44 protein-coding genes and 1 pseudogene (2 of these 45 only partly in view) are annotated in these 57,671 nt (G+C 58.6%); 14 read left to right on the top strand and 31 right to left on the bottom strand.

Features of this window, described 5'->3' with window-relative positions:
• The 4 genes in view from ASE98_RS05000 to ASE98_RS05015 are tightly spaced (at most 14 nt apart) and all read left to right on the top strand, a layout consistent with a single transcriptional unit that may run on beyond the window.
• On the top strand, window positions 1–1,073 hold the 3' portion of the coding sequence (locus ASE98_RS05000; protein WP_060540264.1) for an AI-2E family transporter. The gene continues 70 nt to the left of window position 1, outside the view; 1,073 of the gene's 1,143 nt are visible here — the last part of the coding sequence; the start codon falls outside the window, past its left edge; it ends in the stop codon at window positions 1,071–1,073.
• Window positions 1,074–1,087: 14 nt separating this feature from the next.
• The gene (locus ASE98_RS05005; RefSeq protein WP_060540265.1) at window positions 1,088–2,596 is read left to right on the top strand and encodes an efflux transporter outer membrane subunit; all 1,509 of its coding nucleotides are present in this window, start codon (window positions 1,088–1,090) and stop codon (window positions 2,594–2,596) included.
• Window positions 2,593–3,711, top strand: coding sequence for an HlyD family secretion protein (locus ASE98_RS05010; RefSeq protein WP_060540266.1), 1,119 nt, complete (start codon window positions 2,593–2,595; stop codon window positions 3,709–3,711). The genes ASE98_RS05005 and ASE98_RS05010 overlap by 4 nt, the downstream gene beginning before the upstream one ends.
• Window positions 3,701–4,753, top strand: coding sequence for a DUF2955 domain-containing protein (locus tag ASE98_RS05015; protein WP_060540267.1), 1,053 nt, complete (start codon window positions 3,701–3,703; stop codon window positions 4,751–4,753). The genes ASE98_RS05010 and ASE98_RS05015 overlap by 11 nt, the downstream gene beginning before the upstream one ends.
• Before the next feature lie 188 nt (window positions 4,754–4,941).
• On the opposite strand, the pseudogene ASE98_RS27665 reads toward ASE98_RS05015, so the two are convergent.
• Both ASE98_RS27665 and ASE98_RS05020 read right to left on the bottom strand, forming a co-directional pair.
• Window positions 4,942–5,631, bottom strand: a pseudogene (locus ASE98_RS27665) (calcium-binding protein); the annotation flags it as partial.
• 43 nt (window positions 5,632–5,674) lie between these two features.
• Complete coding sequence (locus tag ASE98_RS05020) at window positions 5,675–15,472, bottom strand: peroxidase family protein (RefSeq protein WP_442962693.1); 9,798 nt, start codon at window positions 15,470–15,472, stop codon at window positions 5,675–5,677.
• Window positions 15,473–16,143: 671 nt separating this feature from the next.
• Between ASE98_RS05020 and ASE98_RS05025 the strand changes: the two genes are divergently transcribed.
• The 3 genes from ASE98_RS05025 to ASE98_RS05035 are packed head-to-tail and all read left to right on the top strand — an operon-like array spanning window position 16,144 to window position 20,557.
• Window positions 16,144–17,880, top strand: coding sequence for a type I secretion system permease/ATPase (locus tag ASE98_RS05025; protein ID WP_060540268.1), 1,737 nt, complete (start codon window positions 16,144–16,146; stop codon window positions 17,878–17,880).
• 6 nt (window positions 17,881–17,886) lie between these two features.
• Entirely contained in the window at window positions 17,887–19,227 is a 1,341-nt protein-coding gene (locus tag ASE98_RS05030; RefSeq protein WP_060540269.1) for an HlyD family type I secretion periplasmic adaptor subunit, read from the top strand.
• A gap of 1 nt (window position 19,228) precedes the next feature.
• Window positions 19,229–20,557, top strand: coding sequence for a TolC family outer membrane protein (locus ASE98_RS05035; protein ID WP_060540270.1), 1,329 nt, complete (start codon window positions 19,229–19,231; stop codon window positions 20,555–20,557).
• A 179-nt stretch (window positions 20,558–20,736) separates the two neighbouring features.
• Here the strand turns inward: ASE98_RS05035 and glmS are convergent, their stop codons facing one another.
• From glmS to rpmH, 21 genes are all read right to left on the bottom strand, one after another.
• A complete protein-coding gene (glmS, locus tag ASE98_RS05040) occupies window positions 20,737–22,569 on the bottom strand; it encodes a glutamine--fructose-6-phosphate transaminase (isomerizing) (RefSeq protein ID WP_060540271.1) in 1,833 nt (610 codons plus the stop codon).
• Window position 22,570: 1 nt separating this feature from the next.
• Window positions 22,571–23,347, bottom strand: a complete 777-nt coding sequence (locus ASE98_RS05045; RefSeq protein WP_060540272.1) for a DeoR/GlpR family DNA-binding transcription regulator — start codon at window positions 23,345–23,347, stop codon at window positions 22,571–22,573.
• A 192-nt stretch (window positions 23,348–23,539) separates the two neighbouring features.
• A complete protein-coding gene (gene glmU / locus ASE98_RS05050; RefSeq protein ID WP_060540273.1) occupies window positions 23,540–24,907 on the bottom strand; it encodes a bifunctional UDP-N-acetylglucosamine diphosphorylase/glucosamine-1-phosphate N-acetyltransferase GlmU in 1,368 nt (455 codons plus the stop codon).
• Window positions 24,908–25,018: 111 nt separating this feature from the next.
• On the bottom strand, window positions 25,019–25,444 hold the full coding sequence (locus tag ASE98_RS05055; protein WP_028620319.1) for a F0F1 ATP synthase subunit epsilon: 426 nt from the start codon (window positions 25,442–25,444) through the stop codon (window positions 25,019–25,021).
• Window positions 25,445–25,489: 45 nt separating this feature from the next.
• Window positions 25,490–26,869 (bottom strand): F0F1 ATP synthase subunit beta, encoded by a 1,380-nt coding sequence (gene atpD / locus ASE98_RS05060; RefSeq protein ID WP_060540274.1) that lies wholly within the window; start codon window positions 26,867–26,869, stop codon window positions 25,490–25,492.
• Between the two features lie 27 nt (window positions 26,870–26,896).
• Window positions 26,897–27,757 (bottom strand): F0F1 ATP synthase subunit gamma, encoded by an 861-nt coding sequence (atpG, locus tag ASE98_RS05065; protein WP_008045673.1) that lies wholly within the window; start codon window positions 27,755–27,757, stop codon window positions 26,897–26,899.
• 50 nt (window positions 27,758–27,807) lie between these two features.
• Complete coding sequence (gene atpA, locus ASE98_RS05070; RefSeq protein WP_030132553.1) at window positions 27,808–29,352, bottom strand: F0F1 ATP synthase subunit alpha; 1,545 nt, start codon at window positions 29,350–29,352, stop codon at window positions 27,808–27,810.
• Between the two features lie 21 nt (window positions 29,353–29,373).
• The gene (locus ASE98_RS05075; RefSeq protein ID WP_060540275.1) at window positions 29,374–29,910 is read right to left on the bottom strand and encodes a F0F1 ATP synthase subunit delta; all 537 of its coding nucleotides are present in this window, start codon (window positions 29,908–29,910) and stop codon (window positions 29,374–29,376) included.
• A gap of 12 nt (window positions 29,911–29,922) precedes the next feature.
• Window positions 29,923–30,393 carry a F0F1 ATP synthase subunit B gene (locus ASE98_RS05080; RefSeq protein WP_060540276.1) on the bottom strand — a complete coding sequence of 157 codons (471 nt, stop codon included), beginning with the start codon at window positions 30,391–30,393 and terminating at the stop codon, window positions 29,923–29,925.
• A gap of 58 nt (window positions 30,394–30,451) precedes the next feature.
• The gene (gene atpE, locus ASE98_RS05085) at window positions 30,452–30,709 is read right to left on the bottom strand and encodes a F0F1 ATP synthase subunit C (protein WP_003097235.1); all 258 of its coding nucleotides are present in this window, start codon (window positions 30,707–30,709) and stop codon (window positions 30,452–30,454) included.
• A gap of 133 nt (window positions 30,710–30,842) precedes the next feature.
• Complete coding sequence (gene atpB / locus ASE98_RS05090) at window positions 30,843–31,712, bottom strand: F0F1 ATP synthase subunit A (protein ID WP_060540277.1); 870 nt, start codon at window positions 31,710–31,712, stop codon at window positions 30,843–30,845.
• Window positions 31,713–31,728: 16 nt separating this feature from the next.
• Window positions 31,729–32,136 (bottom strand): F0F1 ATP synthase subunit I, encoded by a 408-nt coding sequence (locus ASE98_RS05095; protein WP_007985054.1) that lies wholly within the window; start codon window positions 32,134–32,136, stop codon window positions 31,729–31,731.
• Window positions 32,137–32,284: 148 nt separating this feature from the next.
• Window positions 32,285–33,157 carry a ParB/RepB/Spo0J family partition protein gene (locus ASE98_RS05100; RefSeq protein WP_060540278.1) on the bottom strand — a complete coding sequence of 291 codons (873 nt, stop codon included), beginning with the start codon at window positions 33,155–33,157 and terminating at the stop codon, window positions 32,285–32,287.
• Window positions 33,158–33,166: 9 nt separating this feature from the next.
• Window positions 33,167–33,964, bottom strand: a complete 798-nt coding sequence (locus ASE98_RS05105) for a ParA family protein (RefSeq protein ID WP_060540279.1) — start codon at window positions 33,962–33,964, stop codon at window positions 33,167–33,169.
• Between the two features lie 18 nt (window positions 33,965–33,982).
• On the bottom strand, window positions 33,983–34,627 hold the full coding sequence (gene rsmG / locus ASE98_RS05110; RefSeq protein ID WP_060540280.1) for a 16S rRNA (guanine(527)-N(7))-methyltransferase RsmG: 645 nt from the start codon (window positions 34,625–34,627) through the stop codon (window positions 33,983–33,985).
• On the bottom strand, window positions 34,624–36,522 hold the full coding sequence (gene mnmG, locus ASE98_RS05115; protein WP_060540407.1) for a tRNA uridine-5-carboxymethylaminomethyl(34) synthesis enzyme MnmG: 1,899 nt from the start codon (window positions 36,520–36,522) through the stop codon (window positions 34,624–34,626). Before mnmG ends, rsmG begins: the two co-directional genes overlap by 4 nt.
• A 550-nt stretch (window positions 36,523–37,072) precedes the next feature.
• Window positions 37,073–38,443, bottom strand: coding sequence for a tRNA uridine-5-carboxymethylaminomethyl(34) synthesis GTPase MnmE (mnmE, locus tag ASE98_RS05120; RefSeq protein ID WP_060540281.1), 1,371 nt, complete (start codon window positions 38,441–38,443; stop codon window positions 37,073–37,075).
• A 79-nt stretch (window positions 38,444–38,522) separates the two neighbouring features.
• Complete coding sequence (gene yidC / locus ASE98_RS05125; protein WP_060540282.1) at window positions 38,523–40,202, bottom strand: membrane protein insertase YidC; 1,680 nt, start codon at window positions 40,200–40,202, stop codon at window positions 38,523–38,525.
• Between the two features lie 2 nt (window positions 40,203–40,204).
• Complete coding sequence (gene yidD / locus ASE98_RS25565; RefSeq protein ID WP_010207715.1) at window positions 40,205–40,450, bottom strand: membrane protein insertion efficiency factor YidD; 246 nt, start codon at window positions 40,448–40,450, stop codon at window positions 40,205–40,207.
• Window positions 40,443–40,844: a ribonuclease P protein component gene (rnpA, locus tag ASE98_RS05130; RefSeq protein WP_027926203.1), complete on the bottom strand. Its 402-nt coding sequence runs from the start codon at window positions 40,842–40,844 to the stop codon at window positions 40,443–40,445. The genes yidD and rnpA overlap by 8 nt, the downstream gene beginning before the upstream one ends.
• Before the next feature lie 16 nt (window positions 40,845–40,860).
• Entirely contained in the window at window positions 40,861–40,995 is a 135-nt protein-coding gene (gene rpmH / locus ASE98_RS25570; RefSeq protein WP_003213577.1) for a 50S ribosomal protein L34, read from the bottom strand.
• Between the two features lie 566 nt (window positions 40,996–41,561).
• Here rpmH and dnaA point away from each other — a divergent pair.
• From dnaA to gyrB, 4 genes are read left to right on the top strand one after another with little or no spacing between them, the layout of a single operon-like run.
• Entirely contained in the window at window positions 41,562–43,082 is a 1,521-nt protein-coding gene (gene dnaA, locus ASE98_RS05135) for a chromosomal replication initiator protein DnaA (protein ID WP_060540283.1), read from the top strand.
• Between the two features lie 39 nt (window positions 43,083–43,121).
• On the top strand, window positions 43,122–44,225 hold the full coding sequence (gene dnaN / locus ASE98_RS05140; RefSeq protein WP_060540284.1) for a DNA polymerase III subunit beta: 1,104 nt from the start codon (window positions 43,122–43,124) through the stop codon (window positions 44,223–44,225).
• 20 nt (window positions 44,226–44,245) lie between these two features.
• On the top strand, window positions 44,246–45,349 hold the full coding sequence (recF, locus tag ASE98_RS05145; RefSeq protein ID WP_060540285.1) for a DNA replication/repair protein RecF: 1,104 nt from the start codon (window positions 44,246–44,248) through the stop codon (window positions 45,347–45,349).
• Window positions 45,350–45,354: 5 nt separating this feature from the next.
• Window positions 45,355–47,772, top strand: a complete 2,418-nt coding sequence (gene gyrB, locus ASE98_RS05150; protein WP_060540286.1) for a DNA topoisomerase (ATP-hydrolyzing) subunit B — start codon at window positions 45,355–45,357, stop codon at window positions 47,770–47,772.
• 331 nt (window positions 47,773–48,103) lie between these two features.
• Here gyrB and ASE98_RS05155 read toward each other — a convergent pair whose 3' ends face one another.
• The 4 genes from ASE98_RS05155 to glyQ form a co-directional block, all read right to left on the bottom strand.
• Entirely contained in the window at window positions 48,104–48,883 is a 780-nt protein-coding gene (locus ASE98_RS05155) for a lysophospholipid acyltransferase family protein (RefSeq protein ID WP_060540287.1), read from the bottom strand.
• Between the two features lie 81 nt (window positions 48,884–48,964).
• Window positions 48,965–49,504, bottom strand: coding sequence for a D-glycero-beta-D-manno-heptose 1,7-bisphosphate 7-phosphatase (gmhB, locus tag ASE98_RS05160; RefSeq protein WP_177336949.1), 540 nt, complete (start codon window positions 49,502–49,504; stop codon window positions 48,965–48,967).
• 4 nt (window positions 49,505–49,508) lie between these two features.
• Entirely contained in the window at window positions 49,509–51,563 is a 2,055-nt protein-coding gene (gene glyS, locus ASE98_RS05165; protein ID WP_060540289.1) for a glycine--tRNA ligase subunit beta, read from the bottom strand.
• Entirely contained in the window at window positions 51,560–52,513 is a 954-nt protein-coding gene (gene glyQ, locus ASE98_RS05170) for a glycine--tRNA ligase subunit alpha (RefSeq protein ID WP_008155694.1), read from the bottom strand. The genes glyS and glyQ overlap by 4 nt, the downstream gene beginning before the upstream one ends.
• An 81-nt stretch (window positions 52,514–52,594) precedes the next feature.
• Between glyQ and tag the strand changes: the two genes are divergently transcribed.
• The 3 genes from tag to ASE98_RS05185 all read left to right on the top strand — a co-directional run bounded on the left by tag (window position 52,595) and on the right by ASE98_RS05185 (window position 54,479).
• Window positions 52,595–53,152: a DNA-3-methyladenine glycosylase I gene (tag, locus tag ASE98_RS05175; protein WP_060540290.1), complete on the top strand. Its 558-nt coding sequence runs from the start codon at window positions 52,595–52,597 to the stop codon at window positions 53,150–53,152.
• Between the two features lie 40 nt (window positions 53,153–53,192).
• A complete protein-coding gene (locus tag ASE98_RS05180; protein ID WP_060540291.1) occupies window positions 53,193–54,080 on the top strand; it encodes a lysophospholipid acyltransferase in 888 nt (295 codons plus the stop codon).
• Between the two features lie 159 nt (window positions 54,081–54,239).
• A complete protein-coding gene (locus tag ASE98_RS05185) occupies window positions 54,240–54,479 on the top strand; it encodes a PilZ domain-containing protein (RefSeq protein ID WP_060540292.1) in 240 nt (79 codons plus the stop codon).
• On the opposite strand, the gene ASE98_RS05190 is transcribed toward ASE98_RS05185, so the two are convergent.
• The 4 genes from ASE98_RS05190 to fmt all read right to left on the bottom strand — a co-directional run.
• A complete protein-coding gene (locus tag ASE98_RS05190; protein WP_060540293.1) occupies window positions 54,480–54,794 on the bottom strand; it encodes a tetratricopeptide repeat protein in 315 nt (104 codons plus the stop codon).
• 160 nt (window positions 54,795–54,954) lie between these two features.
• A complete protein-coding gene (trkA, locus tag ASE98_RS05195) occupies window positions 54,955–56,331 on the bottom strand; it encodes a Trk system potassium transporter TrkA (protein ID WP_060540294.1) in 1,377 nt (458 codons plus the stop codon).
• 22 nt (window positions 56,332–56,353) lie between these two features.
• Window positions 56,354–57,664 (bottom strand): 16S rRNA (cytosine(967)-C(5))-methyltransferase RsmB, encoded by a 1,311-nt coding sequence (gene rsmB / locus ASE98_RS05200; protein ID WP_060540295.1) that lies wholly within the window; start codon window positions 57,662–57,664, stop codon window positions 56,354–56,356.
• Window positions 57,661–57,671 carry the 3' portion of a methionyl-tRNA formyltransferase gene (gene fmt, locus ASE98_RS05205; protein WP_060540296.1) on the bottom strand. 949 nt of this gene lie beyond the right edge of the window, so only the last 11 of its 960 coding nucleotides appear in the window; its start codon lies beyond the right edge, outside the window — the gene reads right to left on this strand; the stop codon is at window positions 57,661–57,663. The genes rsmB and fmt overlap by 4 nt, the downstream gene beginning before the upstream one ends.

A 57,671-nucleotide genomic window follows, 5' to 3' on the forward strand; every position in this document is an offset into this window, starting at 1 on the left:
TGATCACAGTGTTGGTGCTGTTCTGCTTTCAGATCTTCAACCCCTTCCTCAACCTGATGATATGGGCGGTGATTCTGGCAATCACCCTGTATCCGCTGCATACCAAGGTCAAGGGCAAACTTGGCGGCAAAGACGGTCGGGCCGCCACCCTTATAGTGGTGGTCGCTCTCGCTTTGCTGATGGTGCCGATCTACCTGCTGGGAACCTCGATCAGTGAGTCGATCGAAGGCGCTCTGACTGTTCTCAAGTCCGACACGCTGGAAGTCCCTCTGCCCAATGAAAAAATCGCTTCCCTGCCGCTCATTGGCAAGCCGCTCTACACCTACTGGATGCAGGCCGCAACCGATATGAGCAGTGTGCTGGTGAAGTTGATGCCCTACATCAAGTCCGTCGGCCTGACCCTGTTGGGTAAAATGGCCGACGTTGGTGTGGGATTCCTGTTGTTTATCGGCGCCCTGATCATTGCCGGCGTGTTGATGGCCTACGGTCAAAATGGCGAAAGAAGCGCCATGGCCATCACCAGCCGCCTTTCCGGGCCGGAGCGTGGCCCGCGCATTACCGAACTGTGCACCGCCACCATTCGTGCGGTTGCCCAAGGCGTGGTCGGTATCGCTTTTATCCAGATGATGTTGGTCGGGGTGGGCTTCGTGCTCATGGGCGTTCCCGGTGCCGGCCTGCTGGCCATGGTTGCGCTGTTGATGGGGATCATGCAATTGCCGGTAGTGGTTCTGACCATTCCGGTAATCGCCTATGTATTCGCCACCGAAGGTACCACCCTGGCCTCTGTGGTGTTTTGCATCTACAGCCTTATCACCGGGATGGCCGATAACGTTCTCAAGCCCTTGATGCTGGGCCGCGGCGTCGACGTACCCATGCCAGTGATTCTGATTGGCGCCTTGGGCGGCATGGTCAGCGGTGGTTTCATCGGATTGTTCATCGGTCCGGTAGCGCTGGCTGTGGGCTATCAATTGTTCTGGCAATGGGTCGATGACCAGCCGCCTGCCGAAGTCGAGGTCGATGTAGTGACCGAGCCCGCGCAACTCGAGGTACTGAACGATCAACATCCTGTCTGAGGAGTGAGCGTTTGATGCCTTGCCCTGTTCGCATCAGCCGGCTGTTGCTGTGTGGCACCCTATTGCTAAGTGGTTGCGTGCGACTGGGTCCGGATTTCCAGTCGCCGGCCCAGCCTTGGGTCGAGCACTGGGACACCCCGTCCCTGGCGCTCGCCGGCCAAAAGCGTCCGCAGCCGGATAGCCGCCAGTGGTGGCATGTGTTTGGCGACCCGGTGCTGGATAAATTGATCGCCGAAGCCGACGTCCACAACGCTGACCTGCAGGTCGCTGGCCTGCGGGTGATGGAATCGCGCGCACAATTGGGTATCGCCCTGAGTGGGCGCTACCCGCAATTTCAACAGGCCAGTACCGACAGCCTGTACGTGGACCGTAACCAATCCGGCGGCGCCAACCCGCAAGACTCGCATTTCTGGCAACACAGCGCCGGTTTCGATATTGGTTGGGAACTGGATTTCTGGGGCCGCTTCAGCCGTGCCATCGAGTCGGCTGATGCCTCCTGGTTTGCCGCACAGGCCAACTATGAAAACGTCCTGGTGCTGTTGCATGCGCAATTGGCGCAAACCTATTACGCCTTGCGCACCGCCGAAGCACGCCTGGAAATCGCGCGCAGTAACGCCAAGCTGCAAAAGCGCAGCTTCGAGATCACCGAGCGCTTGTTCAACAGCGGGGCCGAAGCCGAACTGGACCTGCAGCAGGCCAAGACCCAGTACCTGAGCACCTTGAGCACCATCCCCGACTTCGAAAACCAGGTGGCAAGCTTTCGCAATGCCCTGTCCACCCTGATCGGCCGACCACCCGGCGCACTTGCCGAACTGGATCGCAACTCGGGGCTGGTACCACTGCTCAATACTGCGGTCTTGCAGGACGTGCCGGCCAATCTGCTGGTACGGCGCCCGGATGTTCGCGCCGCCGAGCTGCAAGTGGCAGCGCAGTCGGCGCTGATCGGGGTGGCCGAGGCCGACCTTTACCCCTCTATCAGCCTGTTGGGCAGCATTGTCTGGTCTACCACCTCCCTCAGCGGGGCGTCCAATACCCTCGATCTGGTGGGCGGCCCAAGCCTGCGCTGGGATATCTTCGATCACGGCCGGATCACCAACAATGTGCGCGTACAGGACGCACGCCTGCAGCAATTGATCGTCATCTACCAGGACAGCGTGCGCCAGGCCGCACGCGAGGCCGACGATGCCGCGACCGGCCTGATCAAGTCGTTGGAACGCGACCGTATCCTCAGCGATGCCTCAGTGGCCGCCGACCGCTCGGTAACCTTGGCCAATGCCCAATACCTCGAAGGCTATTCGGATTTCCAGCGCGTACTTGATGCCCAGCGTGCCCTGTTTGCCCAGCAGGACTCCTACCTGATCAACCGCGGCAACGCCGTGAATAACCTGATCGCCCTGTACAAGGCTCTGGGCGGTGGCTGGTACAGCGACCAACCAATGATCGATAAGGCAACCCGCCAACAAATGCAGCAACGTACCGATTGGGGCGATCTGCTCGACGAACCGAAGGAAGGTACCCAATGACTGACAGCCCGCAAGCAGTCGACGAAAATGCCTCGACACCCGCGGCCGACCCGGCCAAAAAAGCGACCCGCTGGGTATTGTTGCTGATCATCCTGAGCCTGGTCTGGTACTTGTTCGCTGACCGCTACACGCCCTACACGCAGCAAGCCAGAGTGCAGGCCTTCATAGTGCCGGTGGCGGCTGAAGTGGCTGGCCGGGTGATCAAGGTACACGTACACAATAACCAGGACGTCAAAGCTGGCGAATTGCTGTTTGAAGTCAACCCGCAGCAGTACCAGATTGCCGTGGATCGCGCCCGCTCCGATCTTGAAACAACCCGTCGCCAGGTGGGCGCTAACACCGCCGGTATCGATTCCAAGCAAGCGTCCCTGCGAGCGGCCCAGGCCAATGAAGTCAAGGCTCGCCAGGACATCTCTCGGCTCGAACGCCTCTACCGCGAAGACCCGGGCACCATCTCTCTGCGGCGTCTGGAAATATCCCGCGCCACGTTGGCCGAATCCACCAGCCAGGTCGCCGCCGCCAAGGCTGAAGTGCAACGCGCGAAGGAGACACAGGGCGGTGGCGAAGAGGAAAACGCCCAGTTGCTGAGCGCCGCCAGTAACCTGCAAAAAGCCGAACTGGACCTGAGCAATACGCAGATCCGTGCCCGTTCGGCCGGCCTGATTACCGACCTGCGCACCGATGTCGGTCAGTTCGTCGCTGCCGGCGCGCCGGTGATGACCTTGATCGCCATCCACGATGTCTGGGTCAGCGCCGACATGACCGAAAATAACCTTGGCCAGGTCGGCCCCGGTACACCGGTGTCTATCGTTCTAGACTCCCTGCCCGGACGCATTTTCAAGGGCCATGTGCGCAGCGTCGGCTATGGCGTCGATATCGGCCAGAAAACCCAGCCTGGCGGCTTGCCGACGGTTGAGAACAGCCGCGACTGGCTACGTCCGGCCCAGCGCTTTCCGGTGATCATCGAATTCGAGCCCGGTGAGTTGACCGGCCCCGAGGGCATCCGTTCCGGCGGCCAGGCCGAGGTCATGGCGTTCCCCAACGAAACCAACCCGCTGAATTTGCTCGGGCGCATTTTCCTGCGTCTGATGAGCTGGCTGTCCTATGTCTATTGAGCGCTCGGCCCGCGTACAGCGGGCCCTGCGCCTGAGCTTCGGCACAGCGCTGTGCCTGGCGGCGAGTTTTGGCCTGGCCTTGCCCATCCCGTTTCTCTCGCCGATGCTGGCGCTGATGATGCTGGCAGCGATGAACCGACCTCTGCCGTTCAAGGCCAGCCTGGGTCTGGCCTTGATCGTGATGTTGACCACCGGCACCGGGTTGCTGTTGATTCCGCTGCTGCGCCACTACGCGTTCACTGGCGTGATGATGGTCGGATTGTGTCTGTTCCTGGCCTTCAGTTATGGGCTGCGCGGCGGCAACTCGCTGGTGGCCACTTTCCTGGTGGTAGGCCTGACCTTGATCAGTTCGTCCGGGACCGCTGAATTCAGCCTGGCGCTGGAGGTCATAGTGGCCCTGGTCAAGGGTCTGTTCCTGGCAGTCACCTCATTGACCATCAGCCACTGGTTGTTTCCCGAGCCTGCCAGTGCCCCCGCGGCCAAACCCCCGCCGTCCTTATCGAATATCGAAACCGGCTGGCTGGCCCTGAGGGCCACACTGGTGGTGCTGCCGGCCTTTCTGCTGGCAATGATCGACCCGGCCAGCTACCTGCCGATCGTCATGAAAGCCGTGGGCCTGGGCCAGCAAACTTGCGCAACCAGCGCCCGTAGCGCCGGCCAGGAGTTGCTCGGGTCGACCTTGCTCGGCGGCCTGATGGCGATTCTTTTCTGGTGCGCGCTGAGCCTGTTTGTCAACCTGTGGATGTTTTTCCTGTGGATGCTGCTGTTCGGCCTGCTGGTAGCCAGAAGACTCTACGGCCTTAGCCCGACCCTGCAAAAGCCGGGGTTCTGGATCAACAGCCTGGCGACGCTGATCATTCTGCTCGGCCAATCTGTACAGGACAGCGCAGCAGGCAAGGATGTCTACACCGCCTTCGCCATTCGCATGGGCCTGTTCATCCTGGTGACCTTGTATGCCTGCGCCATGGTCTATCTGCTCGACACGCGGCGCGAACGTCGCCAAGCCCCCAAGCCAGTATCTGAAGAGAGTGCTTCCCTTTAATGCCGGACATGCTTCTATATCGGGGGCACGAACCCGGCAAACTCAACCCATTGAACCATAGTAGGAATCCAGTCTGCCGATTGCTCTGGATTCAGCGCACGGTCAGACTAATTACCATAAAAAAGGGAGGGCAATCATTGCCCTCCCTTCCGCTGTCTACGCTCCCTGCGACAGTACTGACCAGGACCTCAAGTGGCCAGAATGAAGTCCGTCTGATCAACGGCCGCGCTGTTGACACCAACAAGGTGAATCGTATCCGCCCCGATCCCTACCACCGTGTCTGCCCCGTTTGCCGTGATGGTCACGTTGGCAGCGAACGTCGCGCTGTTGATCCCCAGCGCTGTGATATTGAGTAGGTCCTGCCCTGCGGCCAAATTGGCTCCGAAGCTCAGGATCGTATCGTTGCCGAAACCCGCAGCAGCGAACACGAACGTATCGTTGCCGGCGACGCCGCCACTCATCACGTCGTTGCCTGCACCGCCGTTGAGGGTGTCGTTACCCGCACCGCCCATGATCGTGTTGGCGAGTGCGTTGCCAATACCCGCGAAATTGCCGCTGCCGCCGAAATACAGATTATCGACGTTGGCATCCAGGGTGTAGCTCGCGAGCGAGGTCCAGACCGTGTCGTTGCCCGCACCGGCGAGCTCGCTCACCACRTCCCCAAGCTCGGTGACTTCGTAAATATCGCTGCCAGTACCGCCGACCATCGTGTCGGCACTGCCGCCGCCGATGAGGACATCGTTCCCAGCACCACCCACGATCGTGTTGGCCAGCGCGTTGCCACGGGCCACAAAGTTGCCGACKCCGCCGAAAAACAGATTCTCGACATTRKCTCCCAGCGTATAGCTCGCGAGCGAGGTCCAGACCGTGTCGYTGCCSGCACCGGCRAGCTCGCTCACCACGTCCCCAAGGTCGGTGACCTCATAGATATCGCCCTCCCAGCGTATAGCTCGCGAGCGAGGTCCAGACCGTGTCGCTGCCGGCACCGGCAAGCTCGCTCACCACGTCCCCAAGGTCGGTGACCTCATAGATATCGCTGCCAGTACCGCCGACCATCGTGTCGGCACCGCCGCCGCCGATGAGGACATCGTTCCCAGCACCACCCACGATCGTGTTGGCCAGCGCGTTGCCACCGGCCACAAAGTTGCCGATGCCACCGAAATACAGATTCTCGACATTGGCTCCCAGCGTATAGCTCGCGAGCGAGGTCCAGACCGTGTCGCTGCCGGCACCGGCAAGCTCGCTCACCACGTCCCCAAGGTCGGTGACCTCATAGATACCTCCCAGCGTATAGCTCGCGAGCGAGGTCCAGACCGTGTCGCTGCCGGCACCGGCAAGCTCGCTCACCACGTCCCCAAGGTCGGTGACCTCATAGATATCGCCGCCGGCACCGCCGGCCATCGTATCGGCACCACCACCGCCGATGAGAATGTCATCGCCCGCGTCACCATTGAGGATATCGTCACCGCCCAAGCCACGCAGTAAGTCGTTGCCCGCACCTCCGCTGGCTACGTCGTTGCCTGCCGTGCCGATCCATATGTCTGCACCGGCGGTACCCACAAACACTTCACCGACGGCCACCAGGTCAGAAGGGTCCGACGCAATGCTTTCGGCCACACCGAAGTCATCCACGTAACTGACTACCACCCGCACCTGATTACCCACCTGAGCCAGGCCAAGCGTGAACGTGCTGGCTGTGGCTCCGGGGATGTTGACGAAAATCACCCCGTTGGTCGCCTGCCACTGGAAGGTGAACTGCGGATTGCTGAGGCCATCAATGTCGATGATGCTCGACGTATCAGCGGTCAACACCTGGTTCAACACCAGAGCCCCATTGACGGTCGGCCCTGCGGTCGGCGCGTTGTTCGCCGACGAGTCGACAATCTCCAGCGTACCCGCGCCATCCTGATACACCGCCCGCACGCGGATGTTCTGACCCGCGACATCATCAGTCACCAGGAAGGTGGCGCCTGTCGCCCGCGATGCCTCGCCTGCGGCGACAACGGTGATGTCTTCATAGACGCCCGAGCCGGCAACGGTTTCGGCTTGCCAGTAGTAAGCCATCGCACCGGTAACTGCTCCGGTCGGATTGGCCCCGCTTGCGTTGTCCGCATCGCGTATTGACCGACCGCTGACCCGCAATAGCTGACCGGCGACAGGCGAGTCTTCACGTAAGCCGGTGACCGCATCAAGGATTCCCAGACGACCCGAAAGGTCATTGTTTACGCCGCTCCCTGCTCCAGTCACCGTTGCCTGGTCAGCGAACTGCAGACGCTCGATCCCCGTCAGGCGATCGACGCCATCACGCCCAGCCACCAGGTCGGTCACGATGACGGCGTTGCCTTCGACAGAGACGCTGTACTCCGACATATTCCCGGAGTACAGCGCAGTGTCGAAGTTGTCAGTGCCGGTCAGAATCTCCCGCACGATGACCAGTTGGCCAGGGTTGTAGGTACCATTCACCATCAGTGGCACCAACGGCTCCATGCTGTTGAACGTGGCGATTTCCGCGCCAGTGCCATCAATGTTGGCCCGTACGCTGATGCGAACGTTCAGCCACTTGTCACCATCGATGATGTCGTCACCACCGCGACCTTCGATAAGGTCACTGCCGCTGCCACCGAGTATGATGTTGCCGCCATCGAAGAACGTCGCTCCGGCTGGTAGCAGATCCGCAAGACCGTCGATCAGGCTGATGTTGGTCAGCACGCTGCCGGTTGCACCCGCGGTAGCCATAGCGGCGGCATCTACGCTATCACCGCGCAGGAAGTCCCCATGCGCCGAGCCCGACAGACCTTCCATGATGTCGAAACGCACCAGCGTCGAGGCGCCCGATCCAGGAACCGGCGGTACATCGAAAAAGCGATCGCTGAAATCGATGGACACGCCTTGGGCGAGCCCCTTGAAGGTCGCCCAGTCAAAGCCGGAGCCACCGATATAGCGGTCACCGAAGCCGAGACTGCCGACCATGATGTCGTCGCCGCCTTCGCCGTTGAACTTGTCGTTTTCGCTACCACCGATGTAGACATCGTGGCCGATGATCGGGTCGTTGCCGAGCGGGTCGAAGTTGTCGCCAGGTGCACCGTCCGAAGTACCCTTCTCGATCCAGTCGTGACCTTCGTTACCCATGTCCTGTTCGTTGGCTTTGCTGCCCAGGATGAAGTCATTGCCCTGGCCACCAATGGCCTCGGAGGCGTCCTCACCGGTCACGATGAAGTCATTGCCGAAGCCGCCAATGATCAGGTTGACGCCGTTACCGCCATGCAGCACGTCGTTGCCGTCGCCACCCTGGATATTATCGTCACCGCCAGTGTCGGTGATGATGTCGTCGCCGGCACCACCGCGCAGTTGGTCGTTGCCGTCACCACCTTCGATGCGATCGTTGCCACCATCACCCCAGATTGTGTCATCGCCCTCACTGGCGATGAGGATGTCTGCGTTGTCGGTGCCACCCAGCACGATATGTTGATCACCGGTGTACCGGATGTAGTTGGTATCCGCCCCCGCTGTCAGCGGGTTGTCGCGGAACACCACTTGCGCATTGTTCGGACCACGCGGATCGACGGCGCCAAGGTCATCGTTGAATTGCTTGGTCTGGTCCACTTCCAGATAGTACCCGGGGTCCGAGAACACCAGGCCCGGCAAGTGCGTGGCCGAGGAGTTGGCCATGATCAGCTTGGCGAACGAGTTGCTTTCAAGTTCCGCATTCAACGACAGGCCAGAGGTGCGCTCCAAGTAGTAGAAGCGGTCGGCGTCCTGCAGTTTTTCCATCTGGTTTTCGAACACGAAGTTGAAGGTCGAGCCGAGCATGCCGCCGAACGGGGTTTTTTGTTCGGCCAGGCCGCCGATCCACATGTCGATGGCATCGACACCCGTAATCGTGACATTCCTCAGGTCGTCGGCCGTGCCCGCTACGTTATCCCTGCCGGGCAGCGTCACGTTGGCATAGGCACCGGTGCTGTTGAGGAAGTCAAGGCGGTCAGCCGGCGAACCAGTACCTCCTAATACCAGGGCCAAGGCTGCAGCGCGCTTGCCATCCAGCGTGGTCGCCAAAGTGATCGTGCTATGCGTGCCATAGGCCGCGATGAAGTTGATCAACGACTCCGGATGTTTGAGGTGCTGCACCAGGTCGACCCAGCTGTTGTAGGGCTTGAGTTGGGTATCGCCGGTTTGGCTGTAGATGTCGCGGCGGAACGCATTGAGCGACGGAATCCCGACGTCGCGGCCACGGGCGATGTTGATCGCCGCCAGGTCGAGCGGCAGGCCAAGCAGGTTGTTACGCACCGCCTCGGTGACGAACTCGTCGAGTTCGTTACCGGCTTGGCGAGTCACCCCACGGATGATCGCACTGGTCGCTTCATCTGGCGTCAGGCCACTGGCGGCGTACTCCAGCGGATTGAGGAACGCCGCGATCAAGCCCAGTTGCTGATCAGGATCATTCGCGGCGCCAACCACATTGTAATTGGCGTCGAAACGATCAACGGTCTCGGTCAGCATCGAGTGGCCAAAGCGATAAACCACGTGGGCAAACTCGGCGACGATCGATGGGTCGAGGTCGACGTCATAGACCTGGGTCGGTGCGAAGAACAGATCGACGTTAGGCTGGATGGTCCGCGCAAACTCCTCGAACACCAGGTGCTGATACTGCATCTCGGTACCGAACTTGGCAGCCTGGAACAAGCGCTCGCCATTCCACAACAGCGCATTGATCTCAGCCTGGCTGGTTGGCAACGCGGTCACCGGAGTGAGCAGCCACTCGTTGAGGAAGGCCAGGTCATTGGAATCGAGCACGGTGTCCTTGGTCTGTGCGACCAGCCGATTGTGCTCGGAGTGGAAGATCGCATGCACTGCGGTCAGGCCGATGTTTTCGTTGACCCGGCCGTCACCGGCGATGTAGTGCGCATCAAGCAGTTCGTTGTCGTAGGTCAGGTTGTTGCCGCCAGGGCCAACGGGCTGCGGATTGCCTGCAATGGCGTCTCCATCGGCCTGCAGAACCCCACCGACGACTACCGGTACGGCGTTGTGGGCGATGTCGTCGAGGAACGCATGGCCGGTGCGCACCGCATTCGTGAGGTTTACCGGGTTGGCCGGGTTGCCTTCGACAAGGGTAGTGCCGTCGTCGGCGGTGCCAGGAAGGCCGTCCGCCCCGTTGTTGACACGTATGACAACCTGCGGGAAGCCGTTCGGCCCCTTGATGAAGTTGCCATAGGCATCAGTCGCCAGCAGCGGACCGCTGGCGATGTCGGCGTCGGTCAGATTGATGCCGAGAATGTCACGGGCCTGAGCCTTGACCACAGCCCAGGTTGCCATGCCACCGATTTCGCTGTCGTCTGCCGTACCAAACGTGCCATCCGGCCCCAGGTTACGGTTAGTGATCAGATTGCCGGTCGCTACGGGGCCATTGGCGGTAAGCACATATCCACGCAGGAACACCTGGTGCGCCGGATGCGAGCTATAGGTCTGGTTTTGGTCCACGAACGGCGTGGTGGTGTTGGTATGCTCATGGATATCATCGGCATTGCCGAGAATGCCATCCGGCCCTGGCTGGTTGGTCGCGCGGGTCAGCACCATGAAGTTGGCGTTGCCGCCAGGCACGAACAGCGGATCATCCGGTTGCAGCGGGATGAATATGGTCCCTGAACCGCCTTTACTGACCAGGTCCAGACCATGATCGAAGAACTGCCCGAAGAAGGTCATCCAGCCGTTGAAGGGCGCAGATAACCCGGCATCCGCCGTGGTGTTCTCGAACAGGTACACATCGCGGTCGTCGGCAGTGCCGAACTGACCATCCAGGCCGGGGCTGGCGACGATCTGTACGCCATCCTTGAGCACGTCGTCGTTACCCACCGCGCCGAAGTTAAGCCGACCGTCCGCACCCGCGTTGTAAGCGGCGGCATAGGCCGCCGGGTTGTTCGACGTCTGGTCGACGAGCAGGTTACTGATGGCGCGCGGCTGCGAGTCAAACACTGAGCCGCTGGTCTGCTGATACGACGACCCCGGAATGGCTGGCGAGCCGGGGCCGAAGAAACCGGCAGGAGCCCCTTGCGCTGGATTGAAGACCGGATCGGTCAGGCGCGGAAAGGTGTTATCGGCGGCACCGAAACCGGTGTTGTTGGTGCCGTTGATATTCAGCAGGTTGTTGTTCGACCCGTCCACCGAACGCAGGCCCAACGGCGCGCGGATATTCGGGATCAGCGAGAGGATGTCCTGACCGGCCGCATTAGCCTCGGCAATCCTGATCTGGTCAAGGATGAAGTTGAGGTCGGAGCGGACCATGTTCAGGCCCGGGCCACCCTCGGTGGCATCGACTACCGGAGTCTGCGCTGTCGGCACAACTGGTGCGCCGTCAGCCACTATGCCAGTCGGTTGCGAGAACACGATTTCAGTCGTGCCATGACCATCCTGGTAGATCGCCTTGACCCGCAACGACAGCCCGGCGAGGTCAGGAGAGACCTTGAACGAAGTGCCGTCGGCGCTCTGGAACGCCAGGTCGCCGGCTGGTAACAGGATGATGTCCTCGAATACGCCGGTGCCTGGAGTTGCCTCGAACTGCCAATAGTAGGACACCGATGAGTTATTTAGCGTGCCCAGCGGATTACCCGCCGCGATGTTGTCGGCATCGCGCAATGCGGCCACGTTGACGGTCAGCGTGTCGCCCACCCTGATCGGCCCGCCGTTTCCATCGGTGATGGCCGGCCTGCCAACCGGTTCGGCATTGAGCCCCGGCACCAGCACTTGCTGGTTATCGGCAAACTGCAGGCGTTCGATATGCAGCAGCGTATCGGTGCCGTCGCGACCCGCTACGGAATCGGTCACCGTCCAGACATCGTCTGTCACATCGAGCGTGCCGCGGGTGTCACGATTAACCGTGTACTCGTCCTCGACCCCGGAGAAAATGGCGGTGTCGAAGGCCTCCCCGCCCGTCGAGGTGCCGGGCAGGATCTCCCGCACGGCCTTGAGCTGACCAGGGTTATAGGTGCCGTTCAGCATGAACGGGATCATATCGACCATGCTGTCGAAGCTGGCAACCTCTGGACCGGTATGGTTGACGTCGCCAGGGGCATAAACGGCAATCCTGACGTTGATCCATTTGTCGCCATCGATCAGGTCATCGCCACCACGACCCTCGATCAGGTCGCTGCCATTGCCGCCGAGGATAATGTTGCCCGTAGCAAAGCCAGTGGTCGGCAATCCTGCATCGGCGAGAAACTGAGCCAGTCCGCGGATCAACGCCACGTTGGTCAACGCACTGCCCGTGGCACCGCCGTGGTTGATGATAGTGTCCGCATCAACGTCATCGCCCCTGAGCACATCGCCAAAGCTCGAACCGGACAAACCTTCGACCTCGGCAAAACGGTCGAGAATCGAGGCCGGCGAAGCGCCGACCGGGTTGAACACTCCGGTGTTCTGGTTTGGCGCATTACCGTGTGGCTGCGCCAGCGCGGCCAGGCTCAGGTCAGCCGTGATGCCGAATTTGTCATTTTTGTAGGTCACCCAGTCGAAACCGGACATGCCGTCCATCTTGTCCTGGGCATCACTGCCGGTAAAGATGTCATCGCCGCCCTCGCCGATCATTTCGTCGAAGCCGGGACCACCGACAAAGATGTCGTTGCCGATCACGTCGTCATTGTTCAACGGCGAAGCGTTATCGCCAGGCGCACCGTCCTGGGTGCCCATCTCGATCCAGTCATCGCCTTCGCCACCGGTAGCTGGCAGGTTGGTCTTGGCACCCAGGATAAAGTCGTCACCCTGGCCGCCGAAGGTAAGGGAAATGTCTTCGGTGGTGATGATGAAGTCCTGGCCGTCGCCACCCAGAATCAGGTTGCCAGCTGCCAGCATGCTGCCAGCCACGATCACATCGTTGCCGTCATTACCCTCCAGACGGTTGTCGCCGAACGAGTCGGAAATGATGTCATCGCCCGCGCCGCCCAGTACCGCATCGTTCCCGGCACCACCTTCGAGGCGGTCATTGCCGGCGTCGCCGTAAAGAGTGTCATCGCCTTCACCGGAAATGAGGATGTCATTGCCGGCGGTGCCGCCCAGGACGACGTGGTCTTCACCGGTATACTGCAGGTAATTGGTGTCCGGACCTGCAGTGCCTGGGTTATTGCGGATCACCAGGGGCACGACTTCCACGCCGTTGATCATGATGCCACCGGTCGGATCGGCACTGCCGTTGGCGCCAAGCCCGGTGAACTGATCGGCCTGATTCACTTCAAGGGTAAAGGTCGGAGTCAGGAACACGGTGTTCGACAGGTGGGTGATGTCGCTATTGAGCATCATCAGCTTGGCAAAGGAGTTGTTTTCCAGCTCGGTGCCGAAATTCAGGCCTGCGACACGCGACAGGTAGTAGAAGCGGTCGCCGTTCTGCAATGCCTCCATCTGGGTTTCAAACACGAAGTTGAAAGTCGAGCCGAGCATGCCGCCGAACGGCATTTTCTGCTCGGCGAGGCCACCGACCCAGAAGTCGATGTCGTCCAGACCGGTGATCGTCACGCCCGATTGCGCTATGTTGGCCCAGGCACCGGTGCTGTTAAGGAAGTCCAGACGGTCAGCAGGCGAACCAGCGCCATTGAATACCAGCGCAAAGGCTGCAGCGCGTTTTTCTGACAGCGTTGTCGCCCCGGTAATAGAACCGTGGGTACCATAGGCAGCGATAAAGTTGACCAACGACTCGGGGTGCTTGAGGTTATCCACCAAGTCAGCCCAACTGTTGTAGGGCTTGAGTTGGCTGTCGCCAGTTGATGCGAAGAACTCACGACGCGCCTCGTTCAACGTGGGGATGCCGGTGTCGCGACCACGCGCCAGATTCAGCGCTGGCAAATCGAGCGGCAGGCCGAGCAGATTATTGCGCAACGCTTCGGTGACAAACTCGTCGATCTCGTTGCCCAACTGACGGGTCACCCCGCGAATGATCGCCCCTGCGGCTTCGTCCGAAGTCGCCCCGCTGCCGGCAAACGCCAGTGGGTTGAGGAAGGCTGCGATCAGACCCATTTGCGAGTCCGGGTTGTTGGGGTCAGTGAGCAGCGGATTGAACTCAGGGTCGAAGCGATCGACGGTTTCAGTCAGCATCGAGTGGCCGAAGCGATACACCACGTGGGCGAACTCGGCGAGGATGGCCGGGTTGATCGAAGTGTCATACCCGTTAGGTGCCAGAAATTCGTCGATCTGTGGCTGAACGGTCCGCCCGAACTCCTCGAACACCAGGTGCTGATACTGCATCTCGGTGCCGAACTTGGCGGCCTGGAACAGGCGTTCGCCGTCCCACACCAACGCCGCGATACCGGCGGGTGTAGTCGGTATTGCGGCTACGTCGTTCACCAGCCACTCATTGAGGAAGGCCAGATCGCCGGAAGCAAGGATGGTGTCCTTGGATTGCTGGACCAGGCGGTTGTGCTCGGAGTGGAACACATGGTGCACGGCAGTCAGGCCGATGTTCTCGTTGACCCGGCCGTCACCGGCAATGTAGTGAGCGTCGAGCAGTTCGTTGTCATAGGTCAGGTTATTGCCGCCAGGGCCAACTGGCTGCGCATTCCCTGTCAGGGCGTCACCATCGGCCTGCAGAACCCCGCCCACGACTACCGGCGCAGCATTATGGGCAATGTCGTCGAGGAAGGCATGTCCGGTGCTCACGGCGTTGGCCAGACTGATGGGAGCAGTCCGGTTGCCTTCCACCAGTACAGTGAGGTCATCAGCAGTACCGGCGATACCGTCAGCACCGTTACCGACGCGTACTACTACCTGCGGCATGCCACTCGGCCCGCGGATGAAGTTGCCATACGCATCGGTCGCCAGCAGAGGCACGTTGTGCACATCGGCGTCGGTCAGATTGATACCGAGAATGTCACGGGCTTGGGCCTTGACCACTGCCCAAGTCGCCATACCATCGCCGGCACCATCATCGGCGGTGCCGAACCGGCCATCGGCGCCGAGAGTGCGGTTGGTAATCAGGCGCCCGGTTGCAACAGGGTCACCTGCCGCATCGAGGACGTACTCCCGTAGGAACACCTGGTGCGACGGGTGCGAGCTGTAGGTTTGGCTCTGGTCTACGAACGGCGAAGTGGTGTTGGGCTGGCCATCATCGGCAGTGCCTACCAGGCCGTCGGCGCCGGCAGTTCGCACTGCACGTGACAGCACCATGAAATTGGTCGGACTACCCAATACGTACAACGGATCGTCCGGCTGCAGCGGAATAAATACGATGGAGGTACTGCTCTTGGTAACCAGGTCGAGGCCGTGGTCGAAAAACTGACCGAAGAAGGTCATCCACGAGTTGAAGCCGGCGGTCAGGCCGACGTCCGGCGACTCGTTGGGCATGAAGAACACATCCTTGTCGTCAGCTGTGCCAAAAATGCCATCCAGACCGGGGCTGATCACCGGGGCGGCACCACCATTAGCCGCCACCGCTGCCGGGTTGTTGGCGGTCTGGTCAGAGATCAGGTTACTGATAATCCGTGGCTGCGCGTCGAATACATCTCCTGTCCCGGCGTAATCCCCTTGAAACGAGGGGTCAAGCAGGCGCACGAAGGAATTGTCCGCAGCGCCGTACTCGCTTTGCCCGGCCACCAGGTTGTTGAAGCTGCCATCAACGGTGCGCAGACCGAATGGCACCTGAGTATTGGGAAGCAAATCACTGAGACTGGCGCCGTCGGCATGCGCTTCTGCGATAAAGATTTGCTTGAGGATGAACTCCAGGTCCGACTGATTGAAATTGGCCATTTTGGATTGCCCTCGATCTGTCTGGGTAAAGCACGGGACGAGAAAGTCCTCCCGCGCCAAGTCAAGTGCTGGCTTGTGCAGTTTGTTGGTTTTGTTTTTTAGCGAGAGCTGGCGCTACCCGAGACCCGGGATACCCGCCTGAAATTCGCGAAATGAATGGCTCGCCGGGCGATCAGGCGGAGCGAATTCGGGCCCGGGGCGGGCCATGGAATCTGGAAGTGAAGGCGAATGTCCTGGACAGCCCATTCCCTCTGATAAAGCACGCAATGATCGACATAGCTCTGCTCCTCTCAGGAAAATCACCGCGTCTTGCGCTGCCAAATTGCTGGCAGGCTTCAGACAGGCAGCCCTCCCGATAACTAAGACTAAAGTTCCATAGCAATCCTTTGTCAATATTACGTCATGAAAACAGACGACTGGTGATTTGCTCTCACAACTACCTGTTTTTAAAGGACATATAGGCAGTTGAGCGCAACTATAGAGCGAAATGTTATTTCAGACTGTTACGCCGCGACCTACGCTGCTCCATAAGGGAGCAACGCAGAGATTTCGGAAAGACTCGCCATCCATAGAGCGACCAGCCTGCGTGTCCAAAAGCTGTTTCAGGGACTACATTTGCTATTAGCTGTTGCGCCAGTTGGGCAACCGCTTTTCGAAGTGGGAGGATCAAAATGCCCAAGCAGTCGAGCATCCGTTCCGAACTGGCCGACGCTCTCTTTCGCATGCGCCGCAGTTTTTACTTACTGGCAGGGTTCAGCGGCGTCATAAACGTCATGATGTTGACGCCAGCCATTTATATGCTGCAGGTCTATGATCGAGCCTTGGTCAGTCGCAACGTCACGACGCTGACGATGCTGACCGTCCTGGTGGTAGGTCTGTTCTTGCTGATGTCCACCCTGGAAATGATCCGCACCCGCGTTGTGATCCGGGTCGGTAACTGCCTTGACATGGACCTCAACCGACGCATTTTCAACGCTGCGTTCGAGCGCAATTTGAGCCGCGCCGGGGGTAATCCGGCCCAGGCCCTGCAAGATCTCTCTCAGGTTCGTCAGTTCGTCACCGGCAATTCCCTGTTCGCTTTCTTTGATGCCCCGTGGACACCGATCTATCTGCTGGTCGCCTACTGGATCCACCCCATCCTCGGATTGATCACGCTGATCGGTTCGCTGATTCTGATGGGCCTGGCTTACCTCACTGAAAAAGCGACACAGAAACCCCTGGCCGAAGCGAATCAGGCGGCCATGTCCTCAGCCCAATACGCCAACAACAACCTGCGCAACGCCGAGGTCATTGAGGCGATGGGCATGCTGCCGTCGATCAGCAAGCGCTGGTTCCAAAGCCATTTGCGCATTCTGGAAATGCAGACCCTGGCCTCCGACCGCGCCGCCGTTATCAGTAGCACCGGTCGCTTCGTACGTATCACGTTGCAGTCGCTGATACTCGGCGCCGGCGCGCTGTTGGCGATCGAAGGCAAGATCACCCCCGGGATGATGATTGCTTGCTCGATCCTCACCGGCCGCGCACTGGGCCCGGTGGAACAGGTCATCGCCTCGTGGAAGCAACTGCTCGGCTGCCGTTCGGCCTGGGGTCGGCTCAACGAGATGCTGCACGACTATCCGCGTCGGCCACCGAGCATGTCACTGCAGCGGCCGCAGGGCATGTTGGCGGTGGAGAATGTGTATGCCGGTGCACCCGGTACCAACAACACCATTTTGCGCGGTGTGGGCTTCAGCCTTGTCCCCGGTGAAAGCCTTGGCATCATCGGTCCGTCTGCCTCAGGCAAATCCACCCTCGCCCGCCTGCTGGTTGGCGTCTGGCCGGCGCAGGCCGGCAAGGTGCGCCTGGATGGCGCGGACATATTCACCTGGAACAAGAGTGAACTTGGCCCCTCGCTCGGCTACCTGCCACAGGACGTGGAGCTGTTCGAAGGCAGCATTGCCGACAATATTGCGCGCTTTGGTGAAGTGGACAGCGAAGCCGTCATCCGCGCCGCCAAGATCACTGGAGTGCACGAGATGATCCTGCGTTTTGCGCAGGGTTACGACACCTGCCTGAGCAGCGATGGCAGCCCGCTTTCCGGTGGCCAGAAGCAACGCATCGCCTTGGCTCGCGCCTTGTATGGCGAACCCAGTCTGATCGTGCTGGATGAGCCGAACGCCAACCTCGACGACGTCGGCGAAAAGGCTTTGGTCGATGCGCTGGCCGAACTCAAGGGCCGTGGCGCCACCGTCGTTCTGATCTCCCACCGTCCCAACGTACTCTGCGCCGTCGATAAGGTGCTGATGCTGCGCGACGGTGGCGTGCAGATGCTTGGCACGCGCGATGAAGTATTCGCAGCGCTGCGCAAGGCCAGTGTCATGCCGGCAGGCGCGTCGACCCCGCTGGCCTCCGTCAAAGCACGGGAGTGACCGATCATGAACATGAGCCAACACACCGACATGATTCAAGCCGATCCCAGGAGCGTGGTAGATCTGGACGTCGGCAAACCCGCACGGTGGGGCATATGGCTGGTGATCGCCGGCTTCGGCGGCTTCCTCCTGTGGTCCTGGCTGGCGCCGCTGGATGCCGGCGTGGTAGCGACAGGCACAGTCAAAATCACCAGCAATCGCAAAACTGTGCAGCATCTGAGCGGCGGCACCGTGGAGGCCATTCTCGTTCGCGAAGGCGATTTAGTGAAAAAAGGCCAGGAGGTGGTTCGCCTCGACTCGTTGCGTGCCGTCGCCGAACAGGGGGCGATCAGCGCCCAGTACATTGTCAGCAAAACAGTGGAAAACCGCCTGGAAGCGGAACGCGACGGCCGCGCCGTGGTGAACTTCGATCCCGAATTAATCAAGCGTTTCAAGGATGACTACCGCCTGGTGGCCGCCATGGACCTGCAACAGCGCTTGCTCGACACCCGCCGCGCCGGTCTCGCCGGAGAAATCAGCATCCTGCAGGAAACCCTGGCAGCGTCGGCCGTGCAGCTCAAGGGCTTGCAGCAGGTCTATGGCGCCCGCGCTTCGCAGATAAACTTCCTCAACCAGGAACTGCAGGGCACCCGCGTGCTGTCGGCCGAAGGCTATGTACCGCGCAACCGCCTGCTCGAGCTGGAACGCAGCAACGCCGACCTCTCCGCCGGCCAGGCCGAGAACCTCAACAACATCGCTCGCGTGCGTAGCCAGACCACCGAAATCAAGCTGCGCATCCTGCAACGCCAGCACGATTACTTGAAGGAGGTCGAATCGCAACTGACCGAGACCGCCAAGGAAAACACCACTCTGGCTGACCGCTTGCGCGCACTCGATTATGAAGTGACCCACACGGTGATTCGGTCGCCTATCGATGGCATTGTCCAGGCACTGAGCATTGCCACCGTCGGCGGGGTCATTCAGCCCGGCTTCAAGATCATGGAAGTCGTTCCGGTCGACGAACCGCTGCAGGTCGACGCAATGATTCCCGTGCAGGCCATCGACAAGATGTTCCCGGGCCTTGCCGTGGACATTGCCTTCCCGGCCTTCAACCATGCCCAGACGCCAAACATCCCCGGCCGTGTGAAAACCATCTCCGCCGACCGCCTGATGGACGAGGAAAGCAAAGAACCGTTCTATCTGGCCCAAGTGGAAGTCACGCCCGAAGGCATGGACCTGCTTGGCAGCAACCACATTCGCCCCGGCATGCCCGCCACCGTCACCATCAAGACCGGCGAGCGCAACATGATGAGCTATCTTCTTAAACCAATGCTCGAACGTGTAGACAGCTCATTCAAGGAACAATGAAATGGACCGTCATTGCCTGCTCTACTGCCTGCTAGGGCTGGCCCTGCCGGCCAGTGCCATGGACCTCAAACAAGCTTGGGATCTGTTGCAGTACCAAGGCCCTATCTACCAGGCCGCCGTGCATGAAAAAGAAGCCGGCCAGGAAAACCGCGCCATTGGCAAGGCCGGCCTGCTACCGCAGATCAATGCCTCGGCCTACGACAACAAGGTCGATGGCACGCAACGCCAGAGCGGCATCGAGAGAGATCTGGACTACGACTCCAAGGGCGCCAACCTGCGCCTGCGCCAGCCACTATTCAACAAGCAGAAGATGGCCGAGTACCGTCAGGGTCAGCAGCGTGCCGACTATAGCAATGCGGTATTCGATGCCAAGAGCCAGGACGCTGCGGTGCGTCTGGCCGAAAGCTATTTCGATGTGCTCCTGGCCAGCGAAACCATCGTCCTGGCCAAGTCCAAATTGAGTGCCTTCGATGAGCAACTCGCCTCGGCGAAACGGCGCATGGAGCTGGGTGCCGGCACCGTCACCGACATCGACGAGTCGGCCGCTCGCCGCGACTTGGCCGAAGCCGAACTGATCGAAGCGCAAGACAACCTGGTCAACGCGCGTCGCAAGCTCGAGGAATATATTGGTGAAACCCCGGAATCGCTGACCACCTTGCGTCCGGACTTCGACACACCGCCGCTGATGCCGAGCAACCTGCAGGACTGGTTGGTCAAAGCCCAGGCAGATAGCCCGCTGATCCATGCGCGCCGTCATAGCCGCAACCTCGCCGAAGAAGAGGTGAATCGTGCCAGGGCCGGTCACTGGCCAACACTGGATTTTATCGCTGGCTACACGGCGGGTGACAGCCAATCACTCTCCGAATTGAATCAACGCAACCGCTACAGCTCGATCGGGTTGGAAGTCAATGTCCCGCTTTTCGCCGGTGGCGGCGTCAGCGCGTTGACACGTCAGGCCAGCGCCAATAGCGATAAGGCCCTGAACGAACTCGACGCCGCACGACAGGAAGTCATCACCGGAACCACTCGTGAGTATCAAGGCATACAGAGCGGAGCCAAACGTATTCGCGCATTGGAGAAGGCCGTAGCGTCCAACGAACGCTCACTGCTTTCGACACGCAAGGGCTTCAAGGAAGGCGGTACCAGCACCAACTCGGACGTGCTCAATGCCGAAGAGCTGCTCTTCGTTGCGCGCCACGACCTGTTCGATGCCAAGTTGCGTTATTTGATGTCGCGCCTGCGCCTGGCGTCTTCGGTGGGCAGCCTGGGTGACGACGATATCGACCAGATCAACAACTACCTCGGCCCGGAACTTCTGGTCACCAACTGATGTTCAGTTGCAAGCCGCTCGAGCCAGATGATGGTTGAACGGGTCGCAGAGGGGATGGCTGTACAGGAATGATATGGGAAAAGCATGACGAGGCGATGTTGTCGCCCCGTCATGTTGCGTTGAGCTAACGGTCTTGAATAACTTTCAAGGACCATGCAGCTCAACCACCTGTGGATAACTTATTCCACAGTCACCGACTTCGCCAGGTTGCGCGGCTGGTCTACGTCGGTGCCCTTGAGCACAGCGACGTAGTACGAAAGCAGCTGCAACGGGATGGTGTAGAGGATCGGCGACAGGATGTCGTGGATGTGCGGCATGTGGATAACATGCGTGCCTTCGCCGTTGGTCATGCCAGCCTGTTCGTCAGCAAAGACGATCAGCTCACCACCACGGGCGCGGACTTCCTGAAGGTTGGACTTCAGCTTCTCCAGCAGCTCGTTGTTCGGCGCTACGGTAACCACCGGCATGTCGTTATCCACAAGCGCCAGCGGGCCGTGTTTCAGCTCACCCGCCGGGTACGCTTCGGCGTGGATGTAGGAGATTTCCTTGAGCTTGAGTGCCCCTTCCATCGCCACCGGGAACTGCGCGCCACGACCGAGGAACAGGGTGTGGTTTTTCTCGGCGAACAGCTCGGCGATTTTTTCCACAGTGCTGTCCATGGCCAGCGCTTCGCCCAGGCGAGTCGGCAAGCGACGCAGCTCTTCGACCAGAGTAGCCTCGACGTCTTTGCCCAAGGTGCCACGAACCTGGCCCAGGGACAGCGTCAGCAGCAGCAAGCCGACCAACTGGGTAGTAAAGGCCTTGGTCGAGGCCACGCCGATTTCACGACCAGCCTGAGTCAACAGGGTCAGGTCGGACTCGCGCACCAGCGAGCTGATGCCGACGTTGCAGATCGCCAGGCTGGCGAGGAAACCCAGTTCCTTGGCATTGCGCAGGGCGGCCAGGGTGTCGGCGGTTTCGCCCGACTGAGAGATGGTCACGAACAGCGTATCAGGCTGGACCACGACTTTGCGGTAGCGGAACTCACTGGCGACTTCGACCTGGCAAGGAATGCCGGCCAGCTCTTCGAGCCAGTAACGGGCGACCATGCCGGCGTGATAGCTGGTACCACACGCCACGATCTGTACGTTGCGCACTTTCGCGAACAGCTCGGCAGCCTGCGGACCGAACGCCTGCACCAAAACCTGGTTCTGGCTCAAACGACCTTCCAGGGTGCGTTGCACCACGGCCGGTTGCTCGTGGATTTCCTTGAGCATGTAGTGGCGGAATTCGCCTTTGTCGGCGGCTTCGGCACCGTCGCTGTATTGCACCGTCTGGCGCTCGACCGCTTGGCCGTTCACATCCCAGATCTGCACGCTGTCACGACGGATTTCGGCGATGTCGCCTTCTTCCAGGTACATGAAGCGGTCGGTAACCTGACGCAGGGCCAACTGGTCGGATGCCAGGAAGTTTTCACCCAGGCCCAGGCCGATTACCAGTGGGCTGCCGCTACGGGCAGCGACGAGGCGGTCTGGTTGCTTGGCGCTGATAACGGACAGACCGTAAGCACCGTGCAGCTCCTTCACTGTTGCCTTGAGGGCAACGCTCAGGTCGTGCAGGTCCTTGAGTTTGTGGTTCAGCAGGTGAGCGATGACTTCGGTGTCGGTGTCAGAGGTGAACACATAGCCCAAAGCCTTGAGCTGCTCACGCAGGGCTTCGTGGTTTTCGATGATGCCGTTGTGCACCACCGCCAGATCACCGGAGAAATGCGGGTGCGCGTTGCGCTCGCACGGCGCGCCGTGGGTGGCCCAGCGTGTGTGGGCGATACCCAGGCGGCCAACCAGCGGCTCTTCGGCCAGTGCCTGTTCCAGTTCGCTGACCTTGCCCGGACGACGCAGGCGTTCGAGTTTTTCGTCATTGGTGTAGACCGCCACGCCCGCGCTGTCATACCCACGGTATTCCAGACGCTTCAAGCCTTCGACCAGGATGGCAGTGATATTACGTTCCGCAACTGCACCGACAATTCCGCACATGCTATTTCTCCTGACTGACTGCCGCGCAAATCAAAGTGATACCGCGGGCCTGAATCTGATCCCGTGCCTCCAGCGGCAGGCGATCATCGGTAATAAGGGTATGGACACTGCTCCAGGGCAGCTCCAGGTTAGGAATCTTGCGGCCGATTTTGTCGGCCTCCACCATTACAACGACTTCGCGGGCGACTTCGGCCATGACCCGGCTCAAGCCCAACAATTCATTGAAGGTGGTCGTACCGCGAACCAGATCGATGCCATCGGCTCCGATGAACAACTGATCGAAGTCGTAGGAACGCAGGACCTGCTCAGCTACCTGTCCCTGAAAGGACTCGGAATGCGGGTCCCATGTGCCGCCGGTCATCAATAGCACCGGTTCATGCTCGAGTTCGCTCAAGGCATTGGCGACATGCAGGGAGTTGGTCATCACCACCAGACCCGGCTGCTGGCCGAGTTGCGGAATCATCGCCGCCGTCGTGCTGCCACTGTCGATAATGATCCGGGCATGCTCGCGAATCCGTGTAACGGCGGCGCGGGCAATGGCTTGTTTGTACCTGGAAACCGGCTGACCGACGTCGGCCACCAGCTCTTGAGGCATGGTGACAGCGCCGCCGTAACGACGTAGCAGCAAACCGTGGCTTTCGAGTGCCGCCAGATCCTTGCGAATCGTAACTTCCGAGGTTTCGAAACGCTTGGCCAGCGCATCCACACTGACTTCGCCCTGCTCATTGAGCAAGGCGAGAATGTTGTGACGGCGTTGTGGCGTGTTGCGCTTCGACATGTTCGATTAAGTTTCGATTCGAAAGATAACGGAAGCAATCAAAACCTATCGGCGAAACTTCGTCAAGCGTGAGCCGATAAAAAGGAGCTGTGGATAACTGTAGGAGCCGGCTTGCTGGCGATTCTGGCGACACGGTGTATCTGATGCACCGAAATCGCCGGCAAGCCAGCTCCTACAGATTCTGTGGATAACTCAGACTTTCTTGATCTTAACCGGACGCTTCCAGCCATCGATGTTCTTCTGACGGCCACGCCCGATGGCCAACTGGGATTTATCCACAGTCGAAGTGATGGTCGAACCCGCCGCCGTGGTTGCACCGTCGAGGATATCCACAGGTGCCACCAACGAGTTGTTGGAGCCGATGAACACGTCTTCGCCCAGCACGGTTTTCCACTTGTTGGCACCGTCGTAATTGCAGGTGATGGTACCGGCGCCGATGTTGGTCCGCGCGCCGACCTCGGCGTCGCCCAAGTAAGTCAGGTGACCAGCCTTGGCGCCTTCACCCAGATGAGCATTCTTCAATTCAACGAAGTTACCCACATGGGCACGCGCTTCCAGCACGGAGCCTGGACGCAAGCGTGCAAAAGGACCGGCATCGCTACCTTCGCCCATAATCGCGCCTTCGATATGGCTGTTGGCCTTGATCTGTACGCCTTTGCGCAGGGTACTGTCCTTGATCACGCAGTTCGGACCAATCACCACATCGTCTTCGATGACGACTTTGCCTTCGAGGATCACGTTGATGTCGATCAGCACATCGCGGCCTACGGTCACTTCGCCGCGAACGTCGAAACGTGCCGGGTCGCGCAGCGTCACACCCTGGGCCATCAAGCGGCGACCGGCACGCAGTTGGTAGTGCCGCTCCAGTTCGGAAAGCTGCTTGCGGTCGTTGGCGCCCTGCACTTCCATGGCGTCGTGAGGTTGCTCAGTGGCAACGACCAGACCATCACTGACCGCCATGGCGATCACGTCGGTGAGGTAGTACTCGCCTTGAGCATTGTTATTGGACAGTCGGCTCATCCAGTCGCCGAGACGAGCGAAAGGCAATGCCAGGATGCCGGTATTGCCTTCAGTGATCTGGCGTTGGGCTTCATCGGCGTCTTTCTGCTCGACGATGGCGGTTACCTTGCCGGCGCCATCACGAACGATGCGACCGTACCCGGTCGGGTCATCCAGTTCGACAGTCAGTAGACCCAATTGCTGCGGACCGACCTGCTTGAGCAGACGTTGCAGGGTTTCGACTTCAATCAACGGCACGTCGCCGTATAAAACCAGCACCGTATCGGACTTGATGAACGGCACTGCCTGGGCAACCGCGTGGCCAGTACCCAGTTGTTTGTCCTGCAGGACGAAATTCAGGTCATCTGCCGCCAGGCGTTCACGCACGGCATCGGCGCCATGGCCAATCACAACGTGAATGCGTTGTGGATCAAGTTGACGGGCGCTGTGGATAACATGGCCAAGCATCGAGTTGCCGGCAATCGGATGCAGGACTTTCGGCAACGCCGAGCGCATACGCGTGCCTTGGCCAGCAGCGAGGATAACGATTTCAAGAGACATGACTGGCTACCAATCCTGGGTGGTCAGCGGCTGCGACCGGGTTTAAAAAACGGAAAAGAAAAAGGGTAGCCGAGGCTACCCTTTTTAATCAATCACACAACAAGCGCTGCCTTAATGGCCGAACTTCTTGCGGATCTGCTGGACGGTGCGCAGCTGAGCTGTCGCCTCGGCCAGACGTGCGGCAGCAGAACCGTAATCGAATTCCGCGCCACGTTCATGCAAGGCCTTCTCGGCAGCCTTAACGGCTTCCTGAGCGGAGGCTTCATCCAGGTCGGCAGCACGTTGCACGGTGTCGGCAAGAACCTTGACCATGTTCGGCTGAACCTCGAGGAAACCACCGGAGATGTAATACACCTCCTCTTCCCCGCCCTGCTTGACCAGGCGGATCGGCCCTGGCTTCAGATTAGTGATCAGCGGCGCGTGACCCAGAGCGATACCAAGATCACCCAGTGCACCGTGCGCAATCACCATCTCGACCAGACCGGAAAAGATTTCTCCTTCCGCGCTGACGATATCGCAATGGACTGTCATAGCCATCTGATTGCCTCAACCTAAATTAGCGCCCGTTGCCGGGCGCCGGGATTACAGTTTCTTGGCTTTCTCGATCGCTTCTTCGATGCCGCCAACCATGTAGAACGCTTGTTCTGGCAGGTGGTCGTAGTCACCGTTGAGGATGCCTTTGAAGCCAGCAATGGTGTCTTTCAGGGAAACGTATTTACCCGATGCACCGGTGAAGACTTCAGCCACGAAGAACGGCTGCGACAAGAAGCGCTGGATCTTACGAGCACGGTTTACCAACTGCTTGTCGGCTTCCGACAGCTCGTCCATACCCAGGATCGCAATGATGTCCTTCAGTTCTTTGTAACGCTGCAGAACGTACTGAACGCCGCGAGCGGTGTCGTAGTGGTCCTGGCCGATTACGTTCGGGTCCAGCTGGCGCGAAGTCGAGTCAAGTGGATCGACCGCTGGGTAGATACCCAGGGAAGCGATGTCACGGGACAGAACGACGGTGGCGTCCAAGTGGGCGAAGGTGGTCGCTGGCGACGGGTCGGTCAAGTCATCCGCAGGTACGTATACCGCTTGGATCGAAGTGATCGAACCTTCCTTGGTGGAAGTGATACGTTCTTGCAGAACGCCCATCTCTTCAGCCAGGGTCGGCTGGTAACCTACTGCCGAAGGCATACGGCCCAGCAGTGCGGATACTTCAGTACCGGCCAGGGTGTAACGATAGATGTTGTCGACGAACAGCAGAACGTCGTTACCTTCGTCACGGAACTTCTCGGCCATGGTCAGGCCGGTCAGTGCTACGCGCAGACGGTTACCCGGCGGCTCGTTCATCTGACCGTAAACCAGTGCCACTTTGTCCAGAACGTTGGAATCCTTCATCTCGTGGTAGAAGTCGTTACCCTCACGAGTACGCTCACCCACACCGGCGAACACGGAATAACCGCTGTGCTCGATGGCGATGTTACGGATCAGTTCCATCATGTTTACGGTTTTGCCTACACCGGCACCACCGAACAGACCGACTTTACCGCCTTTGGCAAACGGGCAAACCAGGTCGATAACCTTGATGCCGGTTTCCAGCAGGTCGTTGCCGCCTGCCTGTTCAGCGAACGAAGGCGCTGGACGGTGAATGCCCCAACGCTCGTCGGTGTCGATTGGACCTGCTTCGTCGATCGGGTTGCCGAGGACGTCCATGATACGGCCCAGGGTCGCTTTACCGACTGGAACGGAAATGGCTGCGCCAGAGTCGACTACGTCCAGACCGCGCTTCAAGCCTTCGGTGGAACCCATCGCAATGGTACGAACCACGCCGTCGCCCAGCTGCTGCTGAACTTCCAGGGTGGTCCCGGCCGCGCTCTGTACAGTCAGCGCGTTGTAGATGCTCGGTACGCTGTCGCGTGGAAATTCCACGTCGATAACGGCGCCGATGATTTGAACGATACGTCCGCTACTCATAGCTGGATCCTCTGAATATTTGAACCGTTAAACCGCGGCAGCGCCGCCGACGATTTCCGAGATCTCTTGGGTGATCGCAGCCTGACGCGCCTTGTTGTAGACCAGCTGCAAATCGCTGATCAAATCACCGGCGTTGTCGGTAGCGTTCTTCATCGCGATCATCCGCGCAGCTTGTTCAGCCGCGTTGTTCTCGACCACCGCCTGGTAGACCTGCGACTCAACGTAGCGGACCATCAAGCCGTCAAGCAGCTCTTTGGCATCCGGTTCGTAGAGATAGTCCCAGTGGTGCTTGAGGTCTTGATCCGGGGTTGCCACCAGTGGAATCAATTGCTCCACGGTAGGCTGTTGCGTCATGGTGTTGATGAACTTGTTGGACACCACGGACAGGCGGTCAATACGGCCGTCCAGATAGGCATCCAGCATCACCTTGACGCTGCCGATCAGATCATTGATCGACGGCTCTTCACCCAGGTGGCTGATAGCTGCAACGACGTTACCGCCGAAGTTGCGGAAAAAGGCCGCACCCTTGCTACCAACGACACACAGATCAATCTCGACGCCGTTTTCGCGGTTTACCGCCATGTCCTTGACCAGGGCCTTGAACAGGTTGGTGTTCAAGCCACCGCACAGACCACGGTCACTGCTCACTACGACATAACCTACACGCTTGATTTCGCGGTCGATCATGAACGGGTGGCGGTATTCCGGGTTGGCGTTGGCCAGATGCCCAATAACCTGGCGGATGCGCTCCGCATAAGGACGGCTAGCAGCCATGCGCATTTGTGCCTTGCGCATTTTGCTGACCGCCACTTTTTCCATGGCGCTGGTAATCTTTTGCGTGCTTTTGATGCTCGCAATCTTACTGCGAATCTCTTTTGCGCCTGCCATGTAACACCTATCAGGTTAGCAAGCGGGAGCCTTGCGGCTCCCGCTGCGGCTTACCAGGTTTGGGTGGCCTTGAACTTCTCGATACCGGCTTTCATGCCAGCGTCGATTTCGTCATTGAAGTCACCTTTCACGTTGATCTTCGCCATCAAATCGGCGTGATCGCGGTTGAAGAAAGCAATCAGCGCTTGCTCGAAGCTGCCGATCTTGGCGATTTCAACGTCAGTCAGGAACCCACGCTCAGCGGCATACAGCGACAGCGCCATGTCAGCGATCGACATTGGTGCGTATTGCTTCTGCTTCATCAGCTCGGTAACGCGCTGACCATGCTCAAGTTGCTTACGGGTCGCTTCGTCCAGGTCAGAAGCGAACTGGGCGAATGCCGCCAGTTCACGGTACTGAGCCAGAGCGGTACGGATACCACCGGAGAGCTTCTTGATGATCTTGGTCTGAGCGGCACCACCCACACGGGATACCGAAACACCGGCGTTCACTGCAGGACGGATGCCCGAGTTGAACATGGCCGATTCCAGGAAGATCTGACCGTCGGTGATGGAAATCACGTTGGTCGGAACGAACGCGGAAACGTCGCCAGCCTGGGTTTCGATGATCGGCAATGCGGTCAGGGAGCCGGTTTTGCCGGTCACTGCGCCGTTGGTGAACTTCTCTACGTACTCTTCCGAAACGCGGGATGCGCGCTCCAGCAGACGGGAGTGGAGATAGAACACGTCGCCTGGGTAAGCTTCACGGCCTGGTGGACGGCGCAGCAGCAGGGAAATCTGGCGGTAAGCCACTGCTTGCTTGGACAGATCGTCATAAACGATCAGCGCGTCTTCACCGCGGTCGCGGAAGAATTCGCCCATGGTGCAACCGGAGTACGGTGCCAGGAATTGCAGCGCAGGAGATTCCGAAGCACTGGCAGCCACGATGATCGTGTTGGCCAGGGCGCCGTTTTCTTCCAGCTTGCGAACCACGTTGGCGATGGTCGATTGTTTCTGACCGATCGCTACGTATACGCAGAAAATGCCGCTGTTCTTCTGGTTGATGATCGCGTCGATCGCCAGAGCGGTTTTACCGATCTGACGGTCACCGATGATCAGCTCACGCTGGCCACGGCCGACAGGGATCATGGCATCGACAGCCTTGTAGCCAGTCTGTACAGGCTGGTCTACCGACTTACGCCAGATCACGCCTGGAGCAACTTTCTCGACCGCGTCGGTCTCGGTGTTGCCCAGTGGACCTTTGCCATCAACTGGGTTACCCAGTGCGTCGACAACGCGACCCAGCAGTTCCTTACCAACCGGAACTTCCAGGATGCGGCCAGTGCACTTGGCGCTCATGCCTTCAGCCAGAGACTGGTATGCGCCCAATACAACGGCACCTACGGAGTCTTGCTCCAGGTTGAGGGCCATACCGAAGACGCCGCCCGGAAACTCGATCATCTCGCCGTACATTACGTCGGCCAGACCGTGAATCCGCACGATACCGTCAGATACGCTGACGACAGTGCCTTCGTTACGGGCTTGGGAGGTCACATCGAGCTTGTCGATGCGGCCCTTGATAATTTCACTTATTTCGGAAGGATTGAGTTGCTGCATTGCTCTGCTGCCCCTTCAAACTCAAGATTTCAATGCTTCGGCAAGTTTCGCGATTTTGCCGCGAATCGAGCCATCGATAACCAGGTCGCCGGCGCGGATGACAACGCCCCCAATAAGGGATTTGTCTTCCTCGACTTGCAGGCGCACTTCCCGGTTGAGTCGTGCACTGAGAACCTTGGCGAGTTTGTCTTGCTGTTCTTGGTTCAATGCAAAAGCACTGGTCACTTCTACGTCTACCGATTTCTCTTGTTCGGCCTTGTACAGGTCAAACAGAGCGGCGATCTCCGGCAACAGCAGGAGACGTTCGTTTTCGGCAACGACGTTGATGAAGTTCTGTGCCTTGGCATCAAACTTGTCGCCGCACACGTCAATGAACGTGGCGGCCTTTTCTGCGCTCGTCAGTCGCGGGGCCTTGAGCACGCGCTGCATGGTGTCGTCTTGCGACACCGCTGCTGCCAGGCCGAGCATGGCTGACCAATTGGCCAGTTGCTGGTGGGCCTGAGCGTGCTCGAAGGCCGCCTTAGCGTAAGGTCGGGCCAACGTGGTCAGTTCTGCCATGATCGCCCTCGCTTAGATTTCAGCAGCCAGTTGGTTAACCAGCTCTGCGTGCGCGTTTTGATCGATTGTGGCACCCAGGATCTTCGCAGCACCGCCAACGGCCAGGCTACCCACTTGGGCGCGCAGCGCGTCTTTGACGCTGTTCAGTTCCTGTTCGATCTCGGCCTGAGCCTGAACCTTCACACGGTCAGCGTCGATACGGGCTTTTTCAACAGCCTCTTCAACAATCTGATTACCGCGTTTCTTGGCTTGCTCGATGATTTCAGCTGCCTGAGCTTTCGCTTCGCGCAGTTGCTGACCCGCTTTCTCTTGGGCCAACTCCAGGTCGCGAGCTGCTCGGCTGGCAGCGTCCAGACCATCAGCGATCTTCTTTTGACGTTCGTGCAGAGCCGCGATGACCGGAGGCCATACGAACTTCATGCAGAACAGTACAAAAATCAGGAACGCAACGGACTGGCCAATCAGGGTCGCATTAATGTTCACGCCAACACCTCGCAGTTACGTTGTCCATCACACCAAATTACCCGGAAGATCCGAGTAATCAGCCAGCGATCTGACCAACGAACGGGTTCGCAAAGGTGAAGAACAGAGCGATACCAACACCGATCATGGTTACGGCGTCGAGCAGACCGGCAACGATGAACATTTTAACTTGCAGCATTGGAACCATTTCTGGCTGACGCGCTGCGCCTTCCAGGAACTTGCCGCCCAGCAGGCCGAAACCAATTGCGGTACCCAGTGCGCCCAGGCCGATCAACAGTGCAACAGCGATAGCGGTTAGACCAACTACAGTTTCCATCTTTCCTCCCGACTTTTACGTCGTATGGTTTAGGTTTTTTAGATTAAAGCGGTAAAACAAATCGTTTCAGATGCCCCGTGAGGAGCCCCCTCCCTTTTGACGGGGAGGGACATCAGACTAGTCGAAACTGGTCTTAATGGTTTTCTTCGTGTGCCATCGACAGGTAGACGATGGTCAGCATCATGAAGATGAAAGCCTGCAGGGTGATGATCAGGATGTGGAACACAGCCCACGCCCACTGCAGAACTACGCCCAGGCCACTAAGCCAGAGCAGACCGCTGCCGAACATCACAGCAATCAGAATGAAGACCAGCTCGCCGGCGTACATGTTGCCGAACAGACGCAGAGCCAGGGAGATCGGCTTGGCGATCAGTGTCACGAATTCCAGCAGGAAGTTCACCGGGATCAGCAGGGCTTGAACGAAAATGTTCTTGCTGCCGAACGGGTGCAGGGTCAGTTCGCCGATGAAGCCGCCGATGCCCTTGACCTTGATGCTGTAGAAAATGATCAGTGCGAAAACCGAGATCGCCATGCCCAGGGTCGCGTTCGGGTCGGTAGTCGACACAGCGCGGAACGGGATGTGGGGGTCGCCGGAAATCAGGATGGCCAGTTGAGGAATCCAGTCGACCGGTACCAGGTCGACGGCGTTCATCAGGAACACCCAGACGAAGATGGTCAGTGCCAGCGGTGCAATCACCGGGCTACGGCCATGGAAGCTGTCTTTCACGCTGCCATCGACGAATTCGACCAATACTTCAACGAAGTTCTGCAAAGCACCCGGCTGACCCGAAGTCGCTTTCTTTGCCGCCATGCGGAAAAGAAGTACGAAGATCAGACCCAGAGCGACCGACCAGCCGAGGGTATCGACGTGGAAAGCCCAGAAGCCCATTTCTTTGGCTTCTGCTGCGGTGTGAGCAAAGCCCCAGCCGCCGTTGGGTAGCTGACCGAAGGTCAGGTTCTGCAAGTGGTGCTGGATATAGCCCGAAGCGGTTGTCTCTGCCATGGTTGCCTCAAACGCCCTAAGGTCTCGAAAGTCTTGTTCTCATCAGCAGGGGAGCGAACCAGCTGACCAGTTGGGTCAGCACGAAGACGCCGAATACAGCTAGCGGCGCCAGTGGCTTCACACCTGCAAACGTCAATGCAAAAAGCACCGCCGTCAAAATCAGTTTGCCCGCCTCGCCGGCATAAAAAGACCGGACGATGGCTTGAGCTGCCCGGGCACCGGAAAACCGGAACGCCCTGTGGGCAAAATAAACATTGGGTAGCAAGGCGATCAGGCCTCCGCAGAGTCCCGAGTACCCGGCAACAACTCCATACCGCTGCCAGAGCGCCAAAGCGGCAATGAGCAGAACGACAAATTGAGCCATCAACACCGGGAAAACTGCCAGGCGATGGAACGGCAAGCGGTTTGGCGTGCGGGTCTCCATCACTTTTTCTCTCCCATGGTCGGCTGCCGAAATTCAATAACTTGGCATAATTTGTGCCGACAAAATGCGCGCAGAGTATAGGGGCGGTTCAGCCCCTATTCAACTGTCAGGTAGTGATTTCCGACTGCACGCTACATGGGGAATTGTTTCAGCGGATGTGTGCGAGCACACCCTGAAGCTCATCCAGGGAGTTGTAGCCAATCACCAGCTGTCCCTTTCCCTTCTTTCCGTGGCGGATCTGCACCGCAGAGCCTAGGCGCTCGGCCAGGCGCTGTTCCAGGCGGGCGATATCCGGGTCCGCTTTTGCAGGTTCCACAGGCTCCGGTTTACCACTCAACCACTGGCGAACCAGTGCTTCAGTCTGGCGTACGGTCAGCCCACGTGCGACAACGTGTCGCGCCCCTTCCACCTGCTGATTTTCCGGCAAACCGAGCAAAGCACGGGCATGACCCATTTCCAGGTCACCGTGGGACAACATGGTCTTGATGACTTCCGGTAACGAAATCAGGCGCAACAAATTCGCCACGGTCACCCGCGACTTGCCCACAGCTTCGGCGACTTGCTGCTGGGTCAGCTGGAATTCCTGCTGCAAACGCTGCAAGGCTACCGCTTCTTCGATCGGATTGAGGTCTTCGCGCTGGATGTTCTCGATCAGCGCAATGGCGATGGCGGTTTCATCCGGCACATCGCGAACCATTGCGGGGATCGTTTCCTGACCCGCCTGCTGACTGGCGCGCCAGCGGCGCTCACCGGCAATGATTTCGAAGCGACCGCCACCGATCGGGCGAACCACGATCGGCTGCATCACGCCTTGGGCCTTGATCGACTGAGCCAGCTCTTCGAGCGCCTGAGCGTCCATGTCGCGGCGTGGCTGGTACTTGCCGCGCTGCAGCAGATCCAGCGGCAGGTGTTGCAACTCGCGCTGATCGGCTTGTATCGCTTGTTCTTCCAGCGCGCTGACAGTCGGACCACTCAGCAGTGCATCCAGTCCACGTCCGAGACCTCGTTTCTTGACGGCCATGGGGATTCCTTAAGTTGCCTGAGCTGCGGCGATGCGTGAGTTTTTGCGTTGACGACGAACCATCTCGCCCGCCAAGGCCAGGTAGGCAACGGCGCCGCGGGACGCTTTGTCGTATGCCAGCGCCGGCATGCCGTAGCTTGGCGCTTCGGCCAGGCGGATGTTGCGCGGAATGACGGTGTCGTAGAGCTGATCGCCGAAGTGTTCCTTGAGCTGCGCGGAAACATCGTTCATCAGGCTCAGGCGCGGGTCGTACATCGTCCGCAGCAGGCCTTCGACCTTGAGGTTTGGATTGAGCAGCTCGGCGATACGCTTGATGTTATCCACAAGGTCGCTCAAGCCTTCGAGCGCGAAGTATTCGCACTGCATGGGGATAATGACCCCGTCGGCGGCGACCAGTGCGTTCAGCGTGAGCATCGACAGCGACGGCGGGCAGTCGATCAGAATGTAATCGTAGTTTTCCCGGATCGGCGCCAACGCACTGCGCAGGCGGCTTTCCTTCATCTGCATTTCCAGCAGAACCACTTCGGCCGCGGTCAGGTCGCGGTTAGCTGGCAACAACTGGTAACCGCCGTGTTCGGAGAAGTGCATGGCCTGGGCCAGATCACATTCGCCGATCAACAGGTCGTAGACCGAGTTTTCCAGGCCATGTTTATCCACACCGCTACCCATGGTGGCGTTGCCTTGTGGATCGAGGTCGATCAACAACACCCGGCGCTTGGTAGCGACCAGGGATGCTGCGAGGTTGATGCAGGTGGTGGTCTTGCCCACACCACCTTTCTGGTTCGCTATCGCGAATACCTTAGCCATTCTTGCTTGTGTTCCCAATCATGCCCTGCGGCGCAGTATCAGCAGATGGCGTTGGCCTTGGCAACCGGGTACGGCCAGGGCGTGTTCGCTATCGAGGTGGAAGTCTGCCGGCAATGCTACCAGCTCATCGGCGGGATGAACGCCCTTCATTGCCAGCCAACGTGTTTCGGTATCGCCAAGGTGGCGAGTCCAGTTGCTGAAGTTCTCCATGCTGCTGAATGCCCGGGAAATGATCCCGTTGAAGGCTTGAGCAGGCTGGAAGGCTTCGACGCGACTGTGGATAACTTGCAGGTTATCCAGTTTGAGTTCGAGTTTGACCTGGGTCAGGAAGCGGGTTTTCTTGCCGTTGCTGTCCAGGCAAGTCACCTGGGAGTCCGGAAACAGAATGGCCAGAGGTATTCCCGGCATGCCGCCACCGCTGCCGACATCAAGCCAGCGACCGTTTTCGATGAACGACATGACGCTCAGGCTATCGAGCAAATGGCGGGAAACCATTTCGTCGGGATCGCGCACCGCGGTGAGGTTGTAAGCCTTGTTCCATTTGATCAACAGGGCCAGATAACCCAGCAGCTGTGCGTGCTGGGTTTCAGTCAGGGATACGCCCAGCTGGCGAGCGCCTGTGGATAACTCTTCTGCGTGTTGCGAAGTGACCAACGAACTCAAGCGCTTTGCTCCAACTGACGGCCCGCGCCGCGTTTTTTCAAATGAATCATCAACAGCGAAATGGCTGCCGGGGTGACGCCCGGGATACGCGATGCCTGCCCCAGGGTCTCAGGACGTGTCGCGCCGAGCTTGCTCTGGATCTCTTTGGAAAGACCGGAAATGTTCGTGTAATCGATATCCACAGGCAGTTTTGTATCTTCGCTGGCCCGCAGACGAGCGATTTCATCCTGTTGGCGATCGATGTAGCCGGCGTACTTGGTCTTGATTTCGACCTGCTCGGCAACCTGTGGATCTTCTGCGCCGCCGCCCGTCACGGAGATCAGACCAGCGTAGTCGATTTCCGGACGGCTCAAGAGATTCAACAGGTTGTATTCGTGGGTCAGCGGCGTGCCGAATTTTTCGGCAATCGCATCCCCCTGTTCAGTGCCGGGGCGAACCCAGGTGCTTTTCAGTCGCTGCTCTTCCAGTTCGATGCTTTCGCGTTTTTTGCAGAAAGCCGCCCAGCGCGCGTCATCCACCAGACCTAATTCGCGACCTTTTTCGGTCAAGCGCAGGTCGGCGTTGTCTTCGCGCAGGATCAGGCGATATTCGGCACGGGACGTGAACATCCGGTACGGCTCTTGGGTACCCAGGGTAATCAGGTCGTCGACCAACACGCCGATATAGGCTTCGTCGCGACGCGGGCACCAGGCTTCTTTGCCCTGTGCGCGCAGTGCTGCGTTTGTTCCGGCCAGCAAACCCTGGGCGCCGGCTTCTTCGTAACCGGTGGTGCCGTTGATTTGCCCGGCGAAGAACAAGCCGCCAATGACTTTGGTTTCCAGGCTGTACTTCAGGTCGCGCGGGTCGAAGTAGTCGTACTCGATGGCATAACCCGGACGCACGATGTGCGCGTTTTCCATGCCGCGGATCGATTGCACGATCTGCAATTGCACATCGAACGGCAAGCTTGTGGATATCCCGTTCGGATACAGCTCATGGGTGGTCAAACCTTCCGGTTCGATGAACACCTGATGGCTTTCCTTGTCGGCAAAGCGATGGATCTTGTCCTCGATCGACGGGCAATAACGCGGACCGATACCTTCGATCTCACCGGCAGCGGAATACATCGGCGAACGGTCGAGGTTCGCAGCAATGATTTCGTGGGTGCGGGCATTCGTGTGGGTAATCCAGCAACTGACTTGCTGCGGATGCTGTTCCTTGTTGCCCATGAACGACATCACCGGGATCGGCGTATCACCCGGTTGTTCGGTCATAACAGAGAAATCCACAGACCGGCCGTCAATACGCGGCGGCGTACCGGTTTTCAAACGACCCACACGCAATGGCAGCTCACGCAGGCGGTGAGCCAATGCGATCGAAGGTGGATCACCGGCGCGACCGCCGGAAAAATTCTGCAAGCCGATGTGGATAAGTCCACCTAGGAATGTACCGGTGGTCAACACTACGGAATCGGCGAAGAAACGCAGACCCATTTGGGTAACGACACCACGCACTAGCTCCTGCTCGACGATCAGATCGTCAGCAGCCTGTTGAAATATCCACAGGTTCGGCTGGTTTTCCAAAGTTTCGCGCACAGCTGCCTTGTACAGCACCCGGTCTGCCTGGGCGCGGGTCGCGCGCACGGCCGGGCCTTTGCGGCTGTTCAACACCCGAAACTGGATACCACCCTTATCGGTAGCCATGGCCATCGCGCCACCGAGGGCGTCGATTTCCTTGACCAGATGGCTTTTGCCAATGCCGCCAATGGCCGGGTTGCAACTCATGGCACCGAGGGTTTCCACGTTATGCGTCAGCAACAGGGTTTTCACCCCCATACGTGCTGAGGCCAGTGCTGCCTCGGTACCGGCATGACCGCCGCCGATGACGATCACTTCAAAACGGGAAGGGAAATCCACCACGCACCTCGTGCCTGCTTAAGTAGGTAATTCAGGAATAGTTTGAGCTCAGGTTTTTGGACCTGGTCGACAAGTATAGGGACTTCGCCGTTCCTAAAGAACCCTTTGCACAAAATTTAACCAGCTGTGGAAAAGTCGGAGTTATAGAAATTAAAAAGAAAGAAATTTATTAAATCTTTGTTTTTATGTTTATTTCTATGCACCTACCTTTCTGTGGATAGAATCCTGTAGGGCTTTATTTACCTTGTGTACAGAGATTCAAAACCCTGTGATCATGTGCCAATGAGGCCCTTGGATAACCGGTGTAAGCCTGTGGATGAAAGGGGTGGTTATCCACAGAGGCAGTTATGTTCAGTTTTCAGGCCCTGTTATCAACTGGCCTTAGCCGCGGTTATTCACAGGGCTTAATCCACAGAAAAGCGACTGCAGGAACAAAATCCACACGTGAAAACGCCGCTCAAGCGGAAAAAATCCGCTCAGCACTGACGTCAGGTTCAGAAAAAAGAAGATGCAGACAGGCACGAACGGCCTGTCTGAGGGAGCGAGGCTGTTACTTGCCGATGCAGAAGCTGGAAAAAATTCTTCCCAACAGATCATCCGAGCTGAATGCCCCGGTGATTTCTCCGAGGGAGTGCTGCGCCTGGCGCAAATCTTCGGCCAACAACTCCCCGGCACCGGCCAGGGTCAATTGTGCCCGGCCATGCTCAAGGGCTGCGCTGGCATGACGAAGCGCCTCAAGGTGACGACGACGGGCACTGAAGCTGCTTTCCGACGTCTGTTCATAACCCATGCAGGCCTTGAGATGATCACGCAGCAATTCCAGGCCGACACCCCCGGACTTTGCACTCAGACTAATGGTTACGTGGCCATCCTCGCTGACTTCCAGGGCAATGGCTTCACCCGTCAGGTCAGCTTTGTTGCGAATCAACGTTACTTTCGCGGGATCCGGGCGGGTTTCGAGGAATTCCGGCCACAGGGCGAATGGATCGAGGGCTTCGGGGGCAGTGGCATCAACGACCAACAACACACGATCAGCCTCGCCAATGGCTTTCAAGGCGCGCTCGACACCGATCTTTTCCACATGATCATCGGTGTCTCGCAGTCCCGCAGTATCGACCACGTGCAGCGGCATGCCATCTATGTGGATATGTTCGCGAAGAACGTCCCGGGTCGTGCCGGCGATTTCTGTCACGATTGCTGCTTCGCGCCCTGCCAGTGCATTGAGCAGACTGGATTTGCCGGCATTCGGACGGCCGGCGATGACCACGGTCATGCCATCACGCAACAAGGCGCCCTGCCCGGCTTCGCGCAACACGGTGGATAACTCGTCGCGTACTTTGTCGAGCATGCTCAACACATGCCCATCGGCCAGAAAGTCGATTTCCTCTTCGGGGAAATCGATGGCTGCCTCGACATAAATACGCAGGCCGATCAATTGCTCGGTCAGGTTATGCACACGTATCGAGAATGCCCCCTGCAGGGACCGCAGGGCATTTCGAGCGGCCTGTGCAGAACTGGCTTCGATCAAGTCGGCAATGGCTTCGGCCTGGGCCAGGTCGAGTTTATCGTTGAGGAACGCGCGCTCGCTGAACTCTCCCGGCCGGGCGAGACGGCAACCCAGTTCCAGACAACGCTTGAGCAGCATATCCAGAACAATCGGACCTCCGTGGCCTTGCAGTTCCAGTACGTCTTCGCCGGTGAACGAGTTCGGTCCGGGGAAATACAGCGCGATACCCTGATCCAGTACCTCGTCGTTGTCACCGAGAAATTCACCGTAGTGGGCGAATCGCGGCTTGAGTTCTCGACCACTGAAAGCCTTGGCCGCAACGCTGGCCAACGGCCCGGAAATACGCACGATGCCTACCCCGCCGCGCCCTTGGGCTGTGGCAACGGCGGCGATGGTTTCACGCGGAGCGCTCATAAACCGGTATCCAGACAAAAGTGACAGATAGCAAAACGCCCCACTAGGGGGCGTCTTGAGTGGTTATCCACAGTGTAAATCAGGCAGCTGCTTTGGTAGCCGCTTCGATCTTACGTGTGATGTACCACTGTTGGGCGATCGACAGTACGTTGTTCACAACCCAGTACAGCACCAGACCAGCCGGGAACCACAGGAAGAAGAAGGTGAAGATGATTGGCATCATTTTCATGACCTTCGCTTGCATCGGATCCGGAGGAGTCGGGTTCAACTGCTGCTGGATGAACATGGTTGCACCCATGATGATCGGCAGGATGAAGAACGGATCCTTGATCGACAGGTCAGTAATCCACAGCATGAATGGCGCCTGGCGCATTTCCACGCTTTCCAGCAGAACCCAGTACAGCGAGAGGAAAACCGGCATCTGCACGAGGATTGGCAAGCAACCACCCAGCGGATTGATCTTCTCTTTCTTGTACAGCTCCATCATGGCCTGCGACATTTTCTGCCGGTCATCGCCATGTTGCTCTTTCAGTGCAGCCAGTTTTGGCGCCACTGCACGCATGCGCGCCATGGATTTGTAACTGGCAGCCGACAATGGGAAGAAGATCCCTTTGATCAGCATGGTCAGGAAGATGATCGACCAACCCCAGTTACCCACAAGGGCGTGGATATGTTGCAACAACCAGAAGATCGGTTGAGCGATGAACCACAGAATGCCGTAGTCGACAGTCAGTTCCAGACCTGGGGACAACTCTTTGAGCACAGCCTGGCTTTTCGGACCGGCATAAAGAACTGCGCTGGTTTCAGCCTTGGCACCTGGCGCGACAGTCACTGACGGGCCGGTGTAACCAATGATGTAGTTGCCTTTGCTGTCTTTACGGGTCTGGACGACGTTGTTTTCGCCGTTGGCCGGAATCCACGCAGTTACGAAATAGTGCTGCAACCAGGCAACCCAACCACCGGTAACGGTTTCTTTCAGCTGTGCCTTGTCCATGTCCTTCATGGACACTTTCTTGTACGGCTCGGAACTTGTCCACAGGGCAGCGCCCAGGTAAGTCGCGGTACCGGTGGCGGTGCTGGAAGATGGATCGGAGCTGGCGTCACGCTTCAGTTGCGCGAACATCGCACCGGACCAAGGCTGAGCGCTCTGGTTGTCGATCAGGTAGGAAACGGTTACGTCGTACAGGCCGCGTTTCAAGGTGAAACGCTTGATGTAGTTGACGCCGTCCTTGCTGAACTTGAGGTCTACGACCAATTGGTCCTGACCGTCAGCCAGTTGATAAACCTTCTTCTCCGAGGAGTAAACCGGACGACCGGCAGGACTTGCGTCCGGACCGTTGCTGCCGATCAGGCCACTTTGAGCCAGATAAGTGCGTTCGTTGCCGTTATCGAACAACTGGAACGGAATTTCCGGATGGTCCTGGCGACGTGGATACAGCGGCAATTTCAGCTGGGCGACATCACCACCTTGTGGATCGACAGCCAGATCGAGCACATCCGTTTTGATCTGGATGAGGTCGGTGCTTACCGCTACCGGAGTTTCGGCAGGTGCACTGGTATCGTTTGCGGCGTGTGGAATGTCGTCACTGACGGACGCTTTATTGCCAGTTGCCGTATCCGGGAGGCCCGGTGCGGTCGTACTGGAAGCAACATTCTGAGTCGGCAGGGCAGCCTGGCCATAGTCCTGGTTCCATTTAAGAACCATAACGTAGGACACGATTGCCAGGGCGACGATCAGGATCGTGCGTTTGATATCCATGATTACTCGGCCATCGAAGAAGAGCGGGAGGTAGGGATAGGTGGAACCGGGTCATAACCACCGGGATTCCACGGATGACAGCGACCTAAACGACGAAAGGTCAGCCAGCCACCGCGAAGAAGGCCATGATTTTCGATGGCTTCTAACGCGTAGCAGGAACAACTGGGGTAGAAACGACAGTGACTGGCCATCAGGGGACTAATGGCATAGCGGTAAAACTGGATCGGAACGAGTGCCAGTTTACGCATCTGGACTGTCTACCCCTACAGTTTCGGTTTTGACTGCTGGTACTGGCGTGCTGCGAGCCAGACGCTTCCAGAGCTTGCCGAAATGCTGAATCAATTCGGGGTTTTCTACGTCCCCCAAACCTTTGCGCGCGACGATAACAATGTCCCAGCCGACCAGTGAATCCTGGTGCAGGCGAAACGATTCGCGCATCAGACGTTTGAGACGATTGCGCTCGACGGAGAGCTTTACGCTCTTTTTCCCGATAACCAGCCCGAGACGGGGGTGATCAAGATCGTTGTTGCGCGCAAGGAGCAGGAGATTTTTCCCCGGAACCTTGCCGGTAGGGGAGTCAAAGACTGCCTTGAAATGCCGGGGGGTAAGCAGACGCTTTTCCCGACTGAAGTCCTGACTCACCTCCAGTGCCGGATTATCAAACTGCCAGACGCGCACGACCTTTGGCGCGACGACGCGACAGGACGGCACGACCGTTCTTGGTAGCCATGCGAGCACGGAAACCGTGGGTACGAGCGCGTTTGATAGTGCTTGGTTGGAAAGTACGTTTCATTGTCGTGTTACCTGGTTCGTCCACAACGGGCCGGAATGGCCCCCGTTTTAAGAGACCGGGGATTCTAGAGAAAGCAAGCCTCTAGGTCAATTTCCAACCAGCGTTTCCTTATAAATAGATCTCCAGCGGTTTTCTGGTACGAAGACCTTGGCCAAATATAAAAATAAGAAAGGAAAGTATTTAAAGCTTTTCTGTAAAGCTTATAAAAGCTAGGCACGCCATCCTCTGTGGATAACTCTATTGAGCCCTTGTATCACGTGATGTACAGAGAATGACAACTACAGTGGAAAACAGTGTTCAGCCTGTGCTGCAGTGTCGGATAACCTGTGTGTGGAATGCATGGTTATCCACAGCCCGGTTATCCACCGAGTTTCGCCCCCAGTTGTGCAACGACCTTAAGCGTGGTTATCCACAGAGCTTATGCACAGACCGCTGGTCGACTTTTTAGGGTATGCAACCTTGCTTGTTCTTGGTTGATGACCCACCTACGTGTGGATAAGTCGGCGTCTGGTCGCTACAATGGCTGCTTGTTTTTGCCTCACCGGCTTTCAACTTAGGGGATATCCGTGTCAGTGGAACTTTGGCAGCAGTGCGTGGAGCTTTTGCGCGAAGAGCTGCCAGCCCAACAATTCAACACTTGGATCCGTCCACTACAGGTCGAAGCCGAAGGCGACGAGTTGCGTGTCTATGCACCCAATCGTTTCGTTCTGGACTGGGTCAACGAAAAGTACCTGGGGCGTGTGCTCGAGCTGCTCGATGAGCATGGCAATGGCTTGGCGCCGGCGCTTTCCTTATTAATAGGCAGCAAACGCAGCTCGGCTCCGCGTGCTGCGCCGAATGCGCCGTTGGCCGCTGCGGCCTCACAGGCCCAGGCTGCTCAGGCTCCTGCCAGCCCGACAGCGCAAGCTCCGGCAGCAACGACCAAACGTGCCGCGCAGAAAGTTGCCGAAGTCACCGAGGAAGAACCTTCCCGTGACAGCTTCGATCCGATGGCCGGCGCCAGTTCGCAACAGGCCCCGGTCCGTTCCGAACAACGTACCGTGCAGGTTGAAGGTGCGCTCAAGCACACCAGCTACCTGAACCGCACCTTTACCTTCGAGAATTTCGTGGAAGGTAAATCCAACCAGCTGGCGCGCGCTGCCGCCTGGCAGGTAGCAGACAATCCCAAGCACGGTTACAACCCGCTCTTCCTATATGGCGGCGTTGGTCTGGGTAAAACCCACTTGATGCATGCTGTGGGTAACCACCTGCTAAAGAAGAACCCGAATGCCAAGGTTGTGTACCTGCATTCCGAGCGCTTCGTGGCGGACATGGTCAAGGCCCTGCAACTGAACGCGATCAATGAGTTCAAGCGTTTCTACCGTTCGGTAGATGCTTTGCTCATCGATGACATTCAGTTCTTCGCCCGCAAAGAGCGTTCCCAGGAAGAGTTTTTCCACACCTTCAACGCCCTGCTTGAAGGTGGTCAGCAGGTCATTCTCACCAGTGACCGCTACCCGAAAGAAATTGAAGGCCTTGAAGAACGCTTGAAATCCCGCTTCGGCTGGGGCCTGACGGTTGCCGTCGAGCCGCCGGAGCTGGAAACCCGTGTGGCGATCTTGATGAAGAAGGCCGACCAGGCCAAAGTCGACCTGCCTCACGATGCGGCGTTCTTCATTGCCCAGCGCATTCGCTCCAACGTCCGTGAGCTGGAAGGCGCGCTCAAACGCGTCATCGCTCACTCGCACTTCATGGGCCGCGATATCACCATCGAGTTGATTCGCGAATCCCTGAAGGACCTGTTGGCATTACAGGATAAACTGGTCTCTGTGGATAACATTCAGCGCACCGTCGCCGAGTACTACAAGATCAAGATTTCCGACTTGCTGTCCAAACGTCGTTCGCGGTCGGTTGCCCGCCCACGTCAGGTCGCCATGGCTTTGTCCAAGGAGTTGACCAACCACAGCCTGCCGGAAATCGGCGATGTGTTTGGTGGTCGCGACCACACGACCGTTTTGCACGCATGCCGCAAGATCAATGAGCTTAAGGAATCCGACGCGGACATCCGCGAGGACTACAAGAACCTGCTGCGGACGCTGACCACTTGATGAACACCAGCGCAGCTTATTAAGGCAAGGGACTAGACCATGCATTTCACCATTCAACGCGAAGCCTTGTTGAAACCCCTGCAACTGGTCGCAGGTGTCGTTGAACGCCGACAGACCTTGCCGGTGCTTTCCAACGTGCTGCTGGTTGTCGAAGGCCAGCAACTGTCGCTGACCGGTACCGACCTGGAAGTCGAGCTGGTTGGTCGTGTTCAACTTGAAGAGCCGGCTGATCCGGGTTCTATCACTGTGCCCGCGCGCAAGCTGATGGATATCTGCAAAAGCCTGCCGAACGATGCCCTGATCGACATCAAGGTGGATGAGCAGAAGCTTGTGGTCAAAGCCGGCCGTAGCCGCTTCACCCTGTCGACACTGCCTGCCAACGATTTCCCGACTGTGGAAGAAGGCCCGGGTTCTCTGACCTGCAGCCTCGAGCAGAGCAAACTGCGTCGCCTGATCGAGCGCACCAGTTTCGCCATGGCCCAGCAAGACGTTCGCTACTACCTCAACGGCATGTTGCTGGAAGTCTCCGCTGGCGTGATCCGCGCCGTGGCCACCGACGGTCACCGCCTGGCGATGTGTTCGATGCAGGCCGATATCGGTCAGCCGGATCGTCACCAGGTCATCGTACCGCGCAAAGGCATTCTTGAACTGGCGCGCCTGCTCACTGAGCCGGACGGTAACGTCAGCATCGTGCTGGGTCAGCATCACATCCGCGCAACCACCGGTGAGTTCACCTTCACCTCGAAACTGGTCGACGGTAAATTCCCGGACTACGAGCGTGTACTGCCAAAAGGTGGCGACAAACTGGTACTCGGCGACCGTCAGGCATTGCGCGAAGCCTTTAGCCGTACCGCGATTCTGTCCAACGAGAAGTACCGCGGCATCCGCCTGCAACTGGCAACGGGTCAACTGAAGATTCAGGCCAATAACCCGGAGCAGGAAGAAGCGGAAGAAGAAGTTGGCGTTGAATACAACGGTGGCTCGCTGGAAATCGGTTTCAACGTGAGTTATCTGCTCGACGTACTGGGGGTGATGACCACTGAGCAGGTTCGCCTGATCCTGTCCGACTCCAACAGCAGTGCGCTGGTGCAAGAGTCTGACAACGACGACTCGGCTTACGTTGTCATGCCGATGCGTCTGTAATCATGCTCAGCAGAAGCTAGATGTCCTTAAGTCGCGTCTCGGTCACCGCGGTGCGCAATCTGCACCCGGTGACCTTCTCCCCTTCCCCTCGCATCAACATCCTTTACGGCGCCAACGGCAGCGGCAAAACCAGTGTTCTGGAAGCCATTCACCTGCTGGGGCTTGCCCGTTCGTTTCGCAGCACCCGCTTGTTGCCGGTGATCCAGTACGAACAATTGGCGTGTACGGTGTTTGGCCAGGTTGAACTGGCCGAGGGTGGCCACAACGCTCTGGGTATTTCCCGCGATCGTCAGGGCGAATTTCAGATCCGTATCGATGGACAGAATGCCCGCAGTGCGGCGCAACTGGCCGAGATACTACCCCTGCAACTGATCAACCCGGACAGCTTCCGGCTGCTGGAAGGTGCACCGAAGATTCGCCGGCAGTTTCTGGACTGGGGTGTGTTCCACGTGGAACCACGCTTCATGTCAACCTGGCAGCGCTTGCAGAAGGCCCTGCGTCAGAGAAACTCTTGGCTGCGGCATGGTACACTTGACGCCGTTTCGCAAGCGGTTTGGGACAGGGAACTGTGCCAGGCCAGCGCTGAAATCGATGAATACCGCCGCGCTTATATCAAAGCCTTGAAACCAGTCTTTGAACAAACCCTGAGCGAACTGGTTGAGCTGGAAGGCTTGACGCTCAGTTATTACCGCGGGTGGGACAAAGACCGCGAACTGAGTGCAGTGCTCGCCGGTTCCCTGCAGCGGGACCAGCAGATGGGTCATACCCAGGCCGGTCCACAACGTGCTGATTTGCGTCTCCGGTTAGGTGCGCACAATGCGGCGGACATCTTGTCCCGCGGTCAGCAGAAGTTGGTGGTCTGTGCGTTGCGAATTGCCCAGGGGCATCTGGTTAGCCAGGCCCGACGCGGACAGTGTATTTATCTGGTGGATGACTTGCCGTCCGAATTGGACGAGCACCACCGTCGCGCGCTTTGCCGCTTGCTGGAAGACTTACGCTGCCAGGTGTTTATCACCTGTGTAGATCACGAATTATTGAGGGAAGGCTGGCAGACGGAAACGCCAGTCGCACTGTTCCACGTGGAACAGGGCCGTATCACCCAGACCCACGACCATCGGGAGTGAAGGCATTGAGCGAAGAAAATACGTACGACTCAACGAGCATTAAAGTGCTGAAAGGCCTGGATGCCGTACGCAAACGTCCCGGTATGTATATTGGCGACACCGACGATGGCAGCGGTCTGCACCACATGGTGTTCGAAGTGGTCGATAACTCGATCGACGAAGCGCTCGCCGGCCACTGTGACGACATCAGCATCATCATTCACCCGGATGAATCCATCACCGTTAAAGACAACGGCCGTGGCATCCCGGTAGACGTGCACAAAGAAGAAGGCGTTTCGGCAGCCGAGGTCATCATGACCGTGCTGCACGCCGGCGGTAAATTCGATGACAACTCCTACAAAGTATCCGGCGGCCTGCACGGTGTAGGCGTGTCGGTAGTGAACGCGCTGTCCGAAGAGCTGGTACTGACGGTTCGCCGTAGCGGCAAGATCTGGGAACAGACTTACGTTCACGGTGTTCCACAAGAACCGATGAAGATCGTTGGTGACAGTGAAACCACCGGTACTCAGATCCACTTCAAGGCCTCCAGCGAAACCTTCAAGAACATCCACTTCAGCTGGGACATCCTGGCCAAGCGGATTCGTGAACTGTCCTTCCTGAACTCCGGTGTCGGCATCGTCCTCAAGGATGAGCGCAGCGGCAAGGAAGAACTGTTCAAGTACGAAGGCGGCCTGCGTGCGTTCGTTGAATACCTGAACACCAACAAGACCCCGGTCAACCAGGTGTTCCATTTCAACATCCAGCGTGAAGACGGCATCGGCGTGGAAATCGCCCTGCAGTGGAACGACAGCTTCAACGAGAACCTGTTGTGCTTCACCAACAACATTCCGCAGCGCGATGGCGGTACTCACCTGGTGGGTTTCCGTTCTGCACTGACGCGTAACCTCAACACCTACATCGAAGCTGAAGGCCTGGCGAAGAAGCACAAAGTCGCCACCACCGGTGACGACGCGCGTGAAGGCCTGACCGCGATCATCTCGGTAAAAGTACCGGATCCGAAGTTCAGCTCCCAGACCAAAGACAAGCTGGTATCTTCCGAAGTGAAGACCGCTGTTGAACAGGAAATGGGCAAGTACTTCTCCGACTTCCTGCTGGAGAACCCGAACGAAGCCAAGTTGGTCGTCGGCAAGATGATCGACGCGGCCCGTGCCCGTGAAGCGGCACGCAAGGCCCGTGAGATGACCCGCCGTAAAGGCGCGCTGGACATCGCCGGCCTGCCGGGCAAACTGGCTGACTGCCAGGAAAAGGACCCTGCCCTGTCCGAACTGTACCTCGTGGAAGGTGACTCTGCTGGCGGCTCCGCCAAGCAGGGACGCAACCGCAAGACCCAGGCGATTCTGCCCCTTAAGGGTAAAATCCTGAACGTCGAGAAGGCGCGTTTCGACAAGATGATCTCTTCCCAGGAAGTGGGCACCTTGATCACCGCCCTGGGCTGTGGCATCGGCCGCGAAGAGTACAACATCGACAAGTTGCGTTATCACAACATCATCATCATGACCGATGCTGACGTCGACGGTTCGCACATCCGTACCCTGCTGCTGACGTTCTTCTTCCGTCAGTTGCCGGAACTGATCGAGCGTGGCTACATCTACATCGCTCAGCCACCGCTGTACAAAGTGAAGAAAGGCAAGCAAGAGCAATACATCAAAGACGACGACGCCATGGAAGAGTACATGACGCAGTCGGCCCTGGAAGATGCGAGCCTGCACTTGAACGAGGAAGCACCGGGTATTTCCGGCGAAGCCCTCGAGCGCCTGGTGAATGACTTCCGCCTGGTGATGAAGACCCTCAAGCGTCTGTCGCGCCTGTATCCACAGGAACTGACCGAGCACTTCATCTACCTGCCGGCCGTGAGCCTGGAGCAGTTGTCCGATCACGCAGCAATGCAGGATTGGCTGGCCCAGTACGAAGTGCGCCTGCGCACCGTCGAGAAGTCGGGCCTGGTCTACAAGGCCAGCCTGCGTGAAGACCGTGAGCGTGCCGTCTGGCTGCCAGAGGTTGAACTGATCTCCCACGGCCTGTCGAACTACGTCACGTTCAACCGCGACTTCTTCGGCAGCAACGACTACAAGACCGTGGTCTCCCTGGGCGCTCAACTGAGCACCCTGCTTGACGATGGCGCGTACATCCAGCGTGGTGAGCGCAAGAAAGCCGTGACCGAGTTCAAGGAAGCCCTTGAATGGCTGATGGCGGAAAGCACCAAGCGTCACACCATTCAGCGATACAAAGGGCTGGGTGAAATGAACCCGGATCAACTGTGGGAAACCACGATGGATCCGAGCTCGCGCCGGATGCTGAAAGTGACCATCGAAGACGCCATTGGCGCAGACCAGATCTTCAACACCCTGATGGGTGATGCGGTCGAACCTCGCCGTGACTTCATCGAAAGCAACGCCTTGGCGGTTTCCAACCTGGACTTCTGATCCCGGTTATCGCTACACAAAAAGGCCAACGCACCTGCGTTGGCCTTTTTTTCTTCACGCAAGGCATTCCGCTACCTCACGCAATACCGAACTGTAGGAGTTGGCTTGCCAGCGATGGCGCCCTAACGGCCAACGCAGAGAATTTCGGGCAAACAGGCCCATTCTATGCATAAAAAAACCGGCCATATCAGCCGGTTTTTTTGCGCATCAAAAAAACTTATGCACGTTTTTCGAGATTTTATCGTTTTATGAAATATCTATATAAATCATAAGCTTAAACTAGGATAACGACATTTTTTGATGAAGCCGTACACAGGTTATCCACAGAATCTCAGACAGCCACCTGATCATTGGCAACCGGGGCTTGTGGAGCGGGAGGCAGAGACCCCATATCCCGCTGCATTTGCTCGTTCCAGGCCTGGACGCGGTCGTTCAATTCAGCAATGGCACGTGGGCCGCTGCCTTCGGCATACATCGGTGCGCCAATGATCACGGTGATGACACCCTGCTTCTTCTTCCAGCCTGTTTTTGGCCAGAACTTGCCAGCGTTGTGCGCAATCGGCAGTACCGGCAGCTCGGCATTCACGGCCAGTGCCGTGCCGCCGCGGGAGAATTTGCCGACGGTGCCGTAGGGAACGCGGGTGCCTTCGGGGAAGATCAGCACCCAGACGTTGTCCTTAAGCAACTCATCGCCTTTCTTGGCGACGTGCTTGAGTGCGGCTTTCGGGTTGTCGCGGTCGATGGCGATCGGTCGCAACATGGCCATGGCCCAGCCGAAAAACGGTACGAACAACAGTTCGCGTTTCAGCACCTGGCTCAGCGGTTCGAAATAGGCAGAGAGAAAGAACGTTTCCCAAGTGCTCTGGTGGTTCGATTGAATCACGCAGGGCCGCTCAGGTACGTTTTCGGCACCTTTCACTTCATAGCTGATGCCCAGAAACACTTTGCTCAGCCACAAGGCGCAACGGCACCAGTAGACGTTGATGAAACGATAGCGCGCCTTGAACGGCAGAAATGGCGCGATAAAAAAGCTCAGGCTGCACCAAAGCAAAGAGCTGGTGCCCAGCAGCAGGTAAAAGAGGAAGGTTCTGATGGCCTGCAATATCAACATGGTGACGTTTACCGTGCGGGCAATGCCCGTCTATATAAAGCGCACTCCCGATCAATCCTGGTCAGGAATCTCGAAAACGCTCTAATTGTGGATAAGTTCTGCGGCAATCGCCGCCAGATCGTCAAAAATCAAGGTGCCCACCGGCAGGGTCTTGCCCTGAGTCTTTTCGCCTTTCCCGGTCTTTACCAAAACTGGCTGAGAATCGACGGCTTTGGCGGCTTCCAGGTCACCAAGGCTGTCGCCAACGAACCAAAGATTGGTCAGCGACACGTTGTAATGTTCGGCGATGGTTTTCAACATCCCGGGTTTTGGCTTGCGGCATTCGCAGCCTTCGTCCGGCCCGTGCGGGCAGTAGACGATAAGCCCGACTTCACCGCCCTGCTCCGCCACCAGTGAGCGCAAGCGCTCATGCATGGCGTCCAGGGTGGCGAGGTCGTAATAGCCGCGAGCGATGCCCGACTGGTTGGTAGCGACCGCTACCGTCCAGCCGGCCTTGCTCAACTGCGCGATCGCTTCGATCGAACCGGGGAGCGGTATCCACTCCTCCACCGACTTTATATAAGCGTCGGAGTCGTAATTGATCACCCCGTCGCGATCGAGAATCAGCAGTTTCAACAGCAGCCCCTTAACCCAGCAGCGAAATGTCGGCGACGCCGAGGAACAGACCACGCAGGCGCGCCAGCAACGCATAACGGTTGGCGCGGACGTTGGCATCTTCAGCGTTGACCATCACAGCTTCGAAGAACGCATCCACCGGCTCGCGCAACGCCGCCAGGCGTGCCAGCGATTCGCTGTATTGACGAGCAGCAGCCATTGGCTGGACAGCCTGGTCAGCCTGCTGGATCGCCGAGTACAGGGAGAACTCGTTGGCGTTGTCGAAGTATTTGGCTTCCACCACGGTCGGCACCGAACCTTCAACCTTGCTCAGCAAGTTCGATACGCGCTTGTTCACCGCAGCCAGGGCCGCCGCTTCCGGCAGTTGGCGGAACGCCTGCACCGCCTGCACGCGCTGGTCGAAGTCCAGGGCGGAACCCGGCTTCAGGGCACGTACCGACAGATAGGTTGCAACGTCGACACCTTCGTCTTCGTAACGGGCACGCAGACGGTCGAAGATGAACTCCAGCACCAGGTCATTGAGGCCGGCAGCCTTGACCTTGGTACCGAATGCCTCCACGGCGAAGGCCACGGCGTCGTTCAGGTCCAGATCCAGTTGCTTCTCGATCAGGATGCGCAGCACGCCCAGTGCGGCGCGGCGCAGGGCATACGGGTCTTTGCTGCCGGTTGGCAGCATGCCGATACCGAAGATGCCGACCAGGGTGTCGAGCTTGTCCGCGATGGCCACGGCCGCACCGGTCAGGGTGGTTGGCAGCTCAGCACCGGCGCCGCGCGGCATGTACTGCTCGTTCAGCGCCAGGGCGACTTCTTGCGGCTCGCCGTCGTTGAGGGCGTAGTAGTAACCGGCGACACCTTGCATCTCCGGGAACTCACCGACCATCTCGGTCGACAGGTCGCACTTGGACAGCAGGCCGGCACGGGAAGCCCAAGCAGCGTTGCCGCCAATGCGTTGTGCGATGAACGCAGCGAGTTTGGAAACGCGCTCGGCCTTGTCGTAGACGCTGCCGAGTTTTTCCTGGAACACTACGTTTTGCAGGCGCAGGTTGAAGTCTTCGAGTTTCTGCTTCTTGTCTTGCTTGAAGAAGAACTCGGCGTCCGTCAGGCGTGGGCGAACCACTTTCTCGTTACCAGCGATGATCTGCTGCGGGTCTTTGCTTTCGATGTTGGCCACGGTAATGAAACGTGGCAGCAACTTGCCGTCGGCATCCAGCAGGCAGAAGTACTTCTGGTTATCCTGCATGGTGGTGATCAGTGCTTCTTGCGGCACGTCGAGGAAGCGTTCTTCGAACGAGCACACCAGCGGCACAGGCCATTCGACCAGTGCAGTCACTTCGTCGAGCAGGTCAGGCGGCACGATTGCGGTGCCTTCCTGGCGGGTCGCCAGTTCTTCGGTGCGCTTGCTGATGATGTCGCGACGCTCGTTGGCATCGGCCAACACATAAGCGGCGCGCAGGTCGGCCAGGTAGCTGGACGGCGAACCGATGCGCACGTTTTCCGGGTGATGGAAGCGGTGACCACGGGAGTCGCGGCCGGACTTCTGAGCGAGGATGGTGCAGTCGATGACCTGGTCACCAAACAGCATCACCAGCCATTGGGTCGGGCGAACGAATTCTTCCTTGCGAGCACCCCAGCGCATGCGCTTGGGGATCGGCAAGTCGTTCAGGGAATCTTCGACGATGGTCGGCAGCAGGCTCGTGGTCGGCTTGCCGGCGATGCTCTGGCTGTAGCGCAGTTTCGGGCCGCTCTGATCGATTTCGCTCAGGTCGACGCCGCACTTCTTGGCAAAGCCCAGTGCCGCTTGGGTCGGGTTGCCTTCGGCATCGAACGCGGCCTGACGTGGCGGGCCATCGAGGTTGATGCTGCGATCAGGCTGCTGGGTGGCCAGCGAGGTGATCAGCACCGCCAGACGGCGCGGGGCGGCATAAACGGTTTTGGTCTCGTAGTTCAGGCCGGCAGCTTGCAGGCCCTTGTCGATACCGGCAAGGAACGCCTCGGCCAGGGTGTTCAGGGCCTTGGGTGGCAGTTCTTCAGTGCCCAGTTCAACCAGAAAATCCAGAGCACTCATTGTGCAGCCTCCAGCTTGGCCAGTACTTCGTCACGCAGGTCCGGGGTCGCCATCGGGAAGCCCAGCTTGGCCCGAGCCAGCAGGTAGGCTTGCGCAACGGAACGCGCCAGAGTGCGTACACGCAGGATGTATTGCTGACGCGCGGTCACGGAAATCGCCCGGCGCGCATCCAGCAGGTTGAAGGTATGGGAAGCCTTCAACACCATTTCGTAGCTCGGCAACGGCAGCGGCTGGTCGAGTTCGATCAGGCGCTTGGCTTCGCTTTCGTAGAAATCGAACAGTTCGAACAGTTTCTCGACGTTGGCATGCTCGAAGTTGTAGGTCGACTGTTCCACTTCGTTCTGGTGGAACACGTCGCCGTAGGTCACTTTGCCCATCGGACCGTCAGCCCAGACCAGGTCGTAGACCGAGTCCACGCCTTGCAGGTACATGGCCAGGCGCTCGAGACCGTAGGTGATCTCGCCGGTCACCGGGTAGCACTCGATGCCGCCCGCTTGCTGGAAGTATGTGAATTGGGTCACTTCCATGCCGTTGAGCCAGACTTCCCAGCCCAGACCCCAGGCGCCGAGGGTCGGCGATTCCCAGTTGTCTTCGACGAAACGGATGTCATGCACCAATGGGTCCAGGCCGACGTGCTTGAGCGAGCCCAGGTACAGTTCCTGGAAGTTGTCCGGGTTCGGCTTCAGGACTACCTGGAACTGGTAGTAGTGCTGCAGACGGTTCGGGTTTTCACCGTAGCGGCCGTCAGTCGGACGACGGCTTGGCTGCACGTAGGCGGCGTTCCAGGTTTCCGGGCCAATGGCGCGCAGGAATGTAGCGGTGTGGAAAGTGCCGGCGCCTACTTCCATATCGTAGGGCTGAAGTACCACACAACCTTGCTCGGCCCAGTATTGCTGGAGGGCGAGGATCAAGTCTTGGAAGGTACGCACGGCTGGCGTAGGCTGGCTCACGAAATTCACCTGTTTCTTGGGCTGCGATTTAAAGAGCGGGAGTATACCCGATTCATTGCTGCGCACGCCCCCTGGAGCCTTATGCCACGCTGCTTTTGGTGTTCCGAAGATCCGCTGTACATGGCTTATCACGATAAGGAGTGGGGCACGCCGCTACGCGATGCGCAGGGTTTGTTCGAGTTGCTTTTGCTCGAAGGGTTCCAGGCCGGGCTTTCCTGGATCACTGTGCTGCGCAAACGCGAGCATTATCGCCAGGTGATGTTTGGCTTTGATGTCCAGCGCGTGGCACAGATGAGCGATGCCGAAATCGACGAATTGATGCTTGATCCGGGGATTATTCGTAACCGCCTCAAGCTCAACGCGGCCCGGCGCAATGCCCAAGCCTGGCTGGCGCTGGAAGATCCGGTGGCGTTTCTCTGGTCATTCGTCGGCGGCACGCCTGTGATCAATCATTTCAAGGACCGCAGCGAAGTGCCGGCCATTACGCCAAAAGCGGTGGAGATGAGCAAAGGTCTGAAAAAGGCCGGTTTTACCTTCGTCGGGCCGACCATTTGCTACGCCTTTATGCAGGCCTCGGGCATGGTCATGGACCACACTCAGGATTGCGACCGCTACTCGCTGCTGGTGAACGCCGGGTAGAATGACCGCCTCGCACACAGCACAAGATCAGGAGTGACCTGTGGATAAGTTTAAAGGCGCCTTGCTGGTAGGCGCTCTGCGGCTGTTTGCCCTGCTTCCGTGGTGGGCCGTGCAGGCCGCGGGCTCGGCGATTGGCTGGGTCATGTGGAAAACCCCGAACCGCTCCCGCGACGTGGTGCGGATCAATCTGTCCAAATGCTTTCCGGACATGGACCCTGGCGAGCGTGAGCGTCTGGTCGGGCAAAGCCTGAAAGACATCGGCAAGTCCCTGACCGAAAGTGCCTGTGCCTGGATCTGGCCGGCCCAGCGCTCCATCGATCTGGTGCGCGAGGTCGAAGGCCTCGACATCTTGAAAGACGCCCTCGCCTCCGGTAAAGGCGTGGTTGGCATCACCAGCCACCTGGGCAATTGGGAGGTGCTCAATCACTTCTATTGCAGCCAATGCAAACCGATCATTTTCTACCGTCCGCCAAAGTTGAAGGCGGTGGATGAATTGCTGCAAAAGCAGCGGGTACAGTTGGGTAACAAGGTCGCGGCGTCCACCAAGGAAGGCATCCTCAGCGTCATCAAGGAAGTGCGCAAAGGTGGTGCAGTGGGCATTCCAGCTGACCCGGAACCGTCCGAATCCGCCGGGATCTTCGTACCGTTCTTCGCCACTCAGGCACTGACCAGCAAGTTCGTGCCGAACATGCTGGCCGGCGGCAAAGCCGTCGGCGTGTTCCTGCACGCTCTGCGCCTGCCGGACGGTTCGGGCTACAAAGTGATTCTTGAAGCCGCACCAGAGGCCATGTACAGCACCGATACGGCGGAGTCATGTGCGGCCATGTCTAAAGTGATCGAGCGTTATGTCGGTGCCTACCCGAGCCAGTACATGTGGAGCATGAAGCGTTTCAAAAAGCGTCCGCCCGGCGAAGCGCGCTGGTATTAAAGCTTTGGCACGTTCTGTGGATAACCTGTAGGACCGAGCTTGCTCGAGTTGGACGTTAACGATGATGTGGGCTGCCAGGTTGAACGCGGCGCCCTTGCATGCATCGCGAGCATGCTCGCTCCTACACGTATCCTCAACCTGTTCTAAAGGGCGCAGAAGATGTCCGAACACCGCAAGTCATTCCGCATCAAGATCAGCCATGACAGCGTCGGCGACTGTCTGGGCCAGACGCGCAACCTGTCGACCACCGGCGTTTACGTCAAGCATCCGAAACTGTCGGCGCTACCCCGGGGTGCGGTGGTGTACGGTCAGGTGCAGGACTTACCCACAGGCGCCCCGCGAGTGCGCATGGAAGTGGTGTTGGTGGATGCCGAAGGCATTGGCTTGCGCTACCTCTGATCAGTGCGCCTGACGATCGAGCTTTTTCAGGAACACCGTCATTTCCTTTTCGGCCTGTTTGTCCCCATGGGCGCGAGCAGCTTCCAGGCCTTGTTCCCAGGCCTGCCGCGCGGCTGCATGGTCGTCCAGCGCCAGATAGCCTTTGCCGAGTAATTTCCAGGCCGCCGAATACTTCGGATCGATTTCTACACAGCGCTGGAAATGCTCCACCGCCTTGGCGTTCTCCCCCAGATCTAGATAACCCTTGCCCAGGCCGAAGCGCAGCAGCGAGTTATCCACACCCTTGGCGAGCATTTTTTCCAGGGATTCGAGCATGGGGGATTCCTTATCTTAGGGGTGTCAGGCGTTCATCCGGATTAGTGAGGCCGCCTTCGCGAGCAAGCCCGCTCCCACATTGGTTTTTTGTTCACCAAAGATCAAATGTGGGAGCGGGCTTGCTCGCGAAGAGGCCCTTGCTGGCAGCAAAAAACCCGGATCAGAAGAAGCTCAGCCCTACGTGGAACAGCTTCTCCACATCGCGAATATGCTTTTTATCCACAAGGAACAGGATCACATGGTCCCCCGCTGCGATCACGGTATCATCGTGCGCGATAATGACCTCTTCGTCGCGAATAATGGCGCCAATCGTGGTACCCGGCGGCAAACCTATATTTTCGATGGCCTTGCCGATCACCTTGCTCGATTTCGCATCACCATGGGCAATGGCCTCGATGGCTTCCGCCGCGCCCCGGCGCAGTGAGTGCACGCTGACGATATCGCCGCGGCGTACGTGGGCCAGCAAGGTACCGATAGTCGCCAATTGCGGGCTGATGGCGATGTCGATGTCGCCGCCCTGAATCAGATCCACGTAGGCCGGGTTGTTGATGATGGTCATCACCTTCTTCGCGCCCAGGCGCTTGGCCAGCAGCGATGACATGATGTTGGCTTCGTCATCGTTGGTCAGGGCCAGGAAGAGGTCTGCATCGGCGATGTTTTCCTCCATCAACAGATCGCGGTCGGAGGCACTGCCCTGCAACACCACGGTGCTGTCCAGGGTATCGGAGAGATGGCGGCAGCGGGCCGGGTTCATCTCGATGATCTTCACCTGGTAACGACTTTCGATCGCCTCGGCCAAGCGTTCGCCGATCTGCCCACCACCGGCAATGACGATGCGCTTGTAGGTTTCGTCGAGACGGCGCATTTCGCTCATCACCGCGCGAATGTTGGCTTTGGCGGCAATGAAAAACACTTCATCGTCCGCTTCGATCACCGTATCGCCCTGGGGCAGGATCGGCCGGTCGCGACGGAAAATCGCAGCGACGCGGGTTTCGACATTCGGCATGTGCTCACGCAACTGTCGCAGTTGCTGGCCCACCAGCGGACCGCCGTAGTAGGCCCGCACTGCCACCAGTTGCGCCTTGCCTTCGGCAAAGTCGATCACCTGCAAGGCGCCGGGATGCTGGATCAGGCGCTTGATGTAGTTGGTGACCACTTGCTCCGGGCTGATCAGTACGTCCACCGGAATCGCTTCGTTCTGGAACAGCTGCTCTTCGCGGGTCAGGTACGCGGCTTCGCGAACCCGGGCGATCTTGGTTGGCGTGTGGAACAAGGTGTGGGCGACCTGGCAGGCGACCATATTGGTTTCATCACTGTTGGTCACGGCCACCAGCATGTCGGCGTCGTCGGCCCCGGCCTGGCGCAACACGGTCGGAAACGAACCGCGACCCTGCACCGTGCGGATGTCCAGGCGGTCACCGAGGTCGCGCAGGCGTTCGCCGTCGGTGTCGACCACGGTGATGTCATTGGCTTCGCTTGCAAGGTGTTCCGCCAGCGAACCGCCGACCTGTCCCGCTCCAAGGATGATGATTTTCATCCAGTCACTCCATTGAATCCATTTAACCGCGCGCGGCGGCGATCTTGATCAGCTTGGCGTAGTAGAACCCGTCATGCCCGCCTTCCTGAGCCAGCAACTGACGTCCATGGGGCTGCTTGATTCCGGCCGCTGTCGCGAGGTCCAGCTCACGGGCGCCTGGTGTGCGGTCGAGAAAGGCTTCGATGACTTCGGTGTTCTCGGTCGGCAGCGTGGAGCAGGTGGCGTAAAGCAGAATGCCGCCCACTTCCAGAGTTATCCACATGGCGTCGAGCAGTTCGCCCTGCAGCATAGCCAGCGCAGCGATGTCGTCAGGTTGACGGGTCAGCTTGATGTCCGGATGACGACGAATCACCCCGGTAGCGGAACACGGAGCGTCCAGCAGTATGCGCTGGAACGGCTTGCCGTCCCACCAGGCCTGAGTGTCGCGACCGTCGGCAGCGATCAGTTCAGCGCTGAGTTTGAGGCGTTCGAGGTTTTCCCGCACCCGCACCAGGCGCTTGGCTTCCAGGTCGATCGCCACCACACCGGCCAGCGCCGGTTGTGCTTCAAGGATGTGGCAGGTTTTGCCGCCCGGCGCGCAGCAGGCGTCAAGCACCCGTTGACCCGGCGCCAGATCCAGCAGATCGGCGGCCAGTTGCGCGGCTTCGTCCTGCACGCTGATCCAGCCTTCGGCGAAACCCGGGAGGCTGCGCACGTCGGTAGCTGCTTCGAGGATGATGCCGTCTCGACTGTAAACGCACGCTGTCGCGGTAATGCCCGCTGCACTGAGCAACCCAAGATAAGCATCGCGGGTGTGATGTCTTCGGTTGACCCGCAGAATCATTGGCGGGTGCGCGTTGTTTGCCGCGCAAATGGCTTCCCACTGCTGGGGCCAGAACGCCTTGAGGGATTTTTGCAGCCAGCGCGGATGAGCAGTGCGCACCACCGGGTCGTGTTCCAGCTCGGCCAGCAGCGTCTCGCTTTCCCGTTGGGCGCGGCGCAGTACGGCGTTGAGCAAGGCCTTGGCCCAAGGCTTTTTCAGCTTGTCGGCACAGCCGACCGTTTCGCCAATGGCGGCATGGGCCGGCACGCGGGTGTAGAGCAATTGATAGAGGCCGACCAGCAACAACGCTTCGACATCGGCATCAGCGGCCTTGAATGGCTTCTGCAGCAGTTTGGCCGCCAGCGCCGACAAGCGCGGCTGCCAGCGTGCGGTTCCGAACGCCAGGTCCTGGGTGAAGCCGCGATCACGGTCTTCGACCTTGTCCAGTTGCGTCGGCAGCGAACTGTTGAGCGAGGCTTTACCGCTCAGAACAGCGGCGAGTGCCTTGGCGGCGGCCAGACGCGGGTTCATTGAGCCT

It is taken from the genome of Pseudomonas sp. Leaf48 (assembly GCF_001421885.1).
Taxonomy (GTDB): domain Bacteria; phylum Pseudomonadota; class Gammaproteobacteria; order Pseudomonadales; family Pseudomonadaceae; genus Aquipseudomonas.

Coding starts and splice junctions, on each gene's coding strand:
- atpD (WP_060540274.1), bottom strand. CDS start 26,869: ATGAGTAGCGGACGTATCGTTCAAATCATCGGCGCCGTTATCGACGTG.
- atpA (WP_030132553.1), bottom strand. CDS start 29,352: ATGCAGCAACTCAATCCTTCCGAAATAAGTGAAATTATCAAGGGCCGC.
- ASE98_RS05025 (WP_060540268.1), top strand. CDS start 16,144: ATGCCCAAGCAGTCGAGCATCCGTTCCGAACTGGCCGACGCTCTCTTT.
- ASE98_RS05100 (WP_060540278.1), bottom strand. CDS start 33,157: ATGGCCGTCAAGAAACGAGGTCTCGGACGTGGACTGGATGCACTGCTG.
- yidC (WP_060540282.1), bottom strand. CDS start 40,202: ATGGATATCAAACGCACGATCCTGATCGTCGCCCTGGCAATCGTGTCC.
- atpE (WP_003097235.1), bottom strand. CDS start 30,709: ATGGAAACTGTAGTTGGTCTAACCGCTATCGCTGTTGCACTGTTGATC.
- glyS (WP_060540289.1), bottom strand. CDS start 51,563: ATGAGTGCTCTGGATTTTCTGGTTGAACTGGGCACTGAAGAACTGCCA.
- ASE98_RS05055 (WP_028620319.1), bottom strand. CDS start 25,444: ATGGCTATGACAGTCCATTGCGATATCGTCAGCGCGGAAGGAGAAATC.
- tag (WP_060540290.1), top strand. CDS start 52,595: ATGCCACGCTGCTTTTGGTGTTCCGAAGATCCGCTGTACATGGCTTAT.
- ASE98_RS05190 (WP_060540293.1), bottom strand. CDS start 54,794: ATGCTCGAATCCCTGGAAAAAATGCTCGCCAAGGGTGTGGATAACTCG.
- glmU (WP_060540273.1), bottom strand. CDS start 24,907: ATGTCTCTTGAAATCGTTATCCTCGCTGCTGGCCAAGGCACGCGTATG.
- recF (WP_060540285.1), top strand. CDS start 44,246: ATGTCCTTAAGTCGCGTCTCGGTCACCGCGGTGCGCAATCTGCACCCG.
- atpB (WP_060540277.1), bottom strand. CDS start 31,712: ATGGCAGAGACAACCGCTTCGGGCTATATCCAGCACCACTTGCAGAAC.
- yidD (WP_010207715.1), bottom strand. CDS start 40,450: ATGCGTAAACTGGCACTCGTTCCGATCCAGTTTTACCGCTATGCCATT.
- ASE98_RS05035 (WP_060540270.1), top strand. CDS start 19,229: ATGGACCGTCATTGCCTGCTCTACTGCCTGCTAGGGCTGGCCCTGCCG.
- ASE98_RS05095 (WP_007985054.1), bottom strand. CDS start 32,136: ATGGAGACCCGCACGCCAAACCGCTTGCCGTTCCATCGCCTGGCAGTT.
- ASE98_RS05185 (WP_060540292.1), top strand. CDS start 54,240: ATGTCCGAACACCGCAAGTCATTCCGCATCAAGATCAGCCATGACAGC.
- rpmH (WP_003213577.1), bottom strand. CDS start 40,995: ATGAAACGTACTTTCCAACCAAGCACTATCAAACGCGCTCGTACCCAC.
- glmS (WP_060540271.1), bottom strand. CDS start 22,569: ATGTGCGGAATTGTCGGTGCAGTTGCGGAACGTAATATCACTGCCATC.
- ASE98_RS05155 (WP_060540287.1), bottom strand. CDS start 48,883: ATGTTGATATTGCAGGCCATCAGAACCTTCCTCTTTTACCTGCTGCTG.
- ASE98_RS05020 (WP_442962693.1), bottom strand. CDS start 15,472: ATGGCCAATTTCAATCAGTCGGACCTGGAGTTCATCCTCAAGCAAATC.
- rsmB (WP_060540295.1), bottom strand. CDS start 57,664: ATGAACCCGCGTCTGGCCGCCGCCAAGGCACTCGCCGCTGTTCTGAGC.
- mnmE (WP_060540281.1), bottom strand. CDS start 38,443: ATGAGCGCTCCGCGTGAAACCATCGCCGCCGTTGCCACAGCCCAAGGG.
- ASE98_RS05010 (WP_060540266.1), top strand. CDS start 2,593: ATGACTGACAGCCCGCAAGCAGTCGACGAAAATGCCTCGACACCCGCG.
- ASE98_RS05015 (WP_060540267.1), top strand. CDS start 3,701: ATGTCTATTGAGCGCTCGGCCCGCGTACAGCGGGCCCTGCGCCTGAGC.
- trkA (WP_060540294.1), bottom strand. CDS start 56,331: ATGAAAATCATCATCCTTGGAGCGGGACAGGTCGGCGGTTCGCTGGCG.
- atpG (WP_008045673.1), bottom strand. CDS start 27,757: ATGGCAGGCGCAAAAGAGATTCGCAGTAAGATTGCGAGCATCAAAAGC.
- ASE98_RS05030 (WP_060540269.1), top strand. CDS start 17,887: ATGAACATGAGCCAACACACCGACATGATTCAAGCCGATCCCAGGAGC.
- ASE98_RS05075 (WP_060540275.1), bottom strand. CDS start 29,910: ATGGCAGAACTGACCACGTTGGCCCGACCTTACGCTAAGGCGGCCTTC.
- ASE98_RS05045 (WP_060540272.1), bottom strand. CDS start 23,347: ATGTCGAAGCGCAACACGCCACAACGCCGTCACAACATTCTCGCCTTG.
- dnaN (WP_060540284.1), top strand. CDS start 43,122: ATGCATTTCACCATTCAACGCGAAGCCTTGTTGAAACCCCTGCAACTG.
- ASE98_RS05005 (WP_060540265.1), top strand. CDS start 1,088: ATGCCTTGCCCTGTTCGCATCAGCCGGCTGTTGCTGTGTGGCACCCTA.
- ASE98_RS05105 (WP_060540279.1), bottom strand. CDS start 33,964: ATGGCTAAGGTATTCGCGATAGCGAACCAGAAAGGTGGTGTGGGCAAG.